This is a genomic window from Roseibium sp. (assembly GCF_051016195.1).
Taxonomy (GTDB): Bacteria; Pseudomonadota; Alphaproteobacteria; order Rhizobiales; family Stappiaceae; genus Roseibium.
The window spans coordinates 918,386-976,056 of the sequence record NZ_CP134616.1 but is presented as its reverse complement, the minus strand read 5'-3'; the positions used below and the strand labels follow the sequence as shown (position 1 = coordinate 976,056).

General features: G+C 59.3%; 53 protein-coding genes (1 of these 53 cut by a window edge). 38 read left to right on the top strand and 15 right to left on the bottom strand.

From position 1 onward, the window contains the following. Window positions 1–311: 311 nt before the first annotated feature. Complete coding sequence (locus RDA78_RS04460; protein ID WP_434054152.1) at window positions 312–857, bottom strand: ricin-type beta-trefoil lectin domain protein; 546 nt, start codon at window positions 855–857, stop codon at window positions 312–314. Window positions 858–984: 127 nt separating this feature from the next. On the opposite strand from RDA78_RS04460, the gene RDA78_RS04455 reads away from it, so the two are divergent. Both RDA78_RS04455 and RDA78_RS04450 read left to right on the top strand, forming a co-directional pair. Beyond that, window positions 985–1,437, top strand: a complete 453-nt coding sequence (locus RDA78_RS04455; protein ID WP_434054151.1) for a MarR family winged helix-turn-helix transcriptional regulator — start codon at window positions 985–987, stop codon at window positions 1,435–1,437. A 280-nt stretch (window positions 1,438–1,717) separates the two neighbouring features. Next, entirely contained in the window at window positions 1,718–3,307 is a 1,590-nt protein-coding gene (locus RDA78_RS04450; RefSeq protein WP_434054150.1) for a GMC family oxidoreductase, read from the top strand. A gap of 140 nt (window positions 3,308–3,447) precedes the next feature. Here the strand turns inward: RDA78_RS04450 and RDA78_RS04445 are convergent, their stop codons facing one another. From RDA78_RS04445 to mutM, 9 genes are all read right to left on the bottom strand, one after another. Continuing rightward, on the bottom strand, window positions 3,448–5,364 hold the full coding sequence (locus RDA78_RS04445) for a DUF3604 domain-containing protein (RefSeq protein WP_434054149.1): 1,917 nt from the start codon (window positions 5,362–5,364) through the stop codon (window positions 3,448–3,450). 386 nt (window positions 5,365–5,750) lie between these two features. Continuing rightward, window positions 5,751–8,204, bottom strand: a complete 2,454-nt coding sequence (gyrB, locus tag RDA78_RS04440; protein WP_434054148.1) for a DNA topoisomerase (ATP-hydrolyzing) subunit B — start codon at window positions 8,202–8,204, stop codon at window positions 5,751–5,753. A gap of 132 nt (window positions 8,205–8,336) precedes the next feature. After that, complete coding sequence (recF, locus tag RDA78_RS04435) at window positions 8,337–9,485, bottom strand: DNA replication/repair protein RecF (protein ID WP_434054147.1); 1,149 nt, start codon at window positions 9,483–9,485, stop codon at window positions 8,337–8,339. 36 nt (window positions 9,486–9,521) lie between these two features. Beyond that, window positions 9,522–10,640, bottom strand: coding sequence for a DNA polymerase III subunit beta (gene dnaN, locus RDA78_RS04430; RefSeq protein ID WP_434054146.1), 1,119 nt, complete (start codon window positions 10,638–10,640; stop codon window positions 9,522–9,524). 168 nt (window positions 10,641–10,808) lie between these two features. Next, window positions 10,809–12,284 carry a chromosomal replication initiator protein DnaA gene (gene dnaA / locus RDA78_RS04425; protein ID WP_434054145.1) on the bottom strand — a complete coding sequence of 492 codons (1,476 nt, stop codon included), beginning with the start codon at window positions 12,282–12,284 and terminating at the stop codon, window positions 10,809–10,811. Between the two features lie 153 nt (window positions 12,285–12,437). Beyond that, window positions 12,438–12,878 carry a rhodanese-like domain-containing protein gene (locus RDA78_RS04420; protein ID WP_434054144.1) on the bottom strand — a complete coding sequence of 147 codons (441 nt, stop codon included), beginning with the start codon at window positions 12,876–12,878 and terminating at the stop codon, window positions 12,438–12,440. A gap of 646 nt (window positions 12,879–13,524) precedes the next feature. Beyond that, the gene (rpsT, locus tag RDA78_RS04415; protein WP_434054143.1) at window positions 13,525–13,791 is read right to left on the bottom strand and encodes a 30S ribosomal protein S20; all 267 of its coding nucleotides are present in this window, start codon (window positions 13,789–13,791) and stop codon (window positions 13,525–13,527) included. A gap of 176 nt (window positions 13,792–13,967) precedes the next feature. After that, on the bottom strand, window positions 13,968–14,741 hold the full coding sequence (locus RDA78_RS04410) for an enoyl-CoA hydratase (protein WP_434054142.1): 774 nt from the start codon (window positions 14,739–14,741) through the stop codon (window positions 13,968–13,970). Between the two features lie 114 nt (window positions 14,742–14,855). Beyond that, window positions 14,856–15,749, bottom strand: a complete 894-nt coding sequence (gene mutM, locus RDA78_RS04405) for a bifunctional DNA-formamidopyrimidine glycosylase/DNA-(apurinic or apyrimidinic site) lyase (RefSeq protein ID WP_434054141.1) — start codon at window positions 15,747–15,749, stop codon at window positions 14,856–14,858. A gap of 215 nt (window positions 15,750–15,964) precedes the next feature. On the opposite strand from mutM, the gene ubiE reads away from it, so the two are divergent. Further along, window positions 15,965–16,714, top strand: coding sequence for a bifunctional demethylmenaquinone methyltransferase/2-methoxy-6-polyprenyl-1,4-benzoquinol methylase UbiE (gene ubiE, locus RDA78_RS04400; RefSeq protein ID WP_434056099.1), 750 nt, complete (start codon window positions 15,965–15,967; stop codon window positions 16,712–16,714). A 3-nt stretch (window positions 16,715–16,717) separates the two neighbouring features. Beyond that, complete coding sequence (ubiB, locus tag RDA78_RS04395; protein ID WP_434054140.1) at window positions 16,718–18,292, top strand: 2-polyprenylphenol 6-hydroxylase; 1,575 nt, start codon at window positions 16,718–16,720, stop codon at window positions 18,290–18,292. Window positions 18,293–18,330: 38 nt separating this feature from the next. Here ubiB and RDA78_RS04390 read toward each other — a convergent pair whose 3' ends face one another. Next, entirely contained in the window at window positions 18,331–18,957 is a 627-nt protein-coding gene (locus tag RDA78_RS04390; RefSeq protein ID WP_434054139.1) for an alpha-ketoglutarate-dependent dioxygenase AlkB family protein, read from the bottom strand. A 22-nt stretch (window positions 18,958–18,979) separates the two neighbouring features. Then, window positions 18,980–19,792: a glycine-rich domain-containing protein gene (locus tag RDA78_RS04385; protein ID WP_434054138.1), complete on the bottom strand. Its 813-nt coding sequence runs from the start codon at window positions 19,790–19,792 to the stop codon at window positions 18,980–18,982. A 338-nt stretch (window positions 19,793–20,130) separates the two neighbouring features. Between RDA78_RS04385 and dnaK the strand changes: the two genes are divergently transcribed. The 28 genes from dnaK (at window position 20,131) to truB (ending at window position 49,362) form a co-directional block, all read left to right on the top strand. Continuing rightward, window positions 20,131–22,053, top strand: coding sequence for a molecular chaperone DnaK (gene dnaK, locus RDA78_RS04380; RefSeq protein ID WP_434054137.1), 1,923 nt, complete (start codon window positions 20,131–20,133; stop codon window positions 22,051–22,053). Window positions 22,054–22,217: 164 nt separating this feature from the next. After that, entirely contained in the window at window positions 22,218–23,345 is a 1,128-nt protein-coding gene (dnaJ, locus tag RDA78_RS04375) for a molecular chaperone DnaJ (RefSeq protein WP_434054136.1), read from the top strand. 80 nt (window positions 23,346–23,425) lie between these two features. Beyond that, on the top strand, window positions 23,426–24,088 hold the full coding sequence (locus RDA78_RS04370) for a class I SAM-dependent methyltransferase (protein WP_434054135.1): 663 nt from the start codon (window positions 23,426–23,428) through the stop codon (window positions 24,086–24,088). 335 nt (window positions 24,089–24,423) lie between these two features. After that, complete coding sequence (locus tag RDA78_RS04365; protein WP_434054134.1) at window positions 24,424–25,560, top strand: peptidoglycan-binding domain-containing protein; 1,137 nt, start codon at window positions 24,424–24,426, stop codon at window positions 25,558–25,560. A 135-nt stretch (window positions 25,561–25,695) separates the two neighbouring features. Next, the gene (locus RDA78_RS04360) at window positions 25,696–26,277 is read left to right on the top strand and encodes an NADPH-dependent FMN reductase (RefSeq protein ID WP_434054133.1); all 582 of its coding nucleotides are present in this window, start codon (window positions 25,696–25,698) and stop codon (window positions 26,275–26,277) included. A gap of 125 nt (window positions 26,278–26,402) precedes the next feature. Then, entirely contained in the window at window positions 26,403–26,963 is a 561-nt protein-coding gene (gene hslV / locus RDA78_RS04355) for an ATP-dependent protease subunit HslV (RefSeq protein ID WP_421980961.1), read from the top strand. Between the two features lie 6 nt (window positions 26,964–26,969). Then, a complete protein-coding gene (locus RDA78_RS04350; protein ID WP_434054132.1) occupies window positions 26,970–27,488 on the top strand; it encodes a GNAT family N-acetyltransferase in 519 nt (172 codons plus the stop codon). Window positions 27,489–27,491: 3 nt separating this feature from the next. Continuing rightward, complete coding sequence (gene hslU, locus RDA78_RS04345) at window positions 27,492–28,796, top strand: ATP-dependent protease ATPase subunit HslU (protein ID WP_434054131.1); 1,305 nt, start codon at window positions 27,492–27,494, stop codon at window positions 28,794–28,796. Between the two features lie 68 nt (window positions 28,797–28,864). Then, complete coding sequence (locus RDA78_RS04340; protein WP_434054130.1) at window positions 28,865–29,359, top strand: universal stress protein; 495 nt, start codon at window positions 28,865–28,867, stop codon at window positions 29,357–29,359. A gap of 188 nt (window positions 29,360–29,547) precedes the next feature. Continuing rightward, on the top strand, window positions 29,548–30,105 hold the full coding sequence (locus tag RDA78_RS04335) for a NifU family protein (RefSeq protein WP_306142577.1): 558 nt from the start codon (window positions 29,548–29,550) through the stop codon (window positions 30,103–30,105). Between the two features lie 151 nt (window positions 30,106–30,256). Next, window positions 30,257–30,934: a tRNA (adenosine(37)-N6)-threonylcarbamoyltransferase complex dimerization subunit type 1 TsaB gene (gene tsaB, locus RDA78_RS04330; protein WP_434054129.1), complete on the top strand. Its 678-nt coding sequence runs from the start codon at window positions 30,257–30,259 to the stop codon at window positions 30,932–30,934. After that, window positions 30,931–31,419, top strand: a complete 489-nt coding sequence (gene rimI / locus RDA78_RS04325; protein ID WP_434054128.1) for a ribosomal protein S18-alanine N-acetyltransferase — start codon at window positions 30,931–30,933, stop codon at window positions 31,417–31,419. The genes tsaB and rimI overlap by 4 nt, the downstream gene beginning before the upstream one ends. 45 nt (window positions 31,420–31,464) lie before the next feature. After that, window positions 31,465–31,914, top strand: coding sequence for a Fur family transcriptional regulator (locus RDA78_RS04320; RefSeq protein ID WP_434054127.1), 450 nt, complete (start codon window positions 31,465–31,467; stop codon window positions 31,912–31,914). Continuing rightward, a complete protein-coding gene (locus RDA78_RS04315) occupies window positions 31,907–32,779 on the top strand; it encodes a lysophospholipid acyltransferase family protein (RefSeq protein ID WP_434054126.1) in 873 nt (290 codons plus the stop codon). The genes RDA78_RS04320 and RDA78_RS04315 overlap by 8 nt, the downstream gene beginning before the upstream one ends. Before the next feature lie 127 nt (window positions 32,780–32,906). After that, window positions 32,907–34,379 carry a tRNA (N6-isopentenyl adenosine(37)-C2)-methylthiotransferase MiaB gene (miaB, locus tag RDA78_RS04310; protein ID WP_434054125.1) on the top strand — a complete coding sequence of 491 codons (1,473 nt, stop codon included), beginning with the start codon at window positions 32,907–32,909 and terminating at the stop codon, window positions 34,377–34,379. Window positions 34,380–34,391: 12 nt separating this feature from the next. After that, complete coding sequence (locus RDA78_RS04305) at window positions 34,392–35,507, top strand: PhoH family protein (RefSeq protein ID WP_434054124.1); 1,116 nt, start codon at window positions 34,392–34,394, stop codon at window positions 35,505–35,507. Window positions 35,508–35,518: 11 nt separating this feature from the next. Then, window positions 35,519–36,034: an rRNA maturation RNase YbeY gene (gene ybeY / locus RDA78_RS04300; RefSeq protein ID WP_434054123.1), complete on the top strand. Its 516-nt coding sequence runs from the start codon at window positions 35,519–35,521 to the stop codon at window positions 36,032–36,034. A 36-nt stretch (window positions 36,035–36,070) separates the two neighbouring features. Next, a complete protein-coding gene (locus RDA78_RS04295; RefSeq protein WP_434054122.1) occupies window positions 36,071–37,270 on the top strand; it encodes a transporter associated domain-containing protein in 1,200 nt (399 codons plus the stop codon). Window positions 37,271–37,349: 79 nt separating this feature from the next. Then, window positions 37,350–38,966: an apolipoprotein N-acyltransferase gene (lnt, locus tag RDA78_RS04290; protein ID WP_434054121.1), complete on the top strand. Its 1,617-nt coding sequence runs from the start codon at window positions 37,350–37,352 to the stop codon at window positions 38,964–38,966. Window positions 38,967–39,156: 190 nt separating this feature from the next. After that, the gene (locus tag RDA78_RS04285; protein ID WP_306142566.1) at window positions 39,157–39,561 is read left to right on the top strand and encodes a helix-turn-helix domain-containing protein; all 405 of its coding nucleotides are present in this window, start codon (window positions 39,157–39,159) and stop codon (window positions 39,559–39,561) included. Window positions 39,562–39,674: 113 nt separating this feature from the next. Next, the gene (metK, locus tag RDA78_RS04280; protein ID WP_434054120.1) at window positions 39,675–40,847 is read left to right on the top strand and encodes a methionine adenosyltransferase; all 1,173 of its coding nucleotides are present in this window, start codon (window positions 39,675–39,677) and stop codon (window positions 40,845–40,847) included. Between the two features lie 87 nt (window positions 40,848–40,934). After that, window positions 40,935–41,621, top strand: a complete 687-nt coding sequence (gene trmB / locus RDA78_RS04275; protein ID WP_434054119.1) for a tRNA (guanine(46)-N(7))-methyltransferase TrmB — start codon at window positions 40,935–40,937, stop codon at window positions 41,619–41,621. A gap of 288 nt (window positions 41,622–41,909) precedes the next feature. After that, window positions 41,910–42,503: a ribosome maturation factor RimP gene (gene rimP / locus RDA78_RS04270; RefSeq protein ID WP_434054118.1), complete on the top strand. Its 594-nt coding sequence runs from the start codon at window positions 41,910–41,912 to the stop codon at window positions 42,501–42,503. A gap of 69 nt (window positions 42,504–42,572) precedes the next feature. Continuing rightward, window positions 42,573–44,228: a transcription termination factor NusA gene (gene nusA, locus RDA78_RS04265; RefSeq protein ID WP_434054117.1), complete on the top strand. Its 1,656-nt coding sequence runs from the start codon at window positions 42,573–42,575 to the stop codon at window positions 44,226–44,228. An 89-nt stretch (window positions 44,229–44,317) separates the two neighbouring features. Continuing rightward, entirely contained in the window at window positions 44,318–44,941 is a 624-nt protein-coding gene (locus RDA78_RS04260; RefSeq protein ID WP_434054116.1) for an RNA-binding protein, read from the top strand. Window positions 44,942–44,982: 41 nt separating this feature from the next. Then, window positions 44,983–47,703: a translation initiation factor IF-2 gene (gene infB, locus RDA78_RS04255; RefSeq protein ID WP_434054115.1), complete on the top strand. Its 2,721-nt coding sequence runs from the start codon at window positions 44,983–44,985 to the stop codon at window positions 47,701–47,703. Between the two features lie 103 nt (window positions 47,704–47,806). Further along, window positions 47,807–48,220, top strand: a complete 414-nt coding sequence (gene rbfA / locus RDA78_RS04250; protein WP_434054114.1) for a 30S ribosome-binding factor RbfA — start codon at window positions 47,807–47,809, stop codon at window positions 48,218–48,220. A 197-nt stretch (window positions 48,221–48,417) separates the two neighbouring features. Further along, complete coding sequence (gene truB / locus RDA78_RS04245; RefSeq protein ID WP_434054113.1) at window positions 48,418–49,362, top strand: tRNA pseudouridine(55) synthase TruB; 945 nt, start codon at window positions 48,418–48,420, stop codon at window positions 49,360–49,362. 39 nt (window positions 49,363–49,401) lie between these two features. On the opposite strand, the gene RDA78_RS04240 is transcribed toward truB, so the two are convergent. Then, entirely contained in the window at window positions 49,402–50,250 is an 849-nt protein-coding gene (locus RDA78_RS04240; protein ID WP_434054112.1) for a LysR family transcriptional regulator, read from the bottom strand. A gap of 97 nt (window positions 50,251–50,347) precedes the next feature. Between RDA78_RS04240 and RDA78_RS04235 the strand changes: the two genes are divergently transcribed. After that, entirely contained in the window at window positions 50,348–51,115 is a 768-nt protein-coding gene (locus RDA78_RS04235) for a sulfite exporter TauE/SafE family protein (protein WP_434054111.1), read from the top strand. Here RDA78_RS04235 and RDA78_RS04230 read toward each other — a convergent pair. After that, entirely contained in the window at window positions 51,102–51,779 is a 678-nt protein-coding gene (locus RDA78_RS04230) for a phosphatase PAP2 family protein (protein ID WP_434054110.1), read from the bottom strand. The two genes, RDA78_RS04235 and RDA78_RS04230, sit on opposite strands and share 14 nt — an antisense overlap. Window positions 51,780–51,952: 173 nt before the next feature. Here RDA78_RS04230 and RDA78_RS04225 point away from each other — a divergent pair, with 173 nt between their 5' ends. The 5 genes from RDA78_RS04225 (at window position 51,953) to RDA78_RS04205 (ending at window position 57,101) form a co-directional block, all read left to right on the top strand. Next, window positions 51,953–52,219, top strand: coding sequence for a winged helix-turn-helix transcriptional regulator (locus RDA78_RS04225; RefSeq protein WP_434054109.1), 267 nt, complete (start codon window positions 51,953–51,955; stop codon window positions 52,217–52,219). 242 nt (window positions 52,220–52,461) lie between these two features. Further along, window positions 52,462–52,731 (top strand): 30S ribosomal protein S15, encoded by a 270-nt coding sequence (rpsO, locus tag RDA78_RS04220; protein WP_434054108.1) that lies wholly within the window; start codon window positions 52,462–52,464, stop codon window positions 52,729–52,731. 337 nt (window positions 52,732–53,068) lie between these two features. Next, window positions 53,069–55,195 carry a polyribonucleotide nucleotidyltransferase gene (gene pnp, locus RDA78_RS04215; RefSeq protein ID WP_434054107.1) on the top strand — a complete coding sequence of 709 codons (2,127 nt, stop codon included), beginning with the start codon at window positions 53,069–53,071 and terminating at the stop codon, window positions 55,193–55,195. Window positions 55,196–55,378: 183 nt separating this feature from the next. Then, window positions 55,379–56,191, top strand: a complete 813-nt coding sequence (gene dapB, locus RDA78_RS04210) for a 4-hydroxy-tetrahydrodipicolinate reductase (RefSeq protein WP_434054106.1) — start codon at window positions 55,379–55,381, stop codon at window positions 56,189–56,191. Between the two features lie 289 nt (window positions 56,192–56,480). Then, window positions 56,481–57,101 carry a 2,3-bisphosphoglycerate-dependent phosphoglycerate mutase gene (locus tag RDA78_RS04205; protein WP_434054105.1) on the top strand — a complete coding sequence of 207 codons (621 nt, stop codon included), beginning with the start codon at window positions 56,481–56,483 and terminating at the stop codon, window positions 57,099–57,101. 57 nt (window positions 57,102–57,158) lie between these two features. Here RDA78_RS04205 and RDA78_RS04200 read toward each other — a convergent pair whose 3' ends face one another. Then, window positions 57,159–57,671, bottom strand: the 3' portion of a protein-coding gene (locus tag RDA78_RS04200; RefSeq protein WP_434054104.1) for an adenosine kinase. It continues 489 nt past the right edge of the window; the window shows 513 of its 1,002 coding nt (coding positions 490–1,002); the start codon falls outside the window, past its right edge; it ends in the stop codon at window positions 57,159–57,161.

Below are 57,671 nucleotides of genomic sequence, written 5' to 3'. Positions count from 1 at the left end.
GATGGGCAATGGTGGAAGTCTGAATTTCCGGATCGATTGGAAATCCGGAAATCCGTTTTGGTGCGATGTAGGGCCTAAATTCCAACAACTCAGACAGATTGTTTTTCCGCCTAAGTTATTGTCACTTTTGAACGCAGATGGATTCTGGTCCAACGTTTTGCGAATTTTTGCGCGCTGCGAAACGTTTCGTGCTTCCCGACATGAGGATGTGGGCAAGCACGAAACGTTTTGCGGACACGCCTCCTTCGGTCTGCAAGCGAGACCGTCCTTTCGTTCATCTAACCGGACAGACTGCTGTTCATCGAATACACCTACAATCGGAACAGAGACCAGGTCTGGTAGCTTTTGTTGGCGTCGTCACAGGGCTGGAGGGACAATGGACGCATCACATGGATGGGAGAGCCACCGCGTCCTTCCCGTTTTTCCGTACTGTTGACTGTTACGCAAAGCTTCGGGTCAGCCTGGGTGACCAGTTGTCCATTGTCTTTCAGGGTGAATTTCTGTGTGTCTGTGCCGGAACATGAGCCGAGTAAGATCGGTGCTCCAGCTTCAACGGAGGGCACCGCCATACAGATGTCGAAATATGGAATTCGGAACTCTCCCTTGACGATGAGCGCTTCGTCAAAGCCCTGATCTTCCAGGATTCCGCCCGTGTAATTGTAGCAGGTATGAGCCTGCAAACCCTTGTCCAGCGGTGCATTCTTGCCGCGCCCGCCGGCTATGTCCAGGCAGTAACCGCGCGCGTCGTCCAACCTGTCGGCCAACTGGACTTCAACCAGGTTTCCGGTTGATTGCGCCGGCACGGCAAGCACACCGAGGCCGAGGGCCGCAAGCGCTATCCTGACAACGGACTTCATGACGATACTCCTAGGAAATTTGGAACTGGCATTATAAGTGTCAAAATTATTTTAATCCAAACTATTTACATCAGAACATTGTGGTTGTTAAGTGTCGTGACGAGAGTTTTTGCAACGCAGTCAGGCAATGAAACGGATACCGGTAGACCTCCACCCTGTTTTGCATTCAGCCACTTTGTTGGAAAAGCGGGTTGAAATCCTGCTGAGACCAACCGGAGTCCGTCACCGGCAGGCTCTAATCCTGGATGCCTTGTCTCGGATCGGGCCAACCTCACAGGGGCATCTGGCAAAACAGTTCGATGTTTCGCCAGGCAGCATGAGCTCCATGACGGAACGGTTGGTGGCGCTGGGCTTCATCACGCAAAACACAAATCCCGAAAACCGCCGCAGTGACATTCTTGATCTGACACCGGACGGCCGGGCAGTCTTGGAAAAAGTGCGGATTGTCTGGCAAGAGGCAACCGCACTGATTACCTCCGCACTTGGTGACACCGGGGCCGAAACATTCACGGCACTTGCCACAAGGCTCAGGGACACGTTGGGCGGGTCGAAGCCGGAGAAAGAGCTGCGCGGGGGCTAGGCGAAGCAGCAAGGAAGACTGTTCACGCGCATTGTAGATCGGAGACTGGGCGGTAAACGAGGTCCTCGACTAGTGCGGTGAATTTGAAGTTCGCATCATTGCTTCTGCAGACCCCGAAGCGAACTTCAAATTCGTAAACCGCACTAGAAACATAGACTTGCTAGTCACCTTCTTGAATCTGAAGTTCGTTCGAAGACCGCTGTAAAATGAGTCGAACTTCAGATTCAGGTGACGGCCCGTTGATTTCAAGTATTCTTGAATTTGCAACGGAGGGTTTTCAATGGCGGACCAATTCGACGTTATCGTTGTTGGCGCTGGCACTGCTGGATGCGTGCTTGCGAGCAGGTTGAGCGAAGACCCCAAACGGCGCGTCCTCCTGCTCGAGGCAGGAGGTGATGACAACGACCCGCGCGTAGCGACACCAGCCACCTTTGGTGCATTGACGAATACACGTTTCGACTGGGGGTTCCGAACAGGACCGCAGGATCATCTTTCAAAACGCCAAATCAACTATCCGCGTGGCCGGGGGATCGGAGGAACAGGCTCAATCAATTACATGATTTATGTGAGAGGGCATCCTTCCGACTACAACACCTGGCAACAGCTCGGGGCGACGGGTTGGGGATGGGAGGACGTTCTTCCTTATTTTCGCAAGGCGGAGAACTGGCAAGGACCCGGACAGACGAACGTCCATGGAGAGACCGGCCCCTTGACGGTTACCGAACAAAGCGAGAAATCGCCGCTGACTGAGATTTTCCTCTCGGCCTGCCGGCAAGCGGGCATTCCGTTCAATGATGATTTGAATGGTGAGGACATAGAAGGCTGCGGATATTTTCCGGCAACCTTGCAGGACAACAAGCGTGGCAGCACCGCGCGCACATATCTCAGACTTGCGGCCGATCGGGGCAACCTGACGGTGGTCACCGGAGCAACAGTGCTTGGTTTTGTCGTGGAGGGTAATCGTGTTCTTGGGATCAACTATATTGTGCGCGGACAAGTTCAGCGTGCCGCGGCACCGGAAACCGTCCTCTCGGCCGGTGCTGTTGGATCCCCGCATCTTCTTCAGATCTCGGGAATTGGTCCGGCGGAACTCCTTCAAAGTGTCGGGGTTGAAGTCCGGCACGATTTGCCCGGCGTCGGCAAAAACCTGCAAGACCATTTGCACTACCGCAGCCGGTGGGAGATCGATAAACCGCTGACGTTCTTCGGGCGCACTGCGGAACACCTAGCCGATGCACAACGTCTGTTTGAAGAAGGGCGCGGACCGCTAACGACCAATCATTTTGAATCCGGCGCGTTTCTGAAATCAAACCCGGGCGTTGAAGCACCTGACATCGAACTTCTGATGATCCCGTTTTACATCAGCCTCGGCGCACCTGAGATGCGTCCGCCCGATCGGCATGGTTTTACAATCTCTGGCTTCCCGACGCGCCCGCGGAGCACGGGGCGTATTGCCATCATGTCCGACAATCCTTTGGACCGGCCATTGATCGACCCGGGATACCTGAGCGACCCTGCTGATATCGATCTCATGCTTGCCTGCATTGCACAAGCGCGACGCGTCGTGTCGCAAGAGGCCTTTGCAGATCTAAGGCCGCGGGAAATCTCGCCTGGTCCCGACCTGACAAACGAAGAAGACCTGATCGCCAATATTCGTGAAGTGTCGTCCACATCATGGCATCCGGTTGGGAGCTGCCGCATGGGTCAGGACAAAAACGCCGTTGTAGCACCTGATCTAAAGGTGCACGGACTGGACGGGCTGAGTATCGCCGATGCCTCCGTGATGCCCCGGATGAACACCGGCCATCCCCAAGCTCCTGTTATCATGATCGCGGAGAAGGCGGCCGATCTGATCGCAGCGCGCGCCTGAGAAACGGACACTGGCCCAATGCAACACAGACGGCAGCTTCGGGCCGAAAGAGGGATTTTGCACAAGCGCCAGCTGGCACAGTTAACGGGCCCGCTGCTTCTGCCCGCTGGTTGATTGGAACCGCGGGGACAGTGCGCGACTCAATCGCCAGCCTTGTACCAGATAGGCGACGTGTACGCCCGATCCTGCACGCTGGGCGGCACGGTCTCCGGCAACGGAACGCCATAAAAGACAGCGTCGTAGGTTGTCCAACGTGGTTTTGGAATTTCGATCACGCGGACGTAGTAGAAAGCATCTTCGGAGGCGTCGAACTCCGGGTCCTGCCAAAACCCCGAAAGGGCCGCAGACCCGATCGTGTTGGTAAAGGTCGCCTTTTCGATATTCACGGTGTTTCCGACCGCTTCGCGGGCGCGTCCATCCGGGCCTATTTGCCGGTCACCGGATACCGCGATGTCGTAAACTCTCTCATGCGTCTCGCCAGCTGCGTCAATCCAGCCCTTGATCACCTGGATGCGGTCTAGGTTAGCGCCGTCCGGATCACGCAGAGCCTGCACCATCAAACGAGGGGTTGCGTTGTCCGGTGCCTGTACCAGGTCGCCGCCCATCGGGACGCCGCGCTGATATCCGGTCGTGACAAAATCCTGCGCCCCCAGATCGTCTTGCGTGAAATCCCATCCGGCAAAAACGCGCACCCGGATACGCGATCCGGTCGTGGCATAGGCCTCCTTGCGCGTCAGTGCATCGAATATCTCGCCGCGCGTGTTTTCCCGCGCCCAGACCGCCGTCAGACCGGCGGCCGATTCCTGCGCGGTCAGGATGCGCAATGCAGGGTCCTCGGCTGGTATGACGTCGATATTGTGTCTGGTCGCGGAAGGCTCGGTGTGTTGATACTTTCCGAAATAGTTGTCTTCGCGTGTGGTCGGGATTGCCGTGTGGGCATCGGTCGTTCCGTAAAAGCCGAACTTGAACGGGTTCACCCCCAATTCCCGTTCGACTTCCAGTCCCACCTTTAGCGCGGAACGGGCATATTCGTAGCGCAGCATTTCGGGTGTCTTGGGGACGCGGCCGGACAGGTTGCCGACATCCCAGCTTTCGAAATCGGCAAACTCGTCTTCGGGCGACAGAAGCGGATGGGTTTCTTCATCGCCTTTTATCTGCGTCATTTCGTGCATCGGCTCCCAGCGGATCCGTTTCCTCGCATAGTCGGCATCCATCGGTGTGCCGTCGAATTTCGTCGGAGAGAACATGAGGCCGTTGCTCATGTTCGCATTGTGCGGGACCGCGATCACCTGTCCGCCGGTCGACGCTTCATATCCGGCAAGGTAGTCCCAGAGGAGTTCAGGATCCGACCCCTCGAAAAACGTGAACGGACGCGTCCGGGACGTGCGCTCCGCGCCGTCGCGAAACAGGACCACGCGGTGGAGATTGTCCCCTTGCGGAGTAAAGGTCCACTCGAAGCCGGCCAGCGCGGTAAAGCTGCCCGGGTTGTTGTAGGCGTCGACCGTCTCCACAATATCCAGCCAGATATCGCCATCCAGTCCGAGCCCTTCGGTCGGATCACGCCCCTGCACAGTTCCGATATCGATGATATCGGCGAATGCCGCCATGCGGCCGTCCTGGCCCGAGTTGAATTTTTCGAAAGTTTGGCGTCCCCACGCGTCCGCGAGCAGACGCGGGTCCCCTTCACGAATGGCTGTCGCCAGTCCGATCATCTCTGCATGTTCGGTAATCGCGAGGAAATCTAGGGGCCGTATCAACTGCACCGGCTGACCGGTGTTGGAGTTGACTTTCTCGCCGCGCGCGATGCGAAAGGCATCGTGCATGTTCAAACTTGTACCGATCAGACCGGCGTCGAAGGAAATCTCGGTATGAAAATGCAGATCGCCGAAGAGCACCTGGTCCGGATAGGCCCGATTGACGAACGGAGAATAGTTTGGGCCACTCTCCACGATGTCTGTGGACACGGTGCCTTCGAATGCGCTGGCGCTATTCGGAAATGCAAAAGCGAACGCAGTTGCCAAGACCAGAAAACACTTCTTGAAATCTGTTGCAGACATTTTGATTAACCCCAACATGCAAGACGGTCATTAGTGTTGCGTCAGGGGTACTGGTTGGCAATTGGGATAAATAACTACCGTTAGGGCAGTTAAACCTCAGCATACATTTGCAGAATTTTTTGGCGCGAACTGCCAACGGCTGGTCCGGGGCCGGACATGGCCCCTTCTCGGCGAACGATGGGCAAGGGCAAGAGTCTGATCTTCGGGATCGACTCGAAATCCGAAAACCCGTTTCAGCACGACGTGAGGCTCATGTCCCACAATTCAGACAGAATGTTAGGTTCCGTCTAAGCTATTGAAAATTATGAAGACAGGTTGATACTCGCCCGCCGCTTCGCGAAACGAAATGCGTTCCGCGAAGCGTCATGCGCTTCCCTTCACGGCCATTAGATATCCAGGTTTGCCACGCTCAGTGCGTTTTCCTGGATGAACTCCCTGCGCGGATCCACCTCGTCGCCCATGAGCTTGGTGAAGATGTCGTCGGCGTCGTCCGCTTCCTTCACCTTGACCTGAAGCAGCGAGCGGACGTTCGGGTCGAGCGTCGTTTCCCAGAGCTGTTCGGGGTTCATCTCGCCGAGACCCTTGTAGCGCTGCAGCGAAATGCCCTTCTGGCCGAAGCTGTAGACATGGTCGAGCAGGGCCCTCGGGCCACGGATTTCCGTTGGCACGTCCTTGCGCCGGAGCACGGCGGCCTTGCCGTAGACTTCGTTCAGGTGGTCCGCGTAGGCAGCAAGGCGGCGGGCATCGGCGCTGTCTAGGAGGGCTGCGTCGATGGTTGCGGCTTCCTCGACGCCGCGCACCGTGCGCTGGAAAACCAGGCTGCCATCGTCCTGCGCAACGCCCGTCCAGCCGCGTTCGAACTCGTCTGCGAGAATGTCCATGCGGCGCGCGATGTAGGCGGCAGCCTCTTCGGCCTTGGCACGGTCTTCCAGGATTTCAGTGTTCAAGGCACCCGCGATCGCCGCCTGTTCGACCACATCGCGATTGTAGCGCGAATGCAGTCCATCGAAGATCTCGGCGATCTTGCGCGCGTTCTCCACGACGTTGTGAAGATCCTGGCCCATACGGACCTCACCGCTTGCGAGCGTGAGCGAGGTTTCGTCGAGACCCTGCGCGATCAGGTAGTCTTCAAGGGCGGGCTGGTCCTTGAGGTATTGCTCTGACTGGCCGCGCTTCACCTTGTAGAGCGGCGGCTGCGCGATATAGACATAGCCGTTGTCGATCAGTTCGGGCATCTGCCGGAAGAAGAAGGTCAGCAGCAGCGTCCGGATATGAGCGCCGTCGACATCCGCATCCGTCATGATGATGATCTTGTGGTAGCGCAGCTTTTCGATGTTGAACTCTTCCTTGCCGATCCCGGTGCCGAGCGCGGTGATCAACGTGCCGATTTCGTTGGAGGAGAGCATCTTGTCGAAGCGCGCGCGTTCCACGTTGAGAATCTTGCCGCGCAGCGGCAGCACCGCCTGGTTTTCCCTGTGCCGGCCCTGCTTGGCCGAGCCGCCCGCGGAATCACCCTCCACCAGGAAGAGTTCGGCCTTGGACGCGTCCCGCTCCTGGCAGTCCGCGAGTTTTCCGGGCAGGGAGGCAACGTCGAGCGCACCCTTGCGCCGGGTCAGTTCGCGCGCCTTGCGGGCCGCCTCACGCGCCGAGGCGGCCTCGACCACTTTGGAGACGATCGCCTTCGCCGGGGCCGGGTTTTCTTCCAGCCAGTCGTTGAGCGTTTGGGCGATCAGGTTCTCCACGACCGGCCGGACCTCCGAGGAGACGAGCTTGTCCTTGGTCTGGGACGAGAATTTCGGATCGGGCACCTTCACGGAAAGGACGCAGGTCAGGCCTTCCCGGCAGTCGTCGCCGGACAGCGAAACCTTTTCCTTTTTCATGAGGCCGGTCGCTTCCGCATAGCCGGTCACCTGGCGCGTCAGCGCCGCGCGGAACCCGGCAAGGTGCGTGCCGCCGTCGCGCTGGGGAATGTTGTTGGTAAAACACAGCACCTGTTCATGATAGCTGTCGTTCCACCACATCGCCGATTCAACGGTGATACCGTCCTTTTCGGCCTTCATCGTGATCGGATCCTCGATCAGCGGGTGCTTGGCCCGGTCGAGATAGCGCACAAAGGCTTCCAGGCCGCCTTCGTAGAAAAGTTCCTCGACAACATCTTCAACACCGCGCTTGTCCGTCAGGATGATCCGGGCGCCGGAGTTCAGGAACGCGAGTTCGCGCAGACGGTGCTCAAGCGTGTTGAAGTCGAAGTCTGTCTTGCTGAAGGTCTCGGTCGACGGCAGGAACGTGACTTCGGTGCCCTTCTTGCCGTTGGCCGGACCGACAACCTTGAGCGATGCCTGTGCTTCGCCATGCGAGAAGCTCATGAAATGCTCTTTGTCGTCGCGCCAGATCCTGAGATCGAGCCTGGTAGAAAGCGCGTTGACCACCGAGACGCCGACGCCGTGCAGACCGCCGGAGACCTTGTAGGAGTTCTGGTCGAATTTACCGCCCGCATGCAACTGGGTCATGATGACCTCGGCCGCCGACACGCCCTCTTCGGGATGCAGGTCGGTGGGTATGCCGCGCCCGTTGTCGGAGACGGTCACGGAACCGTCCGGGTTGAGCGTCACCGTCACGTGGTCGGCATGACCGGCCAGCGCTTCGTCGATCGCGTTGTCGACCACCTCGTAGACCATGTGGTGCAGGCCGGATCCGTCATCCGTGTCGCCGATATACATGCCCGGGCGCTTGCGCACTGCGTCGAGCCCCTTGAGGACCTTGATGGAGTCCGCTCCGTAGTCGGCACCGTTTTCAGCTTCAGGGGTCGGAATAGGCTCTGACGAGGACGTGTCGCTCATGCGAATCAATCACCAATCGGTTTGTCTGTTATCACCCCGTTATACGGGGTTCCCCGGGGTGTTCAACCGCACGCGGCCCGTCGTGAAGCCAGCGAAACGATTATGGTGGAAAACCACAAGATTCAGGCGGTTTTATGAGGTTGGCGCAGGTGTGATCGACCGTGCTTCTCCGCTGCCGATTTCAAGGACCTGGGCCTCCGTCGGCAGCGCCTCGAAAAGCGCCTGGTCCGTGCCGGTCATGAAGACCTGCCCCCCAAGCATGACGAGCTTGGAAAAGAGGGCTGCCCGCCGGTCCGGATCGAGATGCGCGGCGACCTCGTCCAGGAGCAGAATGGGTGTCATCCCGCTGACCTTGGCGGTGAGTTCACAATGGGCGAGGATCAGTCCGATCAGCAGGGCCTTCTGCTCACCGGTCGAAGCGAGTGCTGCTGGCATATCCTTGGCGGCGTGGCGAACCTTGAGGTCACTGAGATGCGGACCGTTGAGCGTGCGGCCCGCCGCGCGGTCCCGTCCCCGGCCGTTCGCAAGCAAGACACGGTAATGTTCTTCCCGGTCGGCGGCATTCATGCCGGCGGTGTCGCGTTCAAACGCCCCCTCCAGTTCCAGCGATGCATGCGGAAACGGCTGGCTCTGCGTTTCCTGGTCGGCAACCGTCTGCGCAAGCAGATCGACCGTTTCCCGGCGGGCGATGGAGACGGCTGTTCCAAGTTCCGCAACCTGCTGTTCCAGGGCCGAGAGGAAGGTGTCCGTTCCTCCCTGTTCCAGCAGCTTGTTGCGCTGGCGCAGGGCGGTTTCAAAGTTGCCGACGCGGCGGCCGTGGCCAGGATCGACCGACAGCGTCAGCCGGTCGAGAAATCTGCGCCGGTCCGAGCCGGGGCCGGTGAAAAGACCATCCATCGCCGGAACCAGCCAGAGCACGCGCACGTAGTCCAGCAGCGTTTCCGAACCGCGCACATCCTCGCCGTCGATGCGGACCTTGCGTCCGCTCGCGCCTTCCACAAGCCCCGTCCCGAGCTTCGTTTCCAGCCCGTCGAGTTCAACCGTTGCGGCAACGCTCCAACTGCCGGGACCCGGGCTTCGGGCTATGTCGGCGAGTGTTGCGCGACGCAGGCCGCGCCCTGCCGTGAGAAAGGAAATTGCCTCCAGAACGTTGGTTTTCCCGGCACCGTTGGCCCCGACAAGCGCAACCATGCTGGAGGCGACGGGAAACGACAGTCGTTCGTGGTTGCGGAACTCGGTCAGGGACAGGCGTGTCACTCTCGCCGTCCTGAATTCGCTCATCGGCCTGCTTCCGCTTCAGCGCCCGCCGACCCGAGGTCAGACGCGCATGGGCATGAGGACGAACAGGCAGTCTTCGACCGTGTTGTCCTGAATCAGCGTCGGCGACCCGGAATCGGCAAGGCGAAACAGGGCGGTGTCGCTGCCAAGCTGATTTGCGATGTCGAGCAGATAGCGGGAATTGAAGCCGATTTCGAGCGGCTCTGCATCATATTCAACCGCCACTTCCTCTGTCGCGCTGCCCGAGTCCGGGTTGTTGACCGTGAGGACCATCCGGCCTTCGTCGAGCGACAGTTTGACCGCGCGTCCGCGCTCTGAGGAAATCGTCGAGACACGATCGACGGCTTCCTTGAATTCGTCCCTGTCGACCCGCATCTCCTTGTCGTTGTTTTGCGGGATGACCCGCCCATAATCGGGAAACGTGCCATCGATCAGCTTGGATGTAAGCACGATGGACCCGGTGGTGATCCGGATCTTGGTTTCCGAAAGTTCGATCTGAACATTCGCTTCGGGGTCCTCCAGCAGTTTCTGGATCTCGCCAACCGTTTTCCTTGGAACGATAATGCCGGGCATGCCGGACGCGCCTTGCGGTGCGATCACCTCTGCCTGGGCCAGCCGGTGCCCGTCGGTTGCCACGGCGCGGAACTGCTGACCGTTGGCGGCGTCCACGGTGTGCAGGTAGATCCCGTTGAGATAGTACCGGGTCTCCTCGGTCGAGATCGCAAATTGCGTGGTGTCGATCAACTTGCGGATATCGGCGGCCCCGAGAGAGAAGCCGTGGCTGAAGTCGCCGGCTGTCAGATCCGGGAAGTCGGTCTCCGGCAGCATCTGCAGAGTGAATTTCGAACGGCCCGCCCGGATCTCGAGCGTGGCGTTGTCTCCGGTGGTTTCCAGGACAACCTGCGATCCTTCCGGCAGCTTGCGCACGATGTCGTAAAACATGTGCGCAGGAACGGTCGTCGCACCGGGCAATTCAACCATGGCCGGCACGGATTCGACGATTTCAAGGTCCAGGTCGGTGGCCTTGAGGTTGATCGTGTTTCCGTCGGCGCGCAAGAGAACGTTGGACAGGATGGGAATGGTGTTACGCCGCTCGACCACCCGGTGAACGTGCGTCAGGGACTTGAGGAGATCGGTCCGCTCGAGGGTCGCTTTCATACGCTTCTTCCGTGCTCGTGAGGTGTCGGGAATAGCGTCCCGACCAATCTGGACATTTGGGCTCCTATCGGGAGCGGGGGAAGACACTGCCCTTAACCGCGGTCAAAAGCAAGGGGGCGTCCGTGCGGAACGCCCCCAATTTCGATTGAAAATCGTGCCTTGCCGCGGTCAGGCGTCCAGCATGCGTTTCAGCAGCTCGAGCTCCTGGGCAAGCGCATAATCCGCACGCGCCAGTTCCTCGATCTTGCGCACCGCGTGAAGCACCGTCGTGTGGTCCCTGTTGCCGAACCGGCGCCCGATTTCGGGAAGCGAGCGCGGGGTCATCACTTTCGCAAGATACATTGCGATCTGCCTTGGACGCACGATCGTGCGTGTCCGGCGGGCGGACAGGAGATCCGCCTTGGTGACGTTGTAGTGCTTGGAAACGACACGCTGGATGTCCTCGATCTTGACGCGACGCGGTTCACTGGAGCGTACCAGGTCGCGCAGGGTCATCTCGGCCATTTCCTGCGTAATCGGCTGATTGGTCAGCTGGTTGTGCGCGATCAGGCGGTTGAGTGCGCCCTCAAGATCCCTTCCGGAAGACGCAACGTGGCGCGCGACATAGTCCAATACGCTCTCAGGCACCGCGAATTGCGGGTAGGACTTTTGCGCCGTTTCGACGCGGGAAAGCAGGATGTTGCGGCGAAGCGTGAAATCCGGCTCCTGAATGCCGACGACGAGACCGCCGGACAGGCGCGAACGCACACGGTCATCGAGGGTGTCAAGTTCGGAAGGCGCGCGGTCGGCAGCCACGATCACCTGGCGTGCGCCGTCGATAAGCGCGTTCAACGTATGACAGAACTCCTGCTGAACCTGCTTCCCATGCAGGAATTGCATGTCGTCGATGAGCAGCAGATCGATCGTCCGCAGCGTGTCCTTGAAGGCCAGTGCGGATTGTGATTTCAGCGCCGCCACGAACTTGTACATGAAGTGCTCGGCGGTGAGGTAGAGCACCTTGTGTCCGTTTGCCCGCGCCTTCGCAGCGACCGCCTGCATCAGGTGGGTTTTGCCAAGTCCGACTGCAGCGTGAAGGTAGAGAGGATTGAAGGTAACGGCACCACCGGCGGCAACCTGACGTGCCGCAGCCAAAGCCAGATTGTTCGACTCGCCTTCAACGAAGGTTTCAAACGTGTATTTCGGTTCAAGCGCGGCACCCTGCAGCACATCGCGTGCGCTGTCCGTGTTGGTGTCTCCACGTCCGAGAGCGGCCGTCGCCGCCTGGGCGCGCGTTACCTGGGAAGCATCCGCGAGCGCGTCTGCCCGGCCATCGGCGCTGATGGGTTTGACGCCGCTGGGAGCCGCCAGGCCGGGTTGCGCGACCGGAGTCTGCCTGGGGCGGATCGCGCCGCGCACAGTCAGCTCGATGCGATGAACGTTGTCGCATTCGCGCTGCCACAGACCCATCAACTGGTCATTGTAATTGTTCTGAATCCATTGCTTTAGGAATCGGGTCGGAACAGACAGCCGCACCGTGCCGTCCTGGTGTTCCTCGAGGTCTACGCGCGCAAACCAGCTGGTAAAAACATCATCGCCCAATTCGGCGCGAAGTTGTTTTTTGACCCGCTTCCAATGTTCGGAGCCACCTGCCTCCTGAACCTGCATATCATTTGCCTCCTGTTTCCTGAAGACCGGTCCGCCACAGCCGATCTTCGACGCCTTGCTGCTTTTGCAGCGCTATTTTGTCCCTTTTGGGACGGTTATATCGTTGGCGGCAGTTTTATGCCTGCCGCCGCTCCCTGTCATTTCGAAGGGAAACTAACTCTGAATCCAGGGCAGTCCGGCGGCCTTCCACCCGGACTGTGTGCCGCGATGACGATCTGCGTCCAGCGGCCCCTCGAACCCGTCTGATATGTTGAAACACTGCGTGTGCCCGGCCTGAGTCAGGACTGTTGCTGCCGCCTGGCTCCGGGCACCGGAGCGGCACAAGAAATAGATTGGAGCGTCCAGGTCAAGCCCTTTTTTCGAGACATGGCTCGAGACTGCATTTGCAAACTCTGGATTCGGGCCGGAAGAGGGAAAGCTCTGCCATTCAACGAGTACTGCTTCCTTGCCGAGCGGGCGCAGATCCGGCACGCCGACGAAGGACCACTCGGCCTGAGTGCGCACGTCCACGAGCACCGCATCAGCCCGCTCGGCGAGCGCATCAAATGCCTCTCGCGAGGTTATATCACCCGCGTATCCACCCACGCTTTGCACGATTGCCCCCTCAGATAGCGCAAGACTATCAGTTCAAAGTATTGCCGTTTATTTTGAAGTGGAGATTTAGTTCGGGAATGAACTAAGAACCCTGTGCATTGAATACAAGTATGTATCCAACCCACGATTTGGAGACCGCGTGCTCAGCTATACATCGTTTAGACTTATTCATGTTTGTTCCAAGCACCGTTTTTACGTTGTGTGCTGGTCTTCGTCGCCAGCCGTGCCCCTAATATACAGACGGATTTAGAGGGGGCAACAGCCACTTTTGACGATTTCCGGAAAAGCCTTGTTTTTGCCCCAACGTCAAAGTTTTTTTGTCCGTTGTGGGCGAGGGAGCAAATGCTTTTGGCGGCAATAACTTTTTGCTCTCGGGCACACTGTCACAATTTAAAAACGGCCATTTCAAAAAAAAATTCAAACAGGATCTATTGACTCGTATCGAATCCGGTTCGATTGAGTTTTCTGATTCCTACATGTGTGTAAGATATTGATTAAAAACAAATTTCTGTGTCAGCATGTTGGCTGGTAAAATTTACGATAGGCAACACGAAAAATGCAAAAGATTGTCATCCACAAAATTACACGGCTAAAAAAAACCCGGCAGTGATGCCGGGTCTTTTTAACGGTCTGATGACGTTGCGATTCAAGCGCTGAGAGCCTTGATCCGCGCATTGAGCCGGGAAACCTTCCGGGACGCCGTATTGGCGTGCATGACGCCCTTGGAAGCGGCGCGCATGATTTCGGGCTGGGCTGCCTTGAAGGCTTCGCTTGCTGCAGCCTGGTCACCGGAAGCGATGGCTTCTTCAACCTGGCGCAGATAGGTGCGCACGCGGCTGCGGCGGGCTTTGTTCGTGGCCGTCTGGCGGGCAATCTTACGGGCCGCCTTCTTGGCCGATGGTGTGTTGGCCATGGGCTCAATCCTGATCGGTAATTGGGACAAGTGTCCGGTGGCGATCGGGATCTAAGCGCATCGGCGTTAAGACCCGATCAAAAAACAAAGGCGGCGGAAGACCGCCACCGATTGGGCGCTGCTTATAATCGCGCTTTGTGTCGCCGTCAACGGCTTTATCAAGGCAACCGCCAAGATTATTTGTTGCGGAACTGGGGTGCGCGCTTCTCCGAAAACGCGGTCATTCCCTCTTTCTGATCCTCCAGTGCAAACATCGCCTGAAAGACGCGGCGTTCGAAGCGCACACCCTCAGAAAGTGTCGTTTCGTAGGCCCGGTCGACGCTCTCTTTCGCCATCATCACGACGGGCAACGAGAACTCCGCGATCTTTTCGGCGACTTTCAACGCCTCTTCCAGCAGGTCGTCTGCCGGCACGATCCGGCTGACGAGACCGCTGCGTTCGGCTTCCTCGGCATCCATCATGCGTCCGGTCAGCACCATTTCCATCGCTTTGGACTTGCCGACGAAACGCGTGAGCCGCTGCGTGCCGCCCGCGCCGGGGATCACGCCAAGCGTGATTTCGGGCTGACCGAACTTGGCCGTGTCTGCCGCAATGATGAAATCGCAGAGCATCGCCAGTTCGCATCCACCGCCCAGAGCATATCCTGCAACGGCCGCAATGATCGGTTTGCGGTTGCGCGAGACGCGGTCGAACGGGGTGATCAGGTCCGTCTGATAGGCAGACGAAAAGTCGTGCGGCAGCATTTCCTTGATATCAGCGCCGGCGGCAAATGCTTTTTCTGAGCCCGTGATGACCACGCAGCCGATGCGCTCGTCCTCGTCAAAGCCGTCCAGAGCAGTTCCGAGTTCGGCAATGAGTTCCGAATTCAGTGCATTCAACGCCTTCGGCCTGTCGAGGGTGATCAGGCCGACCTTGCCACGCTTCTCGACACGAATGTTCTTGTATCCCATTTCGCCTGCTCCCAGTGCCAGCACCTGTCAGTGTTACGCGACATGCCTAACCGACCCGGGCCCGGTCTGGCAAGGTTGGCAAAAGGTGGAACGCTGCAGCGGCGTTTCCGTGGGTCAGGTCTGGCAGGACGGACAAAAGAAGGTCGAACGGTTGGACTGGACGACGCGGGCGACGGTACCTTTGCACCCGTTCGTCCGGCAGGGCTCGCCCTCGCGGCCGTAAACGGCAAAGGAGTGCTGAAAATACCCGAGCGTCCCGTCGGTCTGGGCATGATCGCGCAAGGAAGATCCGCCTGCCCTGATGGCGTCATGCAGCGTTTCCCGGATGTTGGCTGCAAGAAGATTTGCCTTCTTGGTGGCCCTGCCGGTTTTCGTGACGAGGGATCCGGCGGGCCGGAGCGGACTGAGACCACTGCGCCACAGCGCCTCACATACATATATGTTGCCAAGACCCGCGATCAGCTTCTGATTGAGAAGGGCAGCCTTCAGCGGTGTTTTCCGGTCCCTGAACAGCCTTGCCAGCGCATCGCCGCTCAGATCATTGCCAAGCGGTTCGAGACCGAGGTCCCGGAAGAGCGGATGATCGGCAATCCTCTGGCGCGGGATAAGGTCCATGAAACCGAAGCGGCGCGGGTCGTTATAGATGATGCGTGCGCGCGTTCGGTCGGAGGTCTGAAGATGAAAGATCACATGATCATGCTTGGGATCCTTGTTGCGCGGGTGTTCAAAGGATCCGGGTGTTTCGTTCAAAACATCATTCTCGATCCGGAACGAGCCCGACATTCCAAGGTGCATGACCAGGACATCGCCGCTGTCGATATCGGCAAGCAGATACTTTGAGCGCCGGGACAACGCGGAAACGTTCTGCCCGGCGAGACGGGACACGAACCCGTCCGGAAACGCGAACCTGAGGTCCGGCCGATTCTGGTCGACGGACAGGATCTGCGCGCCTTCCAACGTGGGTGCCAGACCCCGTTTGACCGTTTCGACTTCCGGCAATTCGGGCATTTGCGAATGTCTCCCCACTGGTGTCTGCGTCTGTTGCGCGCTATAGCCCTGCGGCAAATGGCTTTTCGTGGCCGCGAAAGATAGCGCTTGTGAGGTGCTTGTACTATTGTCCGGCGCGATTTGAAGCAAATTTAAGACAGCATCCGCCAGGAGGCGCAAACATGACGCAACAGGCTCAGGGCAAAGCGGGAAACTCCGGCCGGGCGCCGGAGGACATGCCGACCAGTTTCGGTTTTTCCAAGGTCGCAGAGGGGCGGAAGCAGCTGTTGGTCGACGATGTCTTTCACAAGGTCGCGGAACGCTACGACCTGATGAACGACCTGATGTCCGGCGGTTTTCACCGGGTCTGGAAAGACGCGATGGTGTCCTACCTTGCGCCGCCGAAGGCACCGCGCTCCGCGTGGCGGCTGCTGGACGTGGCCGGCGGCACCGGCGACATCGCCACCCGTGTCGTGCGCAAGTCGAACGAGGCCGTGACCGCCGTTGTCTGCGACATAAACGAATCCATGCTGTCCGTCGGGCGCGACCGGGCCGCGAAGGCGGGTCTTGAGGACCTGATCACCTTCTCCCAGGGCAACGCCGAGGAACTGCCCTTTCCCGACAAGAGCTTTGACGCCTACACGATCGCGTTCGGGATCCGCAACGTTCCGGACATTCCCAAAGCGTTGCGCGACGCGCGCCGCGTGCTGAAGCGCGGCGGGCGTTTCCTCTGCCTTGAATTTTCCGAGGTGGACGTGCCCGGTCTCGACAAGGTTTACGACACGTTTTCCTTCAACGCGATCCCGCCGATCGGCAGATGGGTGACCGGCGACGCCGATCCCTATCAGTACCTTGTTGAGTCGATCCGGAAATTCCCGAGCCAGGAACGGTTCGCGGACATGATCCGCGATGCCGGTTTCGAACGGGTCGGTTTCCGGAACTACTCGGGCGGCATCGCGGCACTGCATTACGGCTGGAAATTCTGACTTATGGCGGTGATGCCTTTCTTCCGCCTCGTGCGGGCCGGGTTCGTAATGGCGCGCGAGGGTGTGTTCGGCCTGGTCTCCCTGCCGGATCTGCCGCCCGGACCGCGGCTCGGAATTGCGCTTGCACGTTTGCTTGAACGGCGCGCCGTCAAGGACAAGAGTGCCGAGCTTCGCCTGTCGGACGCTCTGAACAAACTGGGTCCGTCTTATGTGAAGCTGGGGCAGTTCCTCGCGACCCGGGCAGACGTCGTCGGCAAGGACGCGGCGCGGGAGCTGTCTGCACTGCAGGACCGGCTGCCGGCCTTCGATCATAACGATGCCCGGGCGGCCGTAGCCGAACAGCTCGGGCGTCCGGTCGATGAGATCTTTGCCGAGTTCGGCGAAGCGGTCGCGGCCGCCTCCATCGCCCAGGTACACCCGGCAATCATCCGCCGGGACGACGGCACGGAGAAGAAGGTCGCGGTCAAGGTCTTGCGGCCCGGCGTTTCGCGCCGGTTCCAGCGCGATCTGGAAAGCTACTATCTGGTTGCCCGTCTCGCCGAACGGTTCCATGCGCCCTCGCGCCGCTTGCGTCCCGTTGCCATTGTCGACACGCTCGCCCAGTCGGTCGCCATCGAGATGGATTTCCGCCTGGAAGCGGCAGCCTTGTCGGAAATGGCGGAAAACACGGCGGAGGATCCGGGTTTTCGCGTTCCCGCCGTGGAATGGCTGCATACCGCCAAGGGCGTCCTGACCATGGAATGGATCGATGGCCGCAAGATGTCGGACGTCGAAGGCCTGATCGAGGACGGTCACGACCTGGAGGCGCTGGGTGCTGCCGTGATCCAGAGTTTCCTGCGCCATACGCTGCGCGACGGCTTCTTTCATGCGGACATGCACCAGGGGAACCTGTTCGTTCAGGAGGACGGCACGCTGGTCGCCGTCGATTTCGGCATCACCGGCCGCTTGAACAAGCGGGAGCGCAGGTTTCTGGCCGAGATCCTGTTCGGCTTCATCACCCGCGACTACAGGCGCGTCGCGGAAGTGCACTTCGAGGCAGGTTATGTCCCGTCCAATCAGGATGTCGACATGTTCGCCCAGGCGATCCGGGCGATTGGCGAGCCCATTCACGGTCATGACGCCAGTGAGATTTCCATGGCGCGGCTGCTGACGCAGCTGTTCGAGGTCACCGAGCTCTTCGAAATGCGCACCCAGACCCAGCTGATCATGCTGCAGAAGACCATGGTCGTGGTCGAAGGGGTCGCCCGCTCGCTCAATCCGAATCTCGACATGTGGCGCACGGCCGAGCCGGTCGTCGGCAACTGGATCAAGGAAAATCTGGGCCCGGTCGGCAAGCTGCGCGATGTGGGCGACGTGATCACCGCGCTCACAAGAGCCGCGAACGACCTGCCGATCTTTGCGGACCGGATCGGGCACATGTCCGAGGCACTGGAACACATGACCCGGGACGGGCTCAGGTTCGATGCCGCGACCGCCGAGGCCATCGGCCGCGCCGAGGCGCGGCATACCCGGTCCGGACGGATCGCGCTCTGGGTCATTGCCGCCTGCGCGCTGGTCCTGACTTATCTTGCGATCTGAGAGGGCGCTCTCAAGCAACTTCGGGCGGAACCGCGTCGTCAATCCGGCGGTGTCACCCGTCTCAGTGTCAGGTTGATCCGCCCGCCATTCTTGAGCAGTGTGGATGTTCCCTTGAGCACCCTGTCGATGCCGTGAAAGGCCAGACGGGCGTCACCGCCCAGAACCACGACGTCGCCGGATTGCAGGCGGAAGGACTTTGTCGGGTCGTTCCGCTTGAGGCCGCCGACCCGGAAGGTTGCCGTGTCGCCGAGCGAGACCGACACAACGGGTGCATCGAAGGTCTTTTCATCCCGGTCCTGATGCAGGCCCATCTTCGCGCCTGTCTCATAATAGTTGATCAGGCAAGCCTCCGGCTCGGCAGCGTCGGAGGCGACGTCCTGCCAGAGCGCCCTGAGCCGGACAGGGATATCTGGCCAGGGACGTCCCGACACAGGATGATCGGGCTGATAACGGTAGCCCTCGATATCCGACACCCAGCCGAGCGGGCCGCAATTGCTCATCTTCACCGAAAACGGTTTGCCGGTCTTCGGCATCACGGGCTGATAGAGCGGCGCTTCGGCGACAGCCGTGCGGATCTCTTCGCACAGCGCTTCCTGGGCGGTGCGGTCGAAATAGCCCGGGAGATAGGAAAGGCCGGTCAGGCCATTGATCGGAATATCCTGCATGGTGTCTTCATACAGGAGTTCCTCAGTCGCCGCAGCCTCCACAGCCGGAGCCGCCGCCACCGCCGCCGTCGCCGCAGCCTGCGCCGCACCCCGACGCATTTCCCGATGCCTTGCTGAGAATGGCCCGGATCGCGATGATCAGGAAGACAATGCCGATCACGAACCAGGCGGTATGCTCGCTCGCCCAATGCCAGACCATGTTGCGCATCTTTTCAAAAATGGTATCTCCGGCCGGCTCTCCATGGGCAAAGGCGAGCCCGGTCCCGAAGAGCAGCGCAAATAGAAAGAGCAGTGCACCATAGGCGCGCATGGGAACGGACCCCAGATGCCGGGTGGTCCTTAGAACCCATCCGGGCACGGCGGGTTTGGAGACAATCCAGACATCTTTCGAGTTGACCCGCTGAAAGTGGGGTGCCTTGCCGAAGCGGATGGCGGCGGACGGCCATATATCGGCCGGAGGCTCCGTGCCGAACTCGGTCCGGTAAAGATCCAGCGTTTTTTCATAGGCCTCCCGGAAGAGCGCGGCCTGATTTGCCCCACCTTTGGTTGGCATATGGTGCAGGGCGCCGCCGAGCGCGTCCTTGAACGCACCCCAATAGTGGCGCGTGTAGGTGAGATGCAGGTGCCAGGCCTGATCGACCTCGTCGCTCGGTGTCACCATTCCGGCTTTCATCCGGCTGAGATAGGCAAAGCGCTGGTATTCGGTGATCACGCTCAGAGCAAAGTCATGCGTCCAGCCGTTGTCGCGGGCGAGCCGTTTCGAGAATGGAAAATCGGCCTCCACGTCGTCCGGGTGGCAGGTGCTTATGCGGGTCCAAAGGTCGGGGTCGTTCATGGCAGCCTCCGCAGGCCTGACGGAAAGGGTCGGGGCGGAGCATAAATCCAAAGGCTGAACCAATTCCGAACGGGCCGGAAACCTTTGCATGTGGTTGCCGATTTGCTATTGACCCCGGCAGAGTAACCAACTGGAGGATTTATCCACCAGCGCAGGGCATTGTCATGGCTCACATGTCTTGCAGGGATTGTTTCATCCACCTATATAGCGATCAAGCTTTGCGCCAAATCCCGAGCATTTGCTCTGGCGCATCGTCCGGGATTTCCCGGAACCCAAGTGAGAGGAGCCGGACTGACGCCTTCATGGGTCTATCCGGTTTGCTAGAAAGAGAGGCACATATGGCAAAGGTCATTGGTATCGACCTCGGCACGACCAACTCGTGCGTCGCCGTCATGGACGGCAAGGATCCCAAAGTTATCGAAAACGCTGAAGGCGCCCGCACCACACCTTCGATGGTGGCGTTCTCCGACGACGGAGAGCGGCTGGTGGGCCAGCCGGCGAAACGCCAGGCGGTTACAAACCCCACCAACACGCTGTTCGCAGTCAAGCGCCTGATCGGGCGCCGGTATGACGACCCGACGGTCGGCAAGGACAAGAAACTTGTCCCGTTCGAAATCGTCAAGGCCGACAATGGCGATGCGTGGGTGGAAGCCAACGGCGACAAGTACTCCCCGTCGCAGGTCTCCGCTTTCATTCTGCAGAAGATGAAGGAAACGGCCGAGAGCTATCTCGGCGAGACGGTAACCCAGGCGGTCATCACCGTTCCGGCATACTTCAACGATGCCCAGCGCCAGGCGACCAAGGATGCCGGCAAGATCGCCGGTCTGGAAGTCTTGCGCATCATCAACGAGCCGACTGCGGCAGCACTCGCCTACGGTCTGGAAAAGAACGACGGCAAGACCATCGCGGTTTATGACCTTGGTGGTGGTACCTTCGACGTCTCCATCCTGGAAATCGGCGACGGTGTCTTCGAAGTGAAGTCCACCAACGGCGACACCTTCCTTGGCGGTGAAGACTTCGACATGGTGTTGGTCGACTATCTCGCAGCCGAGTTCAAGAAGGACCAGGGCATCGATCTGAAAAACGACAAGCTGGCTCTGCAGCGTCTTAAAGAAGCTGCCGAAAAGGCCAAGATCGAGCTGTCGTCCTCGTCCCAGACCGAAATCAACCTGCCGTTCATCACGGCCGATGCATCCGGTCCGAAACACCTGACGCTCAAGCTGACCCGCGCGAAATTCGAATCGCTCGTGGAAGATCTGGTCAAGCGGACCATCGACCCGATGAAAGCGGCTCTGAAGGACGCCGGCCTTGCGGCTGGTGAAATCGACGAAATTGTTCTGGTCGGCGGCATGACCCGCATGCCGAAGATCCAGGAAACCGTCAAGACTTTCTTCGGCAAGGACCCGCACAAGGGCGTGAACCCGGACGAAGTTGTCGCCATGGGCGCAGCGATCCAGGCCGGCGTTCTGCAGGGCGACGTCAAGGACGTACTGCTTCTCGACGTAACCCCGCTGTCGCTGGGCATCGAGACGCTTGGCGGTGTCTTCACCCGCCTGATCGACCGCAACACGACGATCCCGACCAAGAAGAGCCAGGTGTTCTCCACCGCTGAAGACAATCAGACGGCAGTAACGATCCGGGTCTTCCAGGGTGAGCGCGAAATGGCGGCGGACAACAAGGTCCTTGGCCAGTTCGACCTCGTCGGTCTTCCTCCGGCACCGCGCGGCGTACCGCAGATCGAGGTCACCTTCGACATCGACGCCAATGGTATTGTCAACGTGTCCGCCAAGGACAAGGGCACCGGCAAGGAACAGCAGATCCGCATCCAGGCCTCCGGCGGTCTCAGCGACAGTGACATCGATCAGATGATCAAGGACGCTGAATCGCACGCGGATGAAGACAAGAAGCGCAAGGAACTGGTTGAAGCCAAGAACCAGGGCGAATCTCTCGTGCACTCCACGGAGAAGTCACTCAAGGATTATGGCGACAAGGTCTCCGAAGACGACAAGTCCGCGATCGAAAGTGCCTTGGAGGCGCTCAAGTCCGCTCTTGAAGGCGAAGATCTGGAAGACATCAAGGCCAAGACGCAGGCGCTTGCCGAAGCTTCCATGAAGTTGGGCGAAGCCATGTATCAGGCAGCTCAGGCCGACGCTGAAGCGGAAGACGGAGGCAGCGAGGAAGCCACCTCTGAAGCCGAAGACGACGTTGTCGACGCGGATTTCGAAGAAGTCAAAGACGAAGACGACAAGAAGTCCGCTTAAGCCACGAAAATGCAGCCAGCCGGTCATCCGGCTGGCTGTTCAATTTTGGCGCCGGTCGCAGGTCCGTCCGAAATTGCGGACGCTTGTGTCCGGCGTTTTCGCCGTGATTGGCGCCGGAAGTGTCCCGGCTGCCGTGGGCGCAACAACAAGACCGAGAGATCTTGATGTCCAAACGTGATTTCTATGAGGTGCTGGGCGTATCGCGCGACGCGGATGAAAAGGCGCTGAAGAGCGCTTACCGCAAGATGGCAATGCAGTATCACCCCGACCGGAACCCCGGCGATGGGGAGGCCGAAGCCAGGTTCAAGGAAGTCAACGAAGCCTACGATACCCTGAAGGACGGTCAGAAACGTGCCGCTTATGACCGGTTCGGTCATGCCGCTTTTGAGAACGGCGGATTTGGCGGAGGCGGCGCAGCGGGTGCGCACGACTTTTCCTCCACCATGTCCGACATCTTCGAAGAGTTTTTCGGAATGGGCGGCGGCCGCCGTTCGGGTGGCCGGGAACGCGGTGCCGACCTTCGCTACAATCTGGACATCAGCCTCGAAGATGCCTTTACCGGCAAGACGGTCGAGATCGAGGTACCCACCAGCGTCACCTGCGACACATGCGCCGGTTCCGGTGCCAAACCGGGTACGAGCCCGACGACGTGCCGGACCTGCGGCGGCTCCGGCCGTGTTCGCGCGGCGCAGGGGTTCTTCACGCTGGAACGCACCTGTCCGAGCTGTCAGGGCAAGGGGCAAGTCATTACCGATCCTTGTGAGAGCTGCGGCGGTTCCGGCCGGAAGACCCAGGAGCGGACCCTGTCGGTGAACATTCCCGCCGGCATCGAGGACGGCACCCGCATCCGTCTTGCCGGAGAAGGCGAAGCCGGCGTGCGCGGAGGCCCGGCGGGTGATCTTTACATCTTCCTCTCCATCAAGCCGCATGACCTGTTCCAGCGTGACGGAGCGGACCTTTACTGCCGTGTCCCGATCTCCATGTCGACGGCGACCCTTGGCGGCCAGTTCGATGTTCCCACCGTTCAGGGCAGCACAAGCCGGGTGAAGGTGCCCGAAGGAACGCAGACAGGAAAGCAGTTCCGTTTGCGCGGCAAAGGCATGCCGGTGATGCGGTCCAGCCAGCACGGCGACATGTATATCCAGGTGACAGTCGAGACACCAACCAACCTGACACGTCGGCAAAGAGAACTTCTTGCAGAATTCGAGAAGGAATCGTCCGGTGAAAATCACCCGGAATCTGCCGGATTTTTCTCCAAGGTAAAAGACTTCATCGACAATCTCGGGACCTGATCAACGCATTGCGCGCGCCTGTCTATGGCATTTCCCTACCGGCAGCTCTATATTCCGATTCTGGGGGTCGGTGAGGTAACATGCTGAAACGCAACAGTATTCATGTTGAGCGTCTTCGTGAGAAGCTGGACAAGGCTGCGGCCGTTCGGGCCAGGGTTCTCGATGAAATGAAATTTATCCGGTCCTGGGCTCAAAACCCTTTGCGAACCGGGGCCGTTGCACCCTCCGGTCCGGACCTGGCAGCGAAAATGGCATCCTACCTGACGCCTCGTCCTCATTCGCGTGTCGTCGAGCTGGGTCCCGGAACCGGGGCTGTCACCAGGGCGCTGTTCGAACGCGGTTTTGCGCACGGCCAGCTGAACCTGATTGAATACAGCGCCGATTTCTGCGAAATGCTCAGCCACAGGTATCCTGGCCTCGCAGTCTTGCAGGGGGATGCTTACGCGCTTGAAAAAACGCTTCAGTCCGCCGGAGGGTTTCTTTCTGGCGAAAAGCAGACGGATCACACGCTGGACGGCATTGTGTCTTCGCTGCCACTGCTGACGCGTCCGGAAGCGGTGCGAAAGAAACTTTTGAACGAGGCGCTCACCCTGCTGAAACCCGGCGCACCTTTCATACAGTTTTCCTACGGTCTGGTGATGCCCGTATCACCAGACAGCCGCGCAGTATCCGTTCATACGTCGGAATGGGTCTGGAAAAACCTCCCGCCGGCGCGCGTCTGGGTTTATCGAAAAGGGCATTGACCGGACGGATCTGCTGCGTCAGGTGCCGGACCGGGGTCGGGGTCGCTCGTGAAACAGTCACGCCCCGTGTCGCCCGGTTGTCGATTGTCCGCTGCGCTCAAGCTCGAACAACACGGTGTGCCATCGGGGCTTGTCTTTCCGAACCCATCGCCGCCAGCTTAGAGAACGGTTCGTTCCGGCGTCTTTGAGTGTCATCATTCCGATTCAGAATCTGAAAAGAAAATTCCTGCGTTACGCTCGGATTCTGGTGACAGCGATCACAGATTCCGCGCCGAAACTGCGGTAGCTATCCAGGCTCCCTCTGTTTTTGAATTAGATGATTGGGTTTCTTCGAAATGATCAATTCCAGTATCGGTATAACCGGTTCCGTGGGCCGGTTCGGAAAGAATGAACATCTGGACGTCAAAACGGTTCAGACTAGGCTCAATGCGCTCATGGGTGCGTCGCGCAAGGCACTGGTGGTCGATGGCAAGGTTGGATCAAAAACAATCGGCATGGTCAAGGACTTCCAGGCAAGCGTCGTGAAGCTGCGCCGGCCGGACGGACGCGTCGACCCCGCCAAACGGACCATCATGGCCATGAACGATCCGAATTCTGCTTCGGTCTGGCAGAGGATGTGCATTCCACCTGAGGCGAACCCGGCAACCGTATCGAATGATACGGTTCGCGATGACAGGTTGTCCCCGGGCGAGAAACTGCTGGCGAAGGAAGCGGCCAATCTCGGTGAAAGCAGCGCATTCGATGAGTTCCGTCGGGAGTTCATCGACAAGAGCGTCCCCGACATGAAGAAATTCCTCGGTTCGATCGGACGGGCCGAAGACGCGCGCAAGGTGATTGCCGCCTGGTCGCAGCTGCGCAAATGGGGATTCTCCGCGTCCGAGGCCCGCGAGGTGATGAAAGCCATCTCGGGCATGAAGGGCCGGCAATTCGGCGCCCTTGATGTGATCGGCAAACCAACGTCCAGGATGGGCAGGTTCATGGGAACGCTCGGCGGCAAGGCCGGGGCAGCGGGCCACGTCGTGACACTGATCGAGGTTGCCGACAAGTTCGAGCAGGGTGACTATCTTTACGGGACGTCGGAGCTCTACAAGCATTTCATGGGCAAGGCGATTCCCTGGGCCGGCATGGTGGAAGGCCTGCAGAGCCTCGTTGAGGCGCTCGCGCCGGGAGCCGCCAAGAACAGCAAGGTCTTCCAGGTTATCCGTGCGTGCGATCCCATTGGCCTGGGCGCATCGGGTGTCGACAGCATGACGACGCTCGTCCTTGGAACCGTTCACCTCATTCAGACCGGGAACATTGACATGGCCCGCCTGAGCCGCCTTGTCGACCGCATGAAGCAGGGTCCGACCCGGCTGTTTGCCGAAATGGGTGAGGATCTTGGCGACTCTGTCTATGAAATGTCCAGGTGGCGCAAGGACGACTGGTCCTACGCGGTCAAGTCGATCCCGGGTTTCATCGCGAGTCTGTTCTGAATGGGATGACGGTCAGGGCGCACCGTGCGCTGCGCCCGCCGCAGGATGTTTTCTGACAGAAAAACTGGATAAGCACTTCCGGTTTGCCATATCAAGGGGATCTTTCCGGCTACTCTTGTTCGAAAGGGTCTCTTGATGCGCAATCCGAAGATTATTGTCTGTTCTGGATCGGTGCGGGGTGGGTCGCACAACACCAAACTGGCGGCTCTGGCCGCCAAGCGATTGTCAATCCTGGACGCGGATGTGACGCATCTCTCGCTCAGGGATTATCCGCTGCCGATCTACGATGGCGATCACGAATCCGCAAATGGTACGCCTGAGAATGCCAAAAGGCTGCACAGGCTTTTTGTCGGCCATGACGGCGTTTTTCTTGGGTGCCCGGAATACAATGCCGGTGTTACACCGCTTCTGAAGAACACCCTTGACTGGATCAGCCGCGTCAAGGAACCGGGCGAACCCTATAAAAACAAGGTTTTCGCTCTCGGGGCGGCGTCTCCCGGAGGCTTCGGCGGCCTGCGCGGCCTCATTGGCATGCGGACGATCCTTGAAGTGGGCCTTGGCGCGCTCGTTCTTCCGCAGATGGTATCTGTTCCAAAGGCCTCGGCGGCCTTTGACGACAAGGACGACCTGGCTGAAGACCGGGTAAGCGGCCAACTCGACAAGCTTGTCGAAGCCCTCCTGAGAATGACCAGGGTGGAGATATCGCATTCCCTGTGATGCAGCCCGGAAGCAGGGCGCTATCCGCTGAGACGAATTGATTTCTTGGAAAAGACGGAAAGGCCGCCTACATAGGTCGGCAGCATTGAAAAAACCAATAAGCTTAACAAACCCAAGAGGAATGAATGAGCGAAACCCGCGAACCGGCCCAGTGGCACGGGACGACGATCATGATGGTGCGCAAGGACGGCAAGGTGGTTATCGCCGGCGATGGCCAGGTCTCTCTTGGCCAGACGGTGATCAAGCATTCCGCACGCAAGGTGCGGCTGCTCGCAAAAGGCGAAGTGATCGCCGGTTTTGCGGGGGCAACCGCGGATGCCTTCACCCTGTTCGAACGCCTCGAAGCAAAGCTTGAACAGTATCCGGGCCAGTTGATGAGGGCATGTGTCGAACTTGCCAAGGATTGGCGGACAGACCGGTATCTGCGCCGTCTGGAAGCAATGATGCTGGTCGCCGACAAGAATGTCTCGCTGGTCCTGACCGGGACCGGAGACGTTCTGGAGCCGGAAGGCGGCGTCATGGGCATCGGGTCCGGTGGCAACTACGCCCTGGCCGCAGGCCGGGCTCTGGTCGACACCGACTACGATGCCGAGACCATCGCACGAAAGGCGATGGCGGTGGCTGCCGAGATCTGCGTCTACACCAACGAAAGTGTCACGGTAGAGACGCTCGATACGGCCGGGTAAACCGTCGTGATCTCTTTCCGACCCGTCCTGGAAGAAGACCTTGCCTTGCTGGCACGCTGGCTGGACAAGCCGCATTGGCGGCAATGGTGGGGTGATCCGGAAACGGAACTGCGGGAAATTGAGAACATGGTGGAGGGACGTGACACGACACGTCCCTATATCTTTCAAAAGGATGGCAGCGACAAGGGATACATCCAGGTCTGGTTCATAAAGGACCAAAAGGATCCGGACTTTGTTGTCGAATATCCCTGGTTGACCCTGCTGCCCGATGAGGCTGTTGGCGTCGACTTGTCGATCGGGTTGCAGGAGGATCTGTCGTCCGGATTGGGAACCGAGGCATTGCGGGCATTTGTCCGGATGCTCCTCGAGGAAGGTTATGTCCGGATCCTGATCGATCCGGACCCGCAGAACGAACGTGCAGTCAGGTGTTACCGGAAGGCCGGGTTTGAGGTAATCCCCGAACTTGTCGGAAAAACGGACGACTGCTTGCTGATGGAATTCAAGAACACGGAAGGCAAGTCATAAGAGATGACGGATTTTTCCCCGCGTGAGATTGTTTCGGAACTCGATCGCTACATTGTTGGCCAGAAGGACGCAAAGCGCGCCGTGGCGATTGCCCTGCGCAACCGTTGGCGGCGGTTGCAGCTTCAAGGACAGATGCGCGAGGAGGTTCTGCCCAAGAACATCCTCATGATTGGCCCGACCGGCGTCGGCAAGACGGAAATATCGCGCCGTCTCGCCAAGCTGGCGAACGCACCGTTTACAAAGGTCGAGGCAACCAAATTCACCGAAGTCGGCTATGTCGGCCGCGACGTGGAGCAGATTGTTCGCGATCTTGTCGAGGCGGGCATCACGCTCATCCGCGACAAGAAACGCGAGGAAGTGAAGGCCAAGGCCCATGTTCTGGCCGAAGAACGTGTCCTCGATGCGCTGGTCGGATCAAACGCGAGCCCCGCAACGCGCGAGAGTTTCCGCACGAAACTGCGCGATGGCGAGATGGACGACAAGGAGATCGAGGTTGAGGTCCGCGCCCAGGCGCAGATGCCGAGCTTCGATTTGCCGGGGATGCCGGGCGCGAGCGTCGGCGTCATGAACGTATCCGATCTTCTCGGCAAGGCCTTCGGCGGACAGACAAAGACCAAACGGACGACGGTGAGCGAAAGCTACGAACTGCTCATCAACGAAGAGTCCGACAAGCTGCTCGATGAGGACAAGGTTGTTGAAGAGGCGATCGAGCTCGTTGAAAACGCCGGGATCGTCTTTCTGGACGAGATCGACAAGATCTGCGCACGCGAAGGCAGGGCCGGTGCGGACGTCTCGCGCGAGGGTGTGCAGCGGGACCTGTTGCCGTTGATCGAGGGCACGGTCGTCTCCACGAAACACGGTCCGGTCAAGACGGACCATATCCTCTTCATCGCCTCCGGCGCGTTCCATGTTGCGAAACCGTCTGACCTTCTGCCCGAGTTGCAGGGGCGTCTGCCGATCCGTGTCGAGCTGAGAGCGCTGAACAAGGATGACTTCAAGGCGATCCTGACGGAACCGGAGGCCAGCCTGATCAAGCAATATGTGGCTCTGATGGAAACGGAAGAAGTCAAGCTCGCCTTCACCGATGACGCCATTGACGAAATCGCCTCCGTTGCGGTTGATCTCAATGCATCTGTTGAAAACATCGGTGCGCGCCGTCTCCAGACCGTCATGGAACGCATTCTCGACGAAATTTCCTTCACTGCACCGGATCGGTCAGGCGAAACTGTTGAGATTACTGCGGATTTCGTGAAGGAGAATATCGGTGACCTGGCCAAGAACGTCGATCTTTCGAAGTTCATTCTGTAGAGAGACACCTGCAGCAGGCGGCCATTTCGCCGCTTGCGATGCGCGCGCGCGAATGGCAGCATGCATCCATGGTAGCTATTCGGAAAAGCAACGAGGAAGGCCATCGCCGGAAATTTCTGGTCGTGGTTGACGAAACGCCCGAGTGCGACAGGGCAATTGTTTATGCCGCGAAGAGGGCGGCAAGAACCGGCGGCGTGGTAACGCTTTGCTTCGTCATTGCCCCGGGCGATTTCCAGCACTGGCTTGGTGTTGAAGACATCATGCGCGCCGAAGCACTGGAAGAGGCGGAAGCAACGCTTGCAAAAGCGGGAGAACGGGTGCGTTCCGTGGCAAGAACAGAGCCGGAGACGGTTGTCCGGGAAGGAAGCAAGTCCGAGGAGATCCTCGAACTGATCGAAGCTGACGCGGACATCGCGATCCTGGTTCTCGCCGCAAGTACAGGGACGGAAGGTCCGGGGCCGCTGGTGTCTTCCATCGCAGGAAAGTCGGCGGGTACCTTCCCGATCCCTGTCACGATTGTTCCGGGAAATCTGGATGACGATTCGATTGCAGCCCTTGCCTGACGGAGTCCCGTCTCGCGGCTAAAAAATGGCACCGGCGCTTGATCGTGTGTGTTGAAGTCCTATCTAGTTTTTAACTATTCCAAACTGCCTCGAGATGGTTTACAAGAATTCATCGGTGTTTTGCGATGAGGTTGAGGCGCGGGGCACCTGTCGAAACGGACGCGTTGTTCAAACGCAAGGACAAGAAAATGTTCATTCAAACCGAAGCAACGCCGAATCCGGCCACGCTCAAATTCCTCCCGGGCCGCGTTGTCCTGCAGGAAGGCACCTATGATTTTCGCTCCAAGGCGGATGCAGGTGCCTCCCCTCTTGCGGAAAGGCTGTTCGATGTACCCGGTGTCGCCGCGGTTTTCTTCGGCCACGACTTTGTGACCGTTACCAAGGACGATACCGATTGGCAGCACATGAAACCCGCCATTCTCGGCGTGATCATGGAGCAGTTCATGTCCGGTCAGCCGGTCATGGCCGCCGGTCAGGTCGAGGACATCGAGGAAGGCGAGTTCTTTGATGAAGGCACCGAGGACACGGTGAAAACGATCAAGGAACTCCTGGAAACGCGAGTGCGTCCGGCGGTGGCCCAGGATGGCGGTGACATCACCTTCAAGGGCTTCAAGGAAGGCATTGTCTACCTTTCCATGCGCGGTGCATGCGCGGGTTGCCCGTCCTCCACTGCGACACTGCAGCACGGTATTCAGAACCTGCTGCGTCATTTCGTGCCGGAAGTTGAGGAAGTTCGTCCGATCTGAGCCGATTTTCCCCACGGTTACAAAGGCCCGGCTTTCCAGCCGGGTTTTTTGTTTCTGTTTCAGCATTCGGCGGGCAAGGCAAGCCCGCAATTGGGATTAGGCCCAAAGCTCGGCTCGACTTCGGATGTGGGTCGGGTTAGGTCCATTGATCATGCGTGTACTGGCGATCGATACAGCTCTGGCCAATTGCGCTGCCGCAGTTCTCGACGACGGCAGCGAAAGCGCCTGCTTTGAATCCCTTGCCGAGGAAATCGGCCGGGGACACGCAGAGCGGCTGATGGACATAATCGGCGAGGTGATGGCCGAGACATCCACCGCTTTTTCCGATCTCGACCGCGTCGTTGTAACGATCGGCCCGGGGAGTTTCACCGGTCTTCGTGTCGGACTGGCCGTGGCGCGTGGCTTCGGTCTCGTTCTGGGCAAGCCGGTTGTGGGAATCACAACGCTTGCCGCTATTGCCCGCGCATCTGCGCCGATGGATGGAGGGGCCCCGGTTCTGGTCGCCCTGACGGGAAAAGGCGAAGAAGTCTATTGCCAGGAATTCGACGCGTCCGGCGAGAAAACCGGGGAGGCGTCCGTTCGCACGATCTCCGATCTTGCAGCGTCGATGCCGAAATGCATAAGGTTGGCAGGATCGGCAGCGGACAAGGTTGCTGCCGGGCTTGAGTTGCCGAGTGAGCAGATCATCTCCCGGGCTGGGTTTCCCGGAATTCGGGATGTTGCGGAACTCGGTCTTCTGGCCGACCCGGTAACGGCTTCACCATCGCCGCTCTACCTGCGGCCGCCTGATGCGACACCGCAGACCAGGGGAAGGATTGAACGGCAATGAGTTTCTGGTGGTTCTGGACCCAGCCGCCGGTCGTGGAAGTGGCGCTGGACGAAGATCTGCCTAAGATTGCCGAGATCCACGCCGCGTCATTTCCCAACAAATGGAATGCCGAGGAACTTGCCCGGATGAAGGCGCAGGACGGTGTCACGATTCTCGTTGCCCGTCGCGCCAGTCCCTACGGCACGCGCGCGCCGCTCGGTTTTCTCATCCTGCGCACCGCGGCCGACGAGGCCGAGGTGATCACCGTTGCCGTCCATCCGCGGCAACGCGGCAGGGGGATCGGAAAGAAGCTGATGGAAGCCGGCCTGTTCCGGCTCTACGCGGACAGGTGCAGCCATCTGTTTCTGGAAGTCGATGCCTCCAACGAGGCCGCCCTTCTGCTCTATAGGGGGCTTGGGTTCCGGGAGGTTGGCCAGCGCAAGGGATATTACGGCGGCGGCGAAGGTGACGGGACAGCGCTTGTCATGCGTATCGATCTTCGTTAAGCGCTGTGCTACGAAAATTCCGATCAATCATCAGGCGGCGACCAAATGACGGACGAGCGGCAAACAACGCTGGCGGAAATGTGTGTTGCAAAGGGCATGCGCATGACCGAGCAGCGCCGCGTCATTGCAACGGTGATCGAGGCGGCGTCGGACGAGCATCCCGACGTTGAAGAACTTTACCGCCGCTCTGTTGCGATTGATCCGGGCATTTCCATTTCTACGGTGTATCGCACGGTCAAGCTGTTCGAAGATGCCGGCATGATCGAGCGTCACGACTTCAGGGACGGGCGTTCGCGCTACGAAACGGTCCCCGACGAGCATCATGATCATCTGATCGATCTTCGCAGCGGGCAGGTCATCGAGTTCCGCAGCGAGGAAATCGAGGCCCTGCAGGAATTCATAGCAAGAAAGCTCGGCTACAAGCTTGTCGACCACCGGCTTGAGCTCTATGGCGTTCCGCTGGAGTCATCCCGGGACGAAAACGGCGATGGCTGAGGTCAAGGCTGTCTGCATCATAGCGATTCTCACACTTGTCTCGCTCGTCCTGATACCGTTGCAGTGGCTGTCTATAAAGTTCGGTCTTCGCAGCCAGAACGTCCTGCCCCGGATCTGGCACCGGATCGCGAGCCGTCTCGTTGGCATAAAGGTCCGCCAGATCGGGCATCCGGCCCGGCAAAGACCTCTGCTGATCACGGCGAACCATGCTTCCTGGGTCGACATCACGGTCCTGGGCTCGCTTATCCCGCTCTCCTTCATTGCCAAGTCCGAGGTGTCGGGCTGGCCGATCTTCGGTCTTTTGGCGAAGCTGCAGCGCACGGTCTTCGTGAACCGGACACGGCGGACGCAGACGGGACAGGCCGCGGACGAGATTGCCGAGCGCATGGCAGCCGGTGACGCGATGGTCCTGTTTGCGGAAGGCACGTCGAACGATGGCAATTGCGTTTTGCCTTTCCGTTCCGCGCTGCTCGGGGCGGCGACGCGCGCGCTTGGCGAGGAAAACGGTGCAACGGTCTGGGTTCAGCCGCTTTCGCTCGCCTATCAGGGCTTCTATGGCCTCCCCATGGGGCGTGCGCACCGCCCTCACGTCGCCTGGTACGGTGACATGGAATTGCCGGGCCACTTGTGGGGGATTTTTACGCGGGGCGCCCTCGACGTTGTCGTCACCTGGGGAGAGCCCGTCCTGGTCGACAAGACCACTGACCGCAAGGCACTGACCAGGGAACTGGAGCAGGAAGTGCGTGCGCTGACGATTGCCTCCCTTTTGCAGAAGCCGGTCGAGCGGGTTGACCAGGCCGCACTTGAAGAGCCTGCGTTCTTCTCAAACGACGAAAAACCCGTTAAAGCTGGCGCCGGAAATTGATTGCCGTTATACGGCGGTCCTGTTGAGGCCGTATCAGTTTGCGCGAACTGGATTGCGGCCGGGCAACAGACCCGGACAAAAGACCATCTGAACATATTGGCCGCGTGAACGAGGCGACGAGAAGCGAATGACAAGCCGCCCTGAACAAGATCAGGAATTGACCGGAAGTTCCGTTTCCGGGAAAGAAGCCGCACCTTCCGCCAGTGGCAACACCCGCAAGGTGTTTGTGCGCACCTATGGCTGCCAGATGAATGTCTATGACAGCGAGCGCATGACCGATGTGCTGGGGCCGGAAGGCTATGAGGCGACAAGCACGCTCGAAGATGCCGATCTCGTTATCCTCAACACGTGCCATATCCGTGAAAAGGCAGCCGAAAAGGTCTACTCCGAACTGGGCCGCATCCGAAAGGTCAAGGAAGAACGCGCAAAAGCGGGCAAGGATATGATGGTCGGCGTCGCCGGCTGCGTTGCTCAGGCGGAAGGCGAGGAGATTTCCAGGCGCGCTCCGATCGTCGATCTCGTTGTCGGGCCTCAGAGCTATCACCAGCTGCCGGGACTTCTCGACAAGGCCAGCAAGGGCAACAAGGTTGTTGAAACGGAATTCGATATCGCTGCGAAATTCGACCATCTGTCGGAACGCGCGCAAACCCAGGTCCTGAAACGCGCGCCGTCAGCCTTCCTCACGGTCCAGGAAGGCTGTGACAAGTTCTGCACCTTCTGTGTCGTGCCCTATACAAGGGGCGCGGAGGTCTCTCGTCCGGTCGGGCAAATCTTGACGGAGGCGGAGCGCATGGCGGCAGCCGGCGTGCGGGAAGTCACGCTGCTGGGTCAGAATGTCAATGCGTATCATGGAGACGCCCCGGATGGATCGACCTGGGGACTTGGCCGTCTGCTGCGTCAGCTCTCTGAAATCGAGGGTCTGGACCGGCTTCGCTACACCACCAGCCATCCGCGCGACATGGATGACGATCTGATCAGTGCGCACCGGGATCTGAAGAGCCTGATGCCTTATCTTCACCTTCCCGTGCAGTCTGGATCCGACAAGATCTTGAAGGCCATGAACCGCCGTCACACCCGGGACGAGTATTTCCGGCTGATTGACAGGATCCGTGACGCCTGTCCTGAGATTGCGCTTTCTGGCGATTTCATCGTTGGTTTCCCGGATGAAACAGATCGCGATTTCGAGGACACGATGGACCTGATCCGGCGTGTCGGATACGGGTCCGCGTTCTCCTTCAAGTACAGTCAGCGTCCGGGAACGCCGGGCGCGACGATGGAGAACCAGGTTCCCGAGGCGGTCAAATCGGCACGGCTTGCAGAGCTTCAGGCGCTGGTGAACGCTCAGCAGAAGACCTTCAACGAATCCAGGCTCGGCATGGTCTGCGACGTCCTTCTGGAAAAGAAGGGCCGCAATGAAGGCCAGCTTGTCGGCAAGTCTCCATGGCTGCAGCCGGTGCAACTGGACGCGCCCGAAGCTCTTATCGGCACGATACAAGCGGTGGAAATCGTCAAGATCGGATCTAATTCGCTGTTCGGGCAATTGATTGATGGGCAGAATGATCATGAAAATGCACCGACGGTCACGGTCGCGTTGGCTTAAAGGAGACGTCATTTGACGCGCGAGAGTTCTTCTTCCTCACGCAAACAGTCTGATCAGGCAGCTGCGTCGGCATCCGATGCGACACACGTCGTTCTTGCGTTTGAAGACAATCGGCTGATCGGTGATCTCTTCGGCCAGTTCGACCAGAATCTTGCCCTGATCGAGCAGCGGCTCGGCGTCGACGCGATCGCCCGTGGCAATCAGGTCACCCTGAAAGGGTCGCAGGCCGGCTGTTCGCAGGCAAGAAACGCGCTTGAGGCCCTGTATCAGCGGCTGTTGCAGGGACAGGAAGTGCATCCGGGTGACGTGGACGGTGCGCTGCGGATGGCCGCGGCTGCCGAAGCCCAGTTGCCCCTGCCGACCCTCGAACCGAAGTCCCGGCTGGCCTTTGCGCAGATCGCCACGCGCCGCAAGACCATTGTCGCGCGCACGCCGACGCAGGACGCCTACATCCGGTCGATGGACAGGGCAGACCTCATTTTCGGGACCGGCCCGGCCGGCACGGGCAAGACCTTTCTGGCTGTTGCCTACGCGGCCGCCCTTCTGGAGCGTGGCGATGTCGCGCGGCTGATCCTGTCCCGTCCGGCGGTCGAGGCCGGTGAACGCCTCGGGTTCCTGCCCGGCGAAATGAAGGACAAGGTCGACCCCTACCTGCGCCCGATCTATGACGCGCTCTACGAAATGATGCCCGCGGAAAAGGTGGACCGGGGCCTTCAGTCCGGGATGATCGAAGTCGCACCGCTGGCATTCATGCGCGGGCGGACGCTGTCGAACGCCGTGGTTCTGCTCGACGAGGCGCAGAACACCACGTCAATGCAGATGAAGATGTTCCTGACCCGTCTTGGCGAGGGATCGAAGATGATCGTTACCGGCGATCCCAGCCAGATCGATCTGCCTGCAGGACAGAAGTCCGGTCTGCGTGAAGCGCTGGGCCTCCTGACGGACATTCCGGCGGTTGCTCATGTGCGCTTCAACGAGACCGATGTTGTGCGCCACGAACTCGTCGGACGGATCGTGACTGCCTATGACAACGCGTCCCGCCATGAATCCGAGGCCCGGGAGCGCCGTCATGCCGAGCGTCAGCGCGAGGAGCCTTCAACAGGTCCCCGCAAGGCGGCAACATCCTGAGATCTCTGGAGATGACCTCTGCCCTCCCTGAAGATTTTGTGGTCGATGTCGCAGTGGAAGCTGGCGACTGGCCGGATGAAAACGATCTGACGCGTCTTACCGAAGCGGCCATTTGCGCGACCCTGTCAACCGGCAGGCTTCAGGTCGCGGAAAACAGCGAGGTTTCGTTGCTGTTCACCGACGATGCCGCAATCCGCAAGTTGAATGGCCAATGGAGAGACAAGGACAAACCGACCAACGTTCTTTCTTTTCCCGGCAGTGATCCGGTCGATGAAACCTATGGACCGCTTCTGGGCGATATTGTCTTCGGTTTCGAAACCATGGTGAGCGAGGCACGCGATATGGGAGTTGATTTCTCCGATCATCTTTCCCATCTCACTGTTCATGGTTTGCTTCACCTTTTCGACTATGATCATCAGACCAACGAAGAGGCCGAGTTGATGGAAGGTCTTGAGAAAACCATACTTGCATCGTTAGGCATTGATGATCCTTATGCTGGCAGTCCCCTTGTGGTTGACGGCAATTAGGTGGCATCATGGGGCATAAAGTTCTTGTATTGATAGATGATGAGCGCAGTTGAACCGCAAAGTCCGGCGGGCGAGTCCAAGACCGCGAATTCCGGACAATCTTCCGACGGAGAAGATCCGCAACAGACAAGGCCGCAGCGGACTGCGGCCTTTCTTGAAAATCTCAAACGCATGTTGCGCTTGGGGCGCCAGTCTTCGAGCCTGCGCGAAAATCTGGAAGATGAACTGGCGCGCGACGGCAGCGGCGACACGGCCTTCTCTCCCGAAGAGCGTCTGTTGCTCGGCAACATCCTGCGTCTGCGCGAGTTGCGGGTGGATGACGTCATGATTCCACGCGCGGATATCGACGCGGTTGACCTGGATACCAGCCTCAGCCGCTTGATGGAATTGTTTCAAAAAAGCGGTCATTCCCGTATGCCCGTCTATGAAGAAACGCTCGACGATCCGCGCGGCATGGTCCACATCAAGGATCTCATGGCATTCATTGCCGAGAAGGGTGCGAGGCGCGAAAATACAACCACTGTGGAAAATGCTGAGGCTTTGAACGCAGAAATTGAGCCGTTGCAACCCGGAACAGTGCGAAAGGGGCACAATTCGCCTGATCTCGATCTGTCCTGCGTCGATCTTTCAGTCACCTTGAAGGAAACGGATCTGCTCCGGAACCTGCTTTTTGTGCCGCCGTCCATGCCTGCGACCGATCTCATGGCGAAGATGCAGGCGGGCCGGATACAGATGGCCCTCGTGATTGACGAATACGGAGGGACTGATGGCCTCGTTTCGCTGGAGGACCTCGTGGAAGAGGTTGTGGGTGACATCGAGGACGAGCACGACGAAGACGAGGAGGCGATGCTTGCCTCTGCCGGCGAGGGGGTCTGGATAGCGGATCCGAGGCTGCCGCTGGAAGACCTCGATGAAGTTCTGGGTACTAAGCTGTCAGGCGGCGAAATCTCTGAAGACGTGGATACGCTCGGCGGACTTCTTTATGTTTCCGTCGGCCGCGTTCCCGTTCGCGGGGAACTCCTTTATGTCCCCGATGAAGTGCCCGGGTTCGAATTCGAAGTCATGGATGCCGACCCGAGACGTATCAAGCGTTTGAAGATCCGCCGCAAACGCGCTGAAGCCAGGCCGCAGGACCTGCGCCGTCGCACGAAGAAGCCGGGCTCTTTGCAGTCGGAGAACACCCAGACGGACGCCTCTGACGGGGCAACCGATCAGCAGACACCTCTGGAAGGCTAGACCGCGTCTTCAGATTTGGACTTGACCGGCCCACGCTGCGCCGACGAATCTCCATGCCTCACCTGGGGATTCGGATTCGATGCACTGGCTCACACAACGACTGACTTTTTTGCCGAACACATTCCTGTTGGCCTGGGGGTGGCAGCGCCGGTTCCTGGCGGTCTTGTTGGGAGCGGTGAGCGCATTTGCGCTTCCGCCCTTCGGCATATCTCTGGTTCTCCTGATAACGTTCCCGGCCTTTGTCTGGCTTCTGGACGGGGCTCTGGAAGTTGACGAGAAGCGGAACAGGACGCGCTTTCGTGCGGGCTTCGTTCTCGGATGGCTGTTCGGTTTCGGGTATTTTCTCGCAGGACTGTGGTGGATCGGCGCAGCATTTCTGGTCGAGGCGGATCGTTTTGCCTGGTTGCTGCCGTTTGCGGTTCTCGCCATGCCGGCAGGTCTCGCGCTTTTTACTGCATTTGGTGTCGCGCTTGCCGCTTTGTTCTGGAGCGACCAGTTTCGCCGGATTCTGCTGCTGGCCGCCTGCTTAACGCTTGCGGATTGGCTCCGGGGTCATGTTCTGACCGGCTTCCCGTGGAACGCATTCGGTTACGGCATTTCCGATAGTCTGAGCCTGGCACAGGCCGCGAGTCTCTTTGGTATCTACGGACTGACCTTTCTGGTCGTGGCCATCAGTTCCGCTCCCGCACTGCTCGCCGATGCAAAGCCGGCCGCGCAAAGATTTCGGGCCGTGTCCGCGGCAGCCGTCGCCTTTCTTGCCGTTTTTGCATTCGGGTTCTGGAGAACAATGACGGCTGAAATTGAATACACGTCCCTGGATATCAGGATCGTTCAGCCGGCGATTGATCAGAAGGACAAGTGGCGCCCCGAACTCAAGGACGAGATATTTCAAACCTACCTCGACATGACGGAAGCACCCCTTGGCGGCGGTGCTCGTGTGGGCCAGTCGCGGCTGGTCGTTTGGCCCGAATCAGCCCTGCCGTTTCTCCTCACACAGGAACCGGGAGCCCTGTTCCGCATTGGACAGGCACTGGGGAACGACACGGAACTCGTTACCGGAGCCGTGAGGCTGGAAGCGGGCCCCTCCGGACCTGTCTACTTCAACAGCGTTTACGTTCTGGACAATGATGGCACGGTGAAGGGCATTTACGACAAGGTCCGGCTCGTTCCTTTTGGTGAATACGTTCCGTTCAAGCTGTTGCTTGAATCGATCGGTTTCACGAATCTCGCCGGGCCGATTGAAGGTTTCGAGGCCGGCTACCATCAACGTGTGCTCTCCACCACCGAAGATTTCAGTTTTCTACCGTTGATTTGCTATGAGGCGATTTTTCCAGGGGTTGTCTTTGCAACGCCCGATGAACCCTCGTTCCTGTTAAACGTGACCAATGATGCGTGGTTCGGGCGTACGCCAGGTCCGTTCCAGCATTTTGCCCAGGCGCGGATGCGCGCGATCGAGACGGGACTGCCGCTGGTAAGGGCAGCAAACACGGGGATTTCCGCTGTCGTAGATGGATACGGGACCGTTCTCGAAGAATTGACGGTTTTTGATCGAGGTGTCGTAGATGCCGGTCTTCCAAGTCATTTAGGCACAACTATCTATGAGACTTTTGGCGATGTCCCTGTTCTGATTATTTCAATTACACTTGTCGGATTTGCAATTTTTGCAAAATACAACCGCAACTCGCGTTATGATTGATAATTTTTGTTTGAGTTGAGTGATCGAAGTGTGATACAACCGTGAAACAGTCGATTGAAGGCTGATTCATGTACAAGCTAGGGGTTGCGGGCTTGCTTCAGTCTCTTGGGTCTTGTGGGAGGACTTGGGAGAGCTTGTACGATCTGATGTGAGCGGACATTCGCCGCAAAAAAAAGAAAGAGCGACGTACATGCCCAGTAAGAAGTCTCCGAATCCGATAGATATACACGTTGGTAGCCGTGTTCGCCTGAGGCGAATGATGCTTGGCATGAGCCAGGAAAAACTGGGCGAAAGCCTCGGCATCACATTTCAGCAGATCCAGAAATACGAAAAGGGCACGAACAGGATCGGTGCGAGCCGCCTGCAGCATATTGCGACGATTTTGAAAGTGCCGGTGTCTTTCTTCTTCGAGGATGCTCCGGGCACACCGGAAGAAGCGGAAGGTTTTGGCGAAACACAGCCGACATCTTACGTCGTCGATTTCCTTTCGTCCTCCGAAGGCCTCTCGCTGAACAAGGCTTTTGTGCGGATAGAAGATCCGAAAGTCAGGCGCCGGATCGTCGATCTGGTTCGTTCTCTGTCCGGCGACGAGTAACAATTATTTCGAAACACGCTTGACGTGACGAAAAACTTGAAAGATTGATGCTTCCGAAGCGGCGAAATTATTCGCCGCTTCATTCATATTCATTCCCAGAAGGACGATCGCCAATGGCACGTCAGAATTATCTTTTTACATCCGAATCCGTTTCGGAAGGACATCCGGACAAAGTCTGCGACAGAATCTCCGATGCTGTCGTCGACGCATATCTTCGTGAAATGCCCGAAGCACGTGTTGCGTGCGAAACCCTTGCCACCACCAATCGCATTGTGATTGCAGGTGAAACCCGGGGGCCGGCAGGTATCACCAATGAATATATCGCGCATCTGGCGCGCATGGCCATCAAGGATATCGGCTACGAGCAAGACGGTTTCCATTGGGAGAACTGCGACGTCGCCGTTCATCTCCACGGTCAGTCGGCGCATATCGCCCAGGGCGTTGATGCAGGCGGCAACAAGGATGAAGGGGCGGGCGACCAGGGCATCATGTTCGGTTATGCCTGCCGGGAAACCGAAGAACTGATGCCTGCTCCGATCCTCTATTCGCACAAGATCCTGAGTCTTTTGGCCGATGCCCGCAAATCCGGCAGGGAGCCTGCGCTGGGACCGGATGCCAAGAGCCAGGTCACCGTGCGTTACGAGAACGGCGTACCCGTAGCGGCAACGTCGATCGTTCTGTCGACCCAGCACCTCGATCCGTCACTGACGTCCGAGGACGTTCGCCGGATTGTAGAACCTTACATCCAGACAGCGCTTCCGGGCGGCTGGATCACCGGTGAGACCGAGTGGCACGTCAATCCGACAGGTGCCTTCGTCATCGGCGGACCGGATGGAGACGCTGGTCTCACCGGACGCAAGATCATCGTGGACACCTATGGCGGCGCAGCTCCGCATGGTGGCGGTGCATTTTCCGGCAAGGATCCGACCAAGGTTGACCGCTCCGCAGCCTATGCCGCGCGCTACCTTGCGAAAAACGTGGTGGCGGCCGATCTGGCCGACCGCTGCACGATCCAGCTGTCCTATGCCATCGGTGTTTCCGACCCGCTCTCGGTCTATGTCGATCTTCACGGCACCGGACGGTGCGACGAAGCACGGTTGGAGACGACGCTTCGCGAAGTCATGGGCCTGAGCCCGCGCGGGATCCGCGAGCACTTGAAGCTGAACAACCCCATTTACGAGCGCACGGCTGCCTATGGTCACTTCGGCCGTCAGCCGGACGCCGATGGCGGCTTCACCTGGGAAAAGACCGATCTTGTCGACGCGTTGCGCCCGCTAGCCGGGTAACGCTGCGCAATCCGTTGCCGCTTGAAAATTCAGACCGCCGGCCGATTGCCGGCGGTCTTCCGTATAGTAAGTCACCAACAGCAAACAATGACCGATCGATACGAAGGTTCTTTTTTCGGCCGCCGCAAGGGCAAACCCCTGAGCCCGCGCCGGGAATCGCTGATGGAAAAGGAATTGCCGCGCCTCGCGCTCGATCTGAGTGCTCCGGCCCCGTCGGACCTGCGGGAGCTGTTTGAAGGCGATGTCGGTGACGTGTGCCTGGAAGTCGGCTTTGGCGGCGGAGAACATCTGCTTCATCGGGCCCGCACCAACCCGCATACGGGGTTTATCGGCATTGAGCCTTTCGTCGGCAGCATGGCGAAAACGGTCGCGTCGGTTGTCGAGGAAAGTCTGCACAACATTCGCCTTTATGACGACGATGCGGTCAATGTCCTCGACTGGCTTCCCGCTGCATCGCTGGACCTTGCCTACCAGCTTTATCCGGACCCATGGCCGAAGAAACGGCACTGGAAGCGGCGTTTCATAAACGGTCAGAATCTCGACCGCTATGCCAGGGTGCTGAAGCGCGGCAGTGAGTTCCGGTTCGCCAGTGACATCGATACCTATATCGACTGGACGCTGCGCCACTGCCGGGATCATGCACAATTCGAGTGGCTTGCCGAAACGGCCGCTGACTGGAAGGTACCCTGGCAGGGCTGGCCGGGCACCCGTTACGAAGCCAAGGCAATCCGGGAAGGCCGCAGGGGCAGGTATCTGACCTTCCGCCGGATCTGAACACTGTGCCGAGCTGATTTCAGAGGCCGGACGGGCTGGCCGGAACCAAGTTCTTTCGACGATTTGAGATCGGGCTCTTGCGCTGCCACCGCCTTTGGCGTTATACAGCCCGTGTTTCACCTCAAACGGCTTCATCAGAGCATTTGAGAGTGGGCCCGACGGGGACCCGCTCTTTTTTGTTTAGGTGACGGGCCGGAGGCAATCGACCCAAGCAGGATAGCCTTATGTAGACCGACAATCGGGCGCATCCGACATGAAAGACCGGAAACGGTTTAACAGGAGCCAAGTGTGAGCGCACACGAACCAAGAATTGTTACGGAACAGGGCCTCGACGCCCGTGTTGCAGCGATTATTGAGCCGGTGATCGAGGATCTCGGCTATCGTCTCGTGCGCACCAAGATAAGCGCTGCAAACGGATGCACGCTGCAGATCATGGCCGAGCGCCCCGACGGCACGATGACCGTGGAAGATTGCGAAACCATCAGCCGCACCGTCTCCCCGGCACTGGACGTCGAAGATCCGATCAACCGGGCCTACCATCTTGAAGTCTCGTCACCCGGTATCGACCGGCCCCTGGTGCGTGCCGGCGATTTTGACCGGTGGGCAGGCCATGAGCTCAAGGTCGACATGGCCGTGATGCTCGAGGGCCGCAAACGGTTCAGGGGAACGCTGCTCGGAACCGGAGGCGGAAACGCAATTCTAAGGCTTCCCGATATCCAGGCAGGCGAAAACGACACGGCGTCGTTGCCACTGGAAAACATCGGCGAAGCCAAGCTCGTTCTCACAGATGATTTGATAACCGCGGCACTTCAGGCGGAAAAAGCTGCTCTTGCAGCAAGAAGCCAGGAAGAAGGCCTGACACAGGACAACACGCCCAACTGAGCCACCGGCTCGGCGGGGAAGGACACGCGCCAAAACCAGGACCAGAACCTGGCGCAAGAGGAGTGGAATATGGCAATCAGCGCAAACAGGCTGGAACTGCTGCAAATTGCTGATGCGGTCGCCCGGGAAAAATCCATTGACCGGATGATCGTGATCAATGCGATGGAAGACGCAATTCAGAAAGCTGCCCGCTCCAGATACGGCACCGAAACCGAAGTACGTGCCGAGATCAATCCGAAGACCGGCGAAATTCGGCTGCAGCGTCTGCTGCAGGTGGCGGAGGTCGTCGAAAATGTCTCGACGGAGATTTCGCTCGACGATGCCCAGGCACGCAATCCGGAAGCAAGTCTTGGCGATTTTATCGCAGAACCTCTGCCGCCGCTCGATTTCGGCCGCATCGCTGCGCAGTCCGCAAAGCAGGTGATCGTGCAGAAGGTGCGGGAAGCCGAGCGGGACCGCCAGTTCGAAGAATACAAGGACCGCGTTGGCGAAGTGATCAACGGCGTGGTCAAGCGGGCCGAGTACGGCAACGTGATTGTCGACCTTGGGCGCGGCGAAGGCATTGTGCGCCGGGACGAGCTGATCCCGCGTGAAATCTTCCGGACCGGCGACCGTATCCGGGCGTTCATTTACGATGTGCGCCGTGAACAGCGCGGACCGCAGATCTTTCTTTCGCGCACGCATCCCCAGTTCATGGCCAAGTTGTTCGCGCAGGAAGTTCCTGAAATTTACGACGGTGTGATCGAAATCAAGTCGGTCGCAAGGGATCCCGGGTCGCGCGCGAAGATCGCCGTGATTTCAAAGGACACCTCGATAGATCCCGTCGGTGCCTGCGTTGGCATGCGCGGCAGCCGCGTTCAGGCCGTCGTGGGTGAACTCCAGGGGGAAAAGATCGACATCATCCCGTGGAACGAAGAAGCCGCAACTTTCATCGTCAACGCATTGCAGCCGGCCGAAGTGGCAAAGGTGGTTCTCGACGAGGATGCGGAACGTATTGAAGTTGTCGTTCCCGATGACCAATTGTCACTTGCAATCGGTCGCCGCGGCCAGAATGTGCGTCTTGCCTCGCAACTGACGGGCTGGGCCATCGACATCATGACCGAGCAGGAAGAATCGGATCGCCGCCAGAAGGAATTTCTGGAACGGTCTCAACTCTTCATGGAAGCGCTCAACGTGGACGAAATGGTCGGCCAGTTGCTTGCGACCGAAGGCTTTAGCTCAGTTGAGGAAGTCGCCTACGTGGAGATCGAGGAAATCTCCATGATCGAGGGCTTCGACGATGATACTGCGGTTGAAATTCAGGCCCGCGCCCGGGATTACCTGGGCGAGCTGGAGGCAAAGCTGGATGAGGAACGGCTTGAGCTTGGCGTGTCCGACGATCTTCGGGCCATCGACGGGCTGACCACTGCCATGCTTGTCGCTCTGGGCAAGGAAGACATCAAGTCGATGGAAGATCTGGCCGGATGTGCGGCCGATGACCTTGTCGGCTGGACCGAGCGCAAGGACGGTGAAACCAAGCGCTTTGATGGTGCGCTGACCGGTTTCGACCTGTCCCGCGCCGAAGCTGAGAACATGGTGATGGCAGCGCGTCTCGCAGCCGGCTGGATCACCGAAGAAGAACTCGCGGCGATGTCCGCCGAGGCCGAAGAGGTCGAGGAAGACATCGAGGCAAACGAGGAAGTGGCCGAACAGGAAGCACCTGCAGGTGCCATTCTGAACGGCTGAGGACGGCGGTAGCCTCCCGAGAACATGGGCCGGGCGAAGGTCACCGACAGCGATTTGGTGAGTTTCGGTCGGGCCGAAGGAGTGGCGGCGTGCCAAGGAAGAATGAACCAACCGAACGGCAATGCGCCGTGACCAGGGAGGTTCGGCCAGTAGGCTCGCTGATACGGTTCGTGCTTGATCCGCAAGGGCAGGTGGTTCCGGACCTGAAACGGGCGCTGCCGGGACGCGGCGTTTGGGTTACGGCGACATTGGAAAGTGTCGCCGCTGCCGAAAAGAACAGGAAGAAGGTGTTCGGCCGGGGGTTCAAGAGTGAAGCCCTTGTGGAACCGGGTCTCGTGGAACGTGTCGACGCGCTCCTTGAAAGGTCTGCACTGCAGGCGCTTTCCCTGACCCGCAAGGCCGGTGAACTAGTCACCGGCTATGCGAAAGTTGAAGCGGCCTTGCGGCGGGATACCGTTGTCGGGCTGATCCATGCCTCGGACGCTGCCGGGGACGGTGTGCGAAAACTGGCGGCGGTGGCCGCCGGCAACGAAGAACTGGCAAACGGGTGCCAAATCGTCCGTTTGTTCGATTCGACCCAATTGGATTTGGCATTGGGCCGGTCAAATGTGATACATGCTGCACTGCTTGCGGGGCATGCGAGCGAAAACTTTCTTGCACGAGTGCGTGACATGGAGCGTTTTCGCGGTTATTCCGCTGCAAGTGACGAATAGAGCAACGCATAGCAGGGCGGTTGCGCAGGACTGAAGGCAATATGAGCGATACGAAAAATCCGGGCGACAAGACAATCAGCGTTGAGCGTGGCAAGACGCTTGGCCTAAAGCGGGGCGGTGGCGATCAGGGAACTGTTCGGCAGTCCTTCTCGCACGGCCGGTCGAAGGCCGTTGTCGTGGAGAAGAAGAAGCGCCGTGTTGTCATTCCGGGGCAGGAACCGAAAGCTGAGGCTCCGGCGCCGACCACACAGCGCCTTGAGCGTCCCGCAGAAGCTCCGCGCAAACCGCAGCAACCTGATCCGCAAGCGGCGAAACAGGCGCGCCGGGCTGCCTCCGGACAACGTCAGAAGGGCAATGGCAACGTCCTGCGCACCCTGACCAAGGAAGAAGCGGCGGCAAGGGCTGCAGCGCTTCAGATGGCCAAGGAGCGGGAAGTCGAGGAGCGCAAGCAGCGCGCCGAAGACGAAAAGCGCATGGCCGCGGAAGCCGCTCAGCGCAAGGCCGATGAAGAGGCGCGTGCCAAGGTCGAAGCCGAGGAACGTGCCCTGCGCGAAGCCGAAGAGGCTCGCCAGGTCGAAGAAAATGCAAAGGTCGGAGAAAGCACGGCTGCAACCGGACAGGAAGCGGGTGCGGATGTTGCCGCTGCCGCCGATGCCGGCGGACAGCCGGCCCGCAAAGCCGCAGCGCCGAACACCGGAAGGCCGCGCAATCTGGATGACATGGGCAAGCGTACCGCTCCGTCGACGCCCCGTGCCAAGCCGGAACCGCAGCCAGCGGCCGAAGATGATCGGGCGAACAAGGGTCTGCGCGCCGTCAAACGTCCGAAACAGGCTCCGACACCGACGGCGCGTCCGCGCGCTGGTGAGGACCGCCGTCGGTCGAAACTGACGATTTCCGCCGCAACCGGCGGTGACGACGGCCAGCGTGCGCGTTCGCTCGCATCCATGCGCCGTCGCCAGGAAAAGGCAAAGCGCGGTCAGCAGCAGGTGGTTCGCGAGAAGATCTCGCGAGAGGTCACGCTGCCCGAGGCGATCACCATCCAGGAACTCGCCAACCGCATGGCAGAGCGCGCCGTCGACGTGATCAAGCTGCTGATGAAGCAGGGGCAGATGCTCAAGATCAACGACGTCATCGACGCCGACACCGCAGAATTGATCGCCGAGGAAATGGGACACACCGTGAAGCGTGTCTCCGAGGCCGATGTCGAAGAAGGCCTGTTCACCACGGAAGATGAAGCCGCAACACTGCAGCCGCGTCCGCCGGTGGTGACGATCATGGGCCATGTTGACCACGGCAAGACCTCTCTTCTGGATGCGATCCGCAAATCCAAGGTGGTCTCCGGCGAAGCCGGGGGGATCACCCAGCATATCGGCGCATATCAGATCGATCAGGACGGTCAGAAGATCACTTTCATCGATACGCCCGGCCACGCTGCGTTTTCGCAGATGCGCGCCCGCGGTGCCAAATCGACCGATATCGTGATCCTTGTTGTCGCTGCGGATGACGGCGTCATGCCTCAGACGAAAGAGGCGATCGCGCATGCCAAGGCAGCCGACGCGCCGATCATCGTTGCGATCAACAAGACCGACAAGCCTGGCGCTGATCCGAACCGGGTTCGGACGGAGCTGCTGAGTGAAGAACTGGTGACGGAATCCATGGGCGGTGATGTCATCGACGTGGAGGTCTCCGCGCTCAACGGTACCAATCTCGACAAGCTGCTGGAAATGATCCTGCTGCAGGCCGAGGTTCTCGAGCTCAAGGCCAATCCGGAACGGACTGCGGAAGGCATCGTCATTGAGGCGCAGCTCGACCGCGGACGCGGGCCGGTTGCGACCGTCCTCGTTCAGAAGGGCACGCTCAAGCCGGGTGACATTCTCGTCGCCGGGTCCGAGTGGGGCCGTGTACGCGCGATGCTCGACGAGAACGGCAAGCAGGTCAAGGAAGCCGGGCCGGCCAAACCGGTCGAGGTTCTCGGGTTCCAGGGAACCCCCGCAGCCGGTGACCTTGTCGCGGTCGTCGACAACGAGGCGCGTGCCCGCGAGATCACGGACTACCGTCAGCGTCAGATCCGCGAGAAAGCCTCCGTGGTCGCATCCGGTGCGCGCGGGTCGCTCGAGCAGATGATGAACCGTTTGCAGGAAACGGGCCGCAAGGAATTCCCGCTCGTCCTGAAGGCGGACGTGCAGGGATCGGCGGAAGCCATCGCGCACGCTCTGAACGAACTGGGCACCGACGAAGTCGGCGCACGCATCCTGTTGTCGGGCGTCGGTGGCATCACCGAGAGCGACATCACGCTTGCGGCGGCCTCCAATGCTCCGATCCTGGGCTTCAACGTGCGCGCCAACAAGCAGGCCCGTGAGGCTGCGTCCCGCGACGGCATCGAGATCCGCTACTACAACGTGATCTACGACCTCGTCGACGACATCAAGGCGGCCATGTCCGGCCTGCTTTCGCCCGAACGCCGCGAAACCTTCCTTGGAAATGCGGAGATCAAGGAGATCTTCCACATCTCGAAGGTCGGCAAGGTTGCGGGTTGTCTGGTTACCGAAGGGGTCGTGGAACGTGGTGCGAATGTGCGCCTGATCCGCGACGACGTCGTGATCCACGAAGGCGAGCTCGGAACGCTCAAGCGCTTCAAGGACGAGGTCAAAACCGTCGAATCCGGACAGGAATGCGGCATGAACTTCGTCAAGTACCAGGACATGCGTCCCGGGGACATTATCGAATGCTTCCGCGTCGAGCAGATCGCAAGGACGCTCTAACCGCCGGAACAGAACTACAGGCAGAAGCGCCGGCGGGATTCAGATGGATCGCGCCGGCGCTGCCGCTTTCAGGGTCAGTGGATGACCCTGGTCAGGAACACAGATGGCTAGACAGAATGCTCAGGACAGCCGTGGACCGTCGCAACGCCAGTTGAAGGTCGGCGAAACGGTGCGCAAGGAGCTGTCCGATATCTTTACACGCGGCGAGTTTTCGGATCCCGATCTGGATGGTGCGATCGTGACCATCCCGGAAGTCCGGATGACCCCGGACCTGAGGCTCGCGACGTGTCTCGTCATGCCTCTTGGCGGCAAGAACGCGGAGAAGGTTGAAAAAGCGCTCAACCGCAGCGCCAAGTATCTGCGCGGACAGGTGTCCCGGCGCCTGACCATGAAATACATGCCGGATCTGCGCTTTGTTCTGGACACCCGTTTCGATGACGACGACCGCATCGGCACGCTGCTTCATTCGCCCGGCGTATCGCGCGATCTGGAGAATGACGAAAGCCGCGAGGACTGATTTTGGCCGCAGCGCAACTGAAGTTCTTTGTTTGTCATCCCTGCGCAGGCAGGGATCCAGAAATCATTGACTTGAGACTTTAGATACGACGCGGCGACCGGGAGTACTGGGCCCCGGTCTCTCGCGATGCTCGAACCGGGGTGACAAGCAAGCGGCTGCAGACTCACCAGTCCGGCTGTTCAACAAACGAATTCGATATGGCACGCCAGAAACAGATCAAGCGGAAGAAAAACGCCATCAACGGCTGGCTTGTGCTCGACAAGCCCTATGGCATCACGTCCAACGAGGCGCTTGGAAAGATCAAGCGGATCTTTTCGCCTCAGAAGGTCGGCCACGCCGGCACGCTCGACCCACGCGCGTCCGGTCTTTTGCCGGTCGCGTTCGGCGAGGCCACCAAGACAGTTCCCTTCGTGATGGACGGTCGCAAGGTCTACAGGTTTGAAGTCGCCTGGGGTGCGGAGACCGATACGGACGACACCGAGGGCGAGGTGATTGCGACGTCGCAAGCAAGGCCCGATGCGGATGCCATCACAGCCGTACTGGGCGAGTTCACCGGTACGATCATGCAGGTGCCGCCAAAGTTTTCGGCGATCAGGGTGGCAGGTGAACGTGCCTATGATCTCGCTAGGGATGGCGAAGATGTCGAACTGGACGCGCGTCCGATCGACGTCCACCGGCTGGATCTGGTGGAGTGCCGGGATGCGGACCGTGCCGTTTTCGAGGCGGAATGCGGAAAAGGCACATATGTGCGCGCGTTGGCGCGCGACCTCGGACGACGCCTTGACACCCGCGGTCACGTGACCTCCCTGCGCCGTCTTCTGGTCGGCCCTTTCGGGGAAGAAGATCTGATTGACCTCGACGACATGCTGGCAGCGGCAGCGGAGCTGGAAGACGGCGAGAGCATCGAAGGGCTTGTCGAGGAATTCGTCCTGCCCGTCCGTGAAGCGATGGATGCACTGGTCGAAGTGCCTGTTTCGCTCGATGACGCAGCCAGGATCCGCAAGGGTATGGCGGTGCTGTTGCGTGGCCGCGAAGCGCCGCTGAATACGCATGTTGCCTTTGCCAGCCATGCCGGCGTCCCAGTGGCAATCGGATCGGTCGACAAGGGCCGTTTCCAGCCGACACGTGTCTTCAATCTGTAATCACGTCTGTTTCCCGATGCCACGAGTTTGGCCGTGGGCTCACCTTCTGATTTCCTCGCTCAAAAGCTGCACCAGCGTGTCGGTTTCATTGTCCGGAATTCTTGAAGACCGGTAAAATGACAGCACGCTTGGCGCGAGCGTGGGAAGCCCGTGATCCGAACCAAAGGTCTGCAGTGGCGGCGCAATGGCAGGCGCTGCCATGACCGTAAGCGCGAGACCTGCAAGGACAAACGAACGAAGCCCAGTGGGATCAACACTCTGGTGAGCGATAAAGCCTGCACGTCCCGCACGGTCGAGGGCTTCAAACGCCTGACGTCTGAGGTCCCGTCCATCGGTGAGAAAGGCGAGCGGAACTTCGGGCCATTCTTCTGGCATGAAACCGCGGGCACCCGCCCAGACGAGGGGGGTGCTTTCTGCAAACAGACGGCCAGGCGTTTTGCCCTGGTCATGCATCAGGACAATATCGGCCTCGCCCGAGTCCAGGCGCTGTAGCAGCGCGTTGCTGCGGTCGCAGGCGATGTGGATCTGTACGTCGGGTTCCTGTCGCGAAAACCGGGGCAGCACGCGCGGGAGCACCGACTGGGCCAGCGAGACCGTCGTACCCAGTTTGATCGTGCTTCGGAAACGCGTGTTTTTGACCGTGGTGACGGCTTCATCGGTCAACGAAAGAATGCGCCTGGCATAAGCCACGAAAACCCGGCCATCGGGTGTCAGGCTCATTTGCTGTCCGCGCCCGCGCTCAAACAGGGGTTTACCGATTTCAGTCTCGAGCTTGCGGATGTGAGCGCTGACCGCTGACTGAACGGTGTTTCGCCGCTCTGCCGTCTCCGTGAAGCTCAGCGTTTCCGCGGTGACCACCAGGCTCTCGAGGCTGTTGAGATCAGGCACATAAATCTCCTAGAAAGATTTTATTAAGAAAAATAAACTGTTTTTTAGATTTAAAGGCAAGCTTTAGAAGTCGGCATCCCCCACCAAGGAGCCGTACGTGACCCTTCCTTTTTCCTTCTATCTTGTTTGTGCCGCTGCGATTTTCCTGACAGGGCTGTCAAAAAGCGGATTTGGCGGCGGATTGGGCGTTGTGTCCGTACCGGCTTTGAGCCTCTTCGTTGATCCGCAATTCGCCGTCGCCGTCCTGATGCCCGTCCTTCTCGCAATCGATGTCATAGTGGTCTGGCAGTATCGCCGCGATTGGCGACGGGACGTCGTATTTGCAATGATCCCCGGAGCGATGTTCGGATTGCTTGTGGGCCTTGCCACGTTTCAATGGATGAACGCGGACGTGATCAGGTTTGTTGTGGGCCTCTTGGCACTTGCGTTTGTCGCGCAGCATGTTCTTGCGCGTAAACGCCCTGTCCGGGACCAGGCAGACGGTCGAAGCGGAGCCTTCGCATTCGCGGCCATCTCCGGTTTTGCCAGTTTTGTCGCGCATGCTGGTGGCCCTCCGGTGAAAGGTTACTTGCTGCGGCAACGGATGGACAAGTCCACCTTCGTCGGCACGAACACCATGTTTTTCTTCTCGATGAACGCGTTGAAGACGGTATCCTATACCTTTATGGGGCTGCTTTCGTTCGAAAGCCTGATGGTAAGTCTTTCGGTTTCGCCTGTTCTGCTGGTGGGTGTCCTTGCCGGAATCTACCTGCACAAGCGTGTCGATCAACGTTTCTTCACCGTTCTTGTCTATGGCTTTTTGACGTTGGCCGGGGTGAAACTGCTGTCCGACAGTGCGATCGTTGTTTTTGCTAGCTCGAGTTAAACTGTATCGTCGGCGTCGGCTCAGCGTTTCCGATCCGGAAGGCAACGGCGGAGGCGATGAGAAGTCCCGCGAGCGAATCCGAAAGCCAATGGACATCGCCGCTGATCCCGAACGTGGTGGCGAGAGTTACCCAGCCGAGCCAGATCCAGCAGGAAACAGCGATCCAGGTCTGCGTCGTTCGCCGGGCGAGGACGATCGAAACCGCGGCATTTGTGGCCACATGGCCCGACGGCCATCCTTCGACGACACTCAGGAGACCGGACTGAAAGACGCCGAAGCTGAAGACTTGCGACTTTGCCAGAACGGAAACCGGGACGAGGGCTTCCGGATGCAGTCTCGACGTCAGCGCTTTCAACACCGAAACGACAAACAGTGCCACCAGGAAGGCCGCTAGCGTTGTCTTGGCGGTCTCTCTGTGACCGCGCACGGCACAGATGAGCGGTATCATCACCGGAACGGCAAAGCCCGCCAGCATCGGGAAAGCAGACCAGGCAACTGAAAGGGTCGGGTCTTGCAGCCGCGCAAACTGGTTGACGGCGGCATCGATGCCCGTTCGCGCCAGGAGAACCGTCGTTCCCGCAGACAGAACAACGCTTAGGAGCAGCCAGGGATTGAAAAGTCCCTTGCAGAACAGCTGCGCAAGTGACGCAGGCCGTGAAGTCATCGGAAAGCCTCTTTCGGTTGACGATGGCCTGCCAGTATGTGCATTACTCCCTATGTGGCAACTAGTCACAAAAAACAGAGATAGTCATAAAAATCATACCAATAACGCCGGATCCGGAAGTGCAATGCCCCGTCACCTACTGCCTTTCGATGATTGGAGGGAAATGGAAACCGGTGATCATCTTCTGCATCGTGAATGGGGTCGACCGGTTTGGTGCGCTCCAGCGGGCCATTCCGAACATCACCAAGCAAATGCTGACCAAGCAGTTGCGCGAACTGGAAGCCGACGGGCTGGTGACGCGTACCGTTTATCCGGAAGTCCCGCCACGCGTCGATTACGCCCTGACGGAAAAGGGGCGCTCTGTTCTGCCGGTGATCGAGGCCATGAAGGCGTGGGGCAAGGCGAATGCGTCTGCGGCAGATCGAACGGTGTCAACCTGAATTGAAATGCAGATGATTCGGAGCCGGGGGACAATGGTCCGGCGGGGCACATCTGAAAGATTCCTCTGGCTTTTCCTGCTGTTTTCTGCCATATACCGCCGCCATTGGGCACTGAGGCTCAATTCGTCCGGAAGGATCCTTTGCTGAACGACATCTCGGCTCTGGAAACATCCGGATCAGGCCGGTCTCCGGCACATCAACGCGTCCGGTCAACGGGCCCCCCTCTTTGAAAGGAAAGAGCGATGTCGATTACTGCAGAGCGTAAAGCTGAGCTCATCAAGGAATTTGCGACCAATGAAGGCGACACCGGCTCTCCGGAAGTCCAGGTGGCGATCCTCACCGAGCGCATCAACAACCTGACCGAACACTTCAAGGGCCACGGCAAGGACAATCACTCCCGCCGCGGTCTTCTGAAAATGGTTGCGCAGCGCCGGTCCCTGCTGGACTACACGCGCGGCAAGAGCGAAGAGCGCTACAAGACGCTGATCGAGCGTCTGGGCATCCGCCGCTAAGGTCTTGAACGAACGAAACGCGGTGGGCTGGTTCCCGCCGCGTTTTGCTTAAAGGCGTCTTCGGCCGTTTTCCTCAAATGGACGGTTTGACGGCCCGGAAACGCGCATCGATAGAGTGCGTTCCCATTTGGTGGCAAACACTCTATAGAAACCTCGTGACATGTCATGGGGCAGGATTGCCGGCTTCTTTCTGTTCCGAATTACGGAAAGCGGCCCGTTGTCTTGCCCGTGACCTGTCCGCCGGTAACCGGCCCATCCGGGGCCGACCGGGAATGTGCCTGTCCGATGGCGTTGCAAGGAGTGCAGCGGCGGGCGGGCGACTACGTAAGGACAGATGATGTTTGATATTCATCGTGTGGAAGTCGAGTGGGGCGGACGGCCGCTCGTACTCGAAACGGGCAAGGTTGCCCGCCAAGCCGACGGCGCTGTCATGGCGTCCTATGGCGAAACCAAGGTTCTGGCGACCGTTGTTTCCGCAAAGGAGCCGAGACCCGGACAGGATTTTTTCCCGCTCACCGTGAACTACCAGGAAAAGGCCTTTGCCGCCGGTAAGATCCCGGGCGGTTATTTCAAGCGCGAAGGCCGCCCGTCGGAGCACGAGACGCTCACCTCCCGTCTGATCGACCGGCCGATCCGCCCGCTGTTTGCCGATGGCTACAAGAACGACACCCAGGTCGTGATCACCGTGCTTTCCCATGACATGGAAAACGCACCGGACATTCTGGCGATGGTTGCAGCGTCTGCTGCGCTGACCCTGTCCGGCGTTCCCTTCATGGGCCCGATCGGCGGCGCACGCGTTGGCTATATCAACGGCGAATTCGTGCTGAACCCGGCTGTCGACGACATGCCGGAAAGCGCGCTCGACCTTGTGGTCGCCGGCACGAATGACGCGGTTCTGATGGTGGAGTCGGAAGCCAAGGAACTGGACGAAGCCACCATGCTTGGCGCGGTGATGTTCGGTCACAAGGGCATCCAGACCGTGATCGACGCGATCATCAAGCTGGCCGAGACCGCTGCGAAGGAACCGCGCGAACTGTCCATTCCGGACCATTCCGCGCTCTTCGGTCAGGTCAAGTCCCTGGCAGGCGAAGAACTGACCGCAGCCTACAAGATCACCTCCAAGACCGACCGCAAGAACGCGGTCGATGCCGCCAAGGCAAAGGTTGTCGAGGCACTGATCACCAACGCGGCAGAAGGCGAAGCGCCTGAAGCCAACGTTCTTGGCGAGCAATTCAAGAAACTGGAAGCCGAGATCGTTCGCAGCGCCATCCTCGACACCGGTACCCGTATCGACGGACGTGATCTTTCCACCGTCCGCGCGATCTCTTCGGAAGTCGGCATTCTGCCGCGTGCGCACGGCTCGTCCCTGTTCACGCGCGGCGAGACCCAGGGTCTCGTGGTTGCTACGCTCGGAACCGGCGAAGACGAGCAGTTCATCGATCTGCTGGAAGGCACCGTGAAGTCCCACTTCATGCTGCACTACAACTTCCCGCCGTACTCCGTCGGTGAAACCGGCCGCATGGGCTCCCCCGGACGGCGTGAGATCGGCCACGGCAAGCTGGCCTGGCGTGCGATCAATCCGATGCTGCCGCAGCACCATGATTTCCCGTACACGCTCCGTGTCGTTTCCGAAATCACCGAATCCAACGGATCGTCCTCCATGGCGACTGTCTGCGGCACCTCTCTGGCGCTGATGGATGCCGGCGTCCCGCTGAAGGCTCCGGTCGCGGGCATCGCGATGGGTCTGATCAAGGAAGGCGAGCGCTTCGCGGTTCTTTCCGACATCCTTGGCGACGAAGACCATCTCGGCGACATGGACTTCAAGGTGGCCGGTACCGAAGGCGGTATCACTTCGCTGCAGATGGACATCAAGATCGACGGCATCACCGAAGAGATCATGAAGGTCGCCCTGGAGCAGGCCAAAGGCGGCCGGATCCACATTCTGGGCGAAATGGCCAATGCCATCACCGAAGCCCGTTCCGAACTCGGGGAACACGCACCGCGCATCGAAATGATGAAAATCCCGGTCGACAAGATCCGTGAAGTCATCGGTTCGGGCGGCAAGGTCATCCGCGAAATCGTGGAAAAGACCGGTGCCAAGGTCAACATCGAGGACGACGGCACGGTCAAGATCGCCTCTTCCGATGGCAAGGCGATCAAGGCGGCCGTCAACTGGATCAACTCCATCGCGGCTGAGCCGGAAGTCGGCGTTATCTACGAAGGCACGGTCGTCAAGTGCGTCGACTTCGGTGCATTCGTCAACTTCTTCGGCGCGAAGGACGGCCTGGTGCATATCTCGCAGCTGGCTCCGCGCAAGGTCGGCAAGGTGACTGACGTCGTCAAGGAAGGCGACAAGGTCTGGGTCAAGCTTATGGGCTTCGACGAGCGCGGCAAGGTTCGCCTGTCCATGAAAGTGGTGGACCAGGAGACCGGCAAGGAAATCGAGAAAGAAAACGCCGAGTAAATCCGGCCTGATCTCGAAACCGGAAACGCGCGAAGGACCCGGTCTTTCGCGCGTTTTGTTTTGGCAGGACCGGAACGTGACCCGGCAATCGCCGCGCTTGCGGCAGCACATTCCGGCAGGCCGATTTGCCTCTGGTGCTGAAGCTGCTATACCCGCGGTCGAATATCGCAAGAGAGGATCAACATGGGGCAAATGCGCTTGGTTGTCGTTGGTGCCGGCGGCCGTATGGGCCGTGCGCTGACCAAGGCTGTTACAGAAGTTGACGGCGCCATTGTCGTCGCTGCGATCGAACGCGAAGGCTCGGAGTTTCTGGGCCAGGATGCTGGCGAACTGGCCGGTGTCGGTCCGCTCGGTGTCGCCGTGAGCGATGATCCCCTGACGGCATTTGCGAATTCCGACGGCGTTCTCGATTTCACCGCTCCGGCAGCCAGTCTCTGGTTTGCAGAGCTCGCTGCGCAGGCGCGGATCGTTCACGTGATCGGAACGACCGGATGGGCCGAAGGTGAAGACGAGCCGCTCAAGGCGGCCGCACGCCATGCAAGGATCGTGAAGTCCGGCAACATGAGCCTCGGCGTCAATCTGCTGGCGAGCCTCGTGCGTGTTGCCGCTGCCGCCCTGGACACGGACTTCGATATCGAAGTTGTTGAAATGCATCACAAACACAAGGTTGATGCGCCGTCCGGAACAGCGCTCCTGCTTGGGCAGGCAGCCGCGGAGGGCCGCGGGATAGATCTCAATTCTCACGCAGTTCGCTCGCGTGACGGCATCATGGATCCGAGGAGAACCGGCGACATCGGCTTTGCCACGCTCCGTGGCGGCTCCGTTATCGGTGAGCACTCAGTGGTATTTGCAGGCGAGGGTGAGCGCATTGAGCTGACCCACCGTTCGGAAGATCGCCAGCTATTCGCGCGCGGCGCTGTCAAGGCTGCGCTCTGGGGATACGACCAGAAACCGGGTTTTTACTCTATGGCCGACGTGCTCGGCCTCAACGCATAACGATCGCCCAGAGCCCTTTTGAATGATACGGGATCATTTGATGGAATCAATTCAGCTCATATCCAAGGCGCGGAGCGCAGCGCGATGCGGAGTATCGAGTAAGCTCCGCAACGCTGTAGATGGGTTGAATTGGACCACCGAAGGCCCGGTTTTCGGGCTCGCCGGACGTCGTTGCGCTCTGCTTCCGGTCAACCAGACCGCCACACAGAGCGCGCCTGGCCGACAAACCCGAAAACCGGGTCAAATGGCCCCGAATCATTCAAAAGGGCTCTAGTTTAAGGAGAACGGCATGGAACGCCTTCTTGTGCTTGTCCGTCACGGACAGAGCGAGTGGAATTTGAAGAACCTGTTCACGGGCTGGAAGGATCCGGGCTTGACCGAACAGGGCGTCGCGGAAGCACACCGGGCCGGTCAGCAGCTGCGAGACCTCAAGCTCGAATTCGACATCGCGTTCACATCCGATCTGTCGCGCGCGCAGAAGACCCTCGGCATCATCCTGGACGAACTCGGGCAGTCCGGCCTGGAAACGCTTCAGGACCAGGCGCTGAACGAGCGCGATTACGGCGATCTGACCGGCATGAACAAGGACCAGGCCCGCGAGGAATTCGGTGAGGAGCAGGTCCATATCTGGCGCCGGTCCTACGACGTGCCTCCTCCGGGTGGCGAAAGTCTGAAGATGACGGCGGAAAGGGTTCTGCCCTACTACAAGCAGGAAATCCTGCCCCGGGTGCTGGCAGGCACGCGCACGCTTGTTTCCGCCCATGGCAATTCGCTCAGATCGCTGATCATGGAGCTGGAAGACCTGACCCCAGAGGAAATCCTGAAACGGGAACTGGGGACGGGCACACCGATCGTCTACCGTCTCGATGAAAATGGCGGAGTCGTCAGCGTTCAGGATCTCGCCGACTAGGCGGACGAATGTTTCAAGGAAAAAGGCGGTCGTTTTGACCGCCTTTTTTGTGTTTGGTCAGATTTCAAAGCCGCTTTGCGCGGCGATATTCTTGAGTGGTCGTTCCGGTCTTGCACCAACATGGCTGATCACGTTCGCAGCGCACAGGCACCCGAGTTCCGCCGCATCGCCAAGCTTGTAATCGCGCGCCAGGCCGAACAGGAAACCGGAGGCGAAGAGATCGCCGGCACCCGTCAGGTCCACGACATTGCTGACGGCCTGTGCAGAAACTTTTACCGTTTCGTTGCTGTCGAAGGCCATTGCTCCGTTCTCGCCGAGCGTCAGCGCGGTCAGGGCTCCGGAGTCCCTGGCCGCGGAAATGGCGGTGTCGAGATCAGCCGTCTCGTAAAGCGCCTTCAGTTCATGTTCGTTTGCGAACATCAGGTCCACGACGTTGTCCTTCAAAAGCCCCTGAAACTCGCTCCGGTACCGGTCGACACAGAAAGAGTCAGACAAGGTGATCGCCACCTTCCGTCCGTTGGCATGGGCGACTTCAGCCGCCTTCAGGAAGGCTTTTTTCGCTTCTTCCGG

What these genes read in the sequence shown, in the direction of transcription:
- RDA78_RS04340 (WP_434054130.1), top strand. Translation starts at nt 28,865, where the DNA reads ATGGTAGCTATTCGGAAAAGCAACGAGGAAGGCCATCGCCGGAAATTT.
- infB (WP_434054115.1), top strand. Translation starts at nt 44,983, where the DNA reads ATGAGCGATACGAAAAATCCGGGCGACAAGACAATCAGCGTTGAGCGT.
- dnaK (WP_434054137.1), top strand. Translation starts at nt 20,131, where the DNA reads ATGGCAAAGGTCATTGGTATCGACCTCGGCACGACCAACTCGTGCGTC.
- hslU (WP_434054131.1), top strand. Translation starts at nt 27,492, where the DNA reads ATGACGGATTTTTCCCCGCGTGAGATTGTTTCGGAACTCGATCGCTAC.
- mutM (WP_434054141.1), bottom strand. Translation starts at nt 15,749, where the DNA reads ATGCCCGAATTGCCGGAAGTCGAAACGGTCAAACGGGGTCTGGCACCC.
- RDA78_RS04370 (WP_434054135.1), top strand. Translation starts at nt 23,426, where the DNA reads ATGCTGAAACGCAACAGTATTCATGTTGAGCGTCTTCGTGAGAAGCTG.
- RDA78_RS04295 (WP_434054122.1), top strand. Translation starts at nt 36,071, where the DNA reads ATGATGAGCGCAGTTGAACCGCAAAGTCCGGCGGGCGAGTCCAAGACC.
- lnt (WP_434054121.1), top strand. Translation starts at nt 37,350, where the DNA reads ATGCACTGGCTCACACAACGACTGACTTTTTTGCCGAACACATTCCTG.
- rbfA (WP_434054114.1), top strand. Translation starts at nt 47,807, where the DNA reads ATGGCTAGACAGAATGCTCAGGACAGCCGTGGACCGTCGCAACGCCAG.
- dnaN (WP_434054146.1), bottom strand. Translation starts at nt 10,640, where the DNA reads ATGAAAGCGACCCTCGAGCGGACCGATCTCCTCAAGTCCCTGACGCAC.
- RDA78_RS04205 (WP_434054105.1), top strand. Translation starts at nt 56,481, where the DNA reads ATGGAACGCCTTCTTGTGCTTGTCCGTCACGGACAGAGCGAGTGGAAT.
- RDA78_RS04410 (WP_434054142.1), bottom strand. Translation starts at nt 14,741, where the DNA reads ATGGGATACAAGAACATTCGTGTCGAGAAGCGTGGCAAGGTCGGCCTG.
- pnp (WP_434054107.1), top strand. Translation starts at nt 53,069, where the DNA reads ATGTTTGATATTCATCGTGTGGAAGTCGAGTGGGGCGGACGGCCGCTC.
- RDA78_RS04335 (WP_306142577.1), top strand. Translation starts at nt 29,548, where the DNA reads ATGTTCATTCAAACCGAAGCAACGCCGAATCCGGCCACGCTCAAATTC.
- miaB (WP_434054125.1), top strand. Translation starts at nt 32,907, where the DNA reads ATGACAAGCCGCCCTGAACAAGATCAGGAATTGACCGGAAGTTCCGTT.
- RDA78_RS04390 (WP_434054139.1), bottom strand. Translation starts at nt 18,957, where the DNA reads ATGCAGGATATTCCGATCAATGGCCTGACCGGCCTTTCCTATCTCCCG.
- truB (WP_434054113.1), top strand. Translation starts at nt 48,418, where the DNA reads ATGGCACGCCAGAAACAGATCAAGCGGAAGAAAAACGCCATCAACGGC.
- dapB (WP_434054106.1), top strand. Translation starts at nt 55,379, where the DNA reads ATGGGGCAAATGCGCTTGGTTGTCGTTGGTGCCGGCGGCCGTATGGGC.
- dnaJ (WP_434054136.1), top strand. Translation starts at nt 22,218, where the DNA reads ATGTCCAAACGTGATTTCTATGAGGTGCTGGGCGTATCGCGCGACGCG.
- RDA78_RS04385 (WP_434054138.1), bottom strand. Translation starts at nt 19,792, where the DNA reads ATGAACGACCCCGACCTTTGGACCCGCATAAGCACCTGCCACCCGGAC.
- RDA78_RS04230 (WP_434054110.1), bottom strand. Translation starts at nt 51,779, where the DNA reads ATGACTTCACGGCCTGCGTCACTTGCGCAGCTGTTCTGCAAGGGACTT.
- trmB (WP_434054119.1), top strand. Translation starts at nt 40,935, where the DNA reads ATGACCGATCGATACGAAGGTTCTTTTTTCGGCCGCCGCAAGGGCAAA.
- ubiE (WP_434056099.1), top strand. Translation starts at nt 15,965, where the DNA reads ATGCCGACCAGTTTCGGTTTTTCCAAGGTCGCAGAGGGGCGGAAGCAG.
- metK (WP_434054120.1), top strand. Translation starts at nt 39,675, where the DNA reads ATGGCACGTCAGAATTATCTTTTTACATCCGAATCCGTTTCGGAAGGA.
- RDA78_RS04455 (WP_434054151.1), top strand. Translation starts at nt 985, where the DNA reads ATGAAACGGATACCGGTAGACCTCCACCCTGTTTTGCATTCAGCCACT.
- tsaB (WP_434054129.1), top strand. Translation starts at nt 30,257, where the DNA reads ATGCGTGTACTGGCGATCGATACAGCTCTGGCCAATTGCGCTGCCGCA.
- RDA78_RS04445 (WP_434054149.1), bottom strand. Translation starts at nt 5,364, where the DNA reads ATGTCTGCAACAGATTTCAAGAAGTGTTTTCTGGTCTTGGCAACTGCG.
- RDA78_RS04450 (WP_434054150.1), top strand. Translation starts at nt 1,718, where the DNA reads ATGGCGGACCAATTCGACGTTATCGTTGTTGGCGCTGGCACTGCTGGA.
- ybeY (WP_434054123.1), top strand. Translation starts at nt 35,519, where the DNA reads ATGACCTCTGCCCTCCCTGAAGATTTTGTGGTCGATGTCGCAGTGGAA.
- rpsT (WP_434054143.1), bottom strand. Translation starts at nt 13,791, where the DNA reads ATGGCCAACACACCATCGGCCAAGAAGGCGGCCCGTAAGATTGCCCGC.
- RDA78_RS04360 (WP_434054133.1), top strand. Translation starts at nt 25,696, where the DNA reads ATGCGCAATCCGAAGATTATTGTCTGTTCTGGATCGGTGCGGGGTGGG.
- rimI (WP_434054128.1), top strand. Translation starts at nt 30,931, where the DNA reads ATGAGTTTCTGGTGGTTCTGGACCCAGCCGCCGGTCGTGGAAGTGGCG.
- RDA78_RS04285 (WP_306142566.1), top strand. Translation starts at nt 39,157, where the DNA reads ATGCCCAGTAAGAAGTCTCCGAATCCGATAGATATACACGTTGGTAGC.
- RDA78_RS04460 (WP_434054152.1), bottom strand. Translation starts at nt 857, where the DNA reads ATGAAGTCCGTTGTCAGGATAGCGCTTGCGGCCCTCGGCCTCGGTGTG.
- nusA (WP_434054117.1), top strand. Translation starts at nt 42,573, where the DNA reads ATGGCAATCAGCGCAAACAGGCTGGAACTGCTGCAAATTGCTGATGCG.
- RDA78_RS04315 (WP_434054126.1), top strand. Translation starts at nt 31,907, where the DNA reads ATGGCTGAGGTCAAGGCTGTCTGCATCATAGCGATTCTCACACTTGTC.
- RDA78_RS04365 (WP_434054134.1), top strand. Translation starts at nt 24,424, where the DNA reads ATGATCAATTCCAGTATCGGTATAACCGGTTCCGTGGGCCGGTTCGGA.
- rpsO (WP_434054108.1), top strand. Translation starts at nt 52,462, where the DNA reads ATGTCGATTACTGCAGAGCGTAAAGCTGAGCTCATCAAGGAATTTGCG.
- dnaA (WP_434054145.1), bottom strand. Translation starts at nt 12,284, where the DNA reads ATGCAGGTTCAGGAGGCAGGTGGCTCCGAACATTGGAAGCGGGTCAAA.
- hslV (WP_421980961.1), top strand. Translation starts at nt 26,403, where the DNA reads ATGAGCGAAACCCGCGAACCGGCCCAGTGGCACGGGACGACGATCATG.
- ubiB (WP_434054140.1), top strand. Translation starts at nt 16,718, where the DNA reads ATGGCGGTGATGCCTTTCTTCCGCCTCGTGCGGGCCGGGTTCGTAATG.
- gyrB (WP_434054148.1), bottom strand. Translation starts at nt 8,204, where the DNA reads ATGAGCGACACGTCCTCGTCAGAGCCTATTCCGACCCCTGAAGCTGAA.
- recF (WP_434054147.1), bottom strand. Translation starts at nt 9,485, where the DNA reads ATGAGCGAATTCAGGACGGCGAGAGTGACACGCCTGTCCCTGACCGAG.
- RDA78_RS04320 (WP_434054127.1), top strand. Translation starts at nt 31,465, where the DNA reads ATGACGGACGAGCGGCAAACAACGCTGGCGGAAATGTGTGTTGCAAAG.